The sequence below is a fragment of the Rhizorhabdus argentea genome (genome assembly GCF_037861105.1).
Lineage (GTDB): Bacteria > Pseudomonadota > Alphaproteobacteria > Sphingomonadales > Sphingomonadaceae > Rhizorhabdus > Rhizorhabdus argentea.
Genome location: NZ_JBANFK010000011.1, coordinates 56,351 through 112,652, shown reverse-complemented (window position 1 = coordinate 112,652; position 56,302 = coordinate 56,351). Strand labels below are relative to the sequence as shown.

54 protein-coding genes and 1 tRNA gene (2 of these 55 cut by a window edge) are annotated in these 56,302 nt (G+C 65.2%); 27 read left to right on the top strand and 28 right to left on the bottom strand.

The features are described from left to right. A protein-coding gene (locus AAC645_RS12175; protein ID WP_340316352.1) for a hypothetical protein crosses the window boundary here: on the bottom strand, window positions 1-79 show its 5' end (the start). Its footprint begins 431 nt before the window's first position; the window shows 79 of its 510 coding nt (coding positions 1-79); the start codon lies at window positions 77-79; its stop codon lies off the left edge, out of view. A 107-nt stretch (window positions 80-186) separates the two neighbouring features. Beyond that, window positions 187-2,052 carry an ABC-F family ATP-binding cassette domain-containing protein gene (locus AAC645_RS12170; protein WP_340316388.1) on the bottom strand — a complete coding sequence of 622 codons (1,866 nt, stop codon included), beginning with the start codon at window positions 2,050-2,052 and terminating at the stop codon, window positions 187-189. Window positions 2,053-2,476: 424 nt separating this feature from the next. Here AAC645_RS12170 and acs point away from each other — a divergent pair, with 424 nt between their 5' ends. From acs to rplL, 5 genes are all read left to right on the top strand, one after another. After that, window positions 2,477-4,414: an acetate--CoA ligase gene (acs, locus tag AAC645_RS12165; RefSeq protein ID WP_340316351.1), complete on the top strand. Its 1,938-nt coding sequence runs from the start codon at window positions 2,477-2,479 to the stop codon at window positions 4,412-4,414. 2 nt (window positions 4,415-4,416) lie between these two features. After that, a complete protein-coding gene (locus AAC645_RS12160) occupies window positions 4,417-4,959 on the top strand; it encodes a cytochrome b (protein ID WP_340316350.1) in 543 nt (180 codons plus the stop codon). Window positions 4,960-5,011: 52 nt separating this feature from the next. Then, window positions 5,012-5,767, top strand: coding sequence for a hypothetical protein (locus AAC645_RS12155; protein ID WP_340316349.1), 756 nt, complete (start codon window positions 5,012-5,014; stop codon window positions 5,765-5,767). Window positions 5,768-6,375: 608 nt separating this feature from the next. Further along, window positions 6,376-6,891 (top strand): 50S ribosomal protein L10, encoded by a 516-nt coding sequence (rplJ, locus tag AAC645_RS12150; RefSeq protein ID WP_340316347.1) that lies wholly within the window; start codon window positions 6,376-6,378, stop codon window positions 6,889-6,891. Between the two features lie 60 nt (window positions 6,892-6,951). Next, window positions 6,952-7,326: a 50S ribosomal protein L7/L12 gene (gene rplL, locus AAC645_RS12145; RefSeq protein ID WP_340316345.1), complete on the top strand. Its 375-nt coding sequence runs from the start codon at window positions 6,952-6,954 to the stop codon at window positions 7,324-7,326. 264 nt (window positions 7,327-7,590) lie between these two features. On the opposite strand, the gene AAC645_RS12140 is transcribed toward rplL, so the two are convergent. Further along, on the bottom strand, window positions 7,591-8,283 hold the full coding sequence (locus tag AAC645_RS12140; protein WP_340316343.1) for a nitroreductase: 693 nt from the start codon (window positions 8,281-8,283) through the stop codon (window positions 7,591-7,593). Beyond that, window positions 8,280-9,899, bottom strand: coding sequence for an AMP-binding protein (locus AAC645_RS12135; protein WP_340316341.1), 1,620 nt, complete (start codon window positions 9,897-9,899; stop codon window positions 8,280-8,282). The genes AAC645_RS12140 and AAC645_RS12135 overlap by 4 nt, the downstream gene beginning before the upstream one ends. 157 nt (window positions 9,900-10,056) lie before the next feature. On the opposite strand from AAC645_RS12135, the gene AAC645_RS12130 reads away from it, so the two are divergent. After that, window positions 10,057-10,998, top strand: a complete 942-nt coding sequence (locus AAC645_RS12130) for a LysR family transcriptional regulator (RefSeq protein ID WP_340316339.1) — start codon at window positions 10,057-10,059, stop codon at window positions 10,996-10,998. Between the two features lie 45 nt (window positions 10,999-11,043). On the opposite strand, the gene AAC645_RS12125 is transcribed toward AAC645_RS12130, so the two are convergent. From AAC645_RS12125 to AAC645_RS12115, 3 genes are all read right to left on the bottom strand, one after another. Further along, window positions 11,044-11,877: an NYN domain-containing protein gene (locus tag AAC645_RS12125; protein ID WP_340316337.1), complete on the bottom strand. Its 834-nt coding sequence runs from the start codon at window positions 11,875-11,877 to the stop codon at window positions 11,044-11,046. 79 nt (window positions 11,878-11,956) lie between these two features. Next, complete coding sequence (locus tag AAC645_RS12120) at window positions 11,957-12,370, bottom strand: VOC family protein (protein ID WP_422785829.1); 414 nt, start codon at window positions 12,368-12,370, stop codon at window positions 11,957-11,959. A gap of 12 nt (window positions 12,371-12,382) precedes the next feature. Next, window positions 12,383-13,342, bottom strand: coding sequence for a L,D-transpeptidase (locus AAC645_RS12115; RefSeq protein ID WP_340316333.1), 960 nt, complete (start codon window positions 13,340-13,342; stop codon window positions 12,383-12,385). A 466-nt stretch (window positions 13,343-13,808) separates the two neighbouring features. Here AAC645_RS12115 and rpoB point away from each other — a divergent pair, with 466 nt between their 5' ends. The 4 genes from rpoB to AAC645_RS12095 all read left to right on the top strand — a co-directional run bounded on the left by rpoB (window position 13,809) and on the right by AAC645_RS12095 (window position 23,281). Beyond that, window positions 13,809-17,957: a DNA-directed RNA polymerase subunit beta gene (gene rpoB / locus AAC645_RS12110; RefSeq protein ID WP_340316331.1), complete on the top strand. Its 4,149-nt coding sequence runs from the start codon at window positions 13,809-13,811 to the stop codon at window positions 17,955-17,957. 173 nt (window positions 17,958-18,130) lie between these two features. Next, a complete protein-coding gene (gene rpoC / locus AAC645_RS12105) occupies window positions 18,131-22,402 on the top strand; it encodes a DNA-directed RNA polymerase subunit beta' (protein ID WP_340316328.1) in 4,272 nt (1,423 codons plus the stop codon). Window positions 22,403-22,554: 152 nt separating this feature from the next. Beyond that, complete coding sequence (locus AAC645_RS12100) at window positions 22,555-22,866, top strand: hypothetical protein (protein WP_340316326.1); 312 nt, start codon at window positions 22,555-22,557, stop codon at window positions 22,864-22,866. A 115-nt stretch (window positions 22,867-22,981) separates the two neighbouring features. Continuing rightward, window positions 22,982-23,281, top strand: coding sequence for a GIY-YIG nuclease family protein (locus AAC645_RS12095; RefSeq protein ID WP_340316387.1), 300 nt, complete (start codon window positions 22,982-22,984; stop codon window positions 23,279-23,281). Window positions 23,282-23,354: 73 nt separating this feature from the next. On the opposite strand, the gene AAC645_RS12090 is transcribed toward AAC645_RS12095, so the two are convergent. The 3 genes from AAC645_RS12090 to AAC645_RS12080 all read right to left on the bottom strand — a co-directional run bounded on the left by AAC645_RS12090 (window position 23,355) and on the right by AAC645_RS12080 (window position 24,101). Continuing rightward, window positions 23,355-23,504 (bottom strand): hypothetical protein, encoded by a 150-nt coding sequence (locus AAC645_RS12090; protein ID WP_340316324.1) that lies wholly within the window; start codon window positions 23,502-23,504, stop codon window positions 23,355-23,357. 115 nt (window positions 23,505-23,619) lie between these two features. After that, the gene (gene infA / locus AAC645_RS12085; protein ID WP_340316322.1) at window positions 23,620-23,886 is read right to left on the bottom strand and encodes a translation initiation factor IF-1; all 267 of its coding nucleotides are present in this window, start codon (window positions 23,884-23,886) and stop codon (window positions 23,620-23,622) included. 8 nt (window positions 23,887-23,894) lie between these two features. Further along, window positions 23,895-24,101, bottom strand: a complete 207-nt coding sequence (locus tag AAC645_RS12080) for a cold-shock protein (protein ID WP_340316320.1) — start codon at window positions 24,099-24,101, stop codon at window positions 23,895-23,897. Window positions 24,102-24,442: 341 nt separating this feature from the next. Here AAC645_RS12080 and AAC645_RS12075 point away from each other — a divergent pair, with 341 nt between their 5' ends. The 3 genes from AAC645_RS12075 to AAC645_RS12065 all read left to right on the top strand — a co-directional run bounded on the left by AAC645_RS12075 (window position 24,443) and on the right by AAC645_RS12065 (window position 25,734). Then, window positions 24,443-24,658: a hypothetical protein gene (locus AAC645_RS12075; RefSeq protein WP_340316318.1), complete on the top strand. Its 216-nt coding sequence runs from the start codon at window positions 24,443-24,445 to the stop codon at window positions 24,656-24,658. A 159-nt stretch (window positions 24,659-24,817) separates the two neighbouring features. After that, window positions 24,818-25,096: a hypothetical protein gene (locus tag AAC645_RS12070; RefSeq protein WP_340316317.1), complete on the top strand. Its 279-nt coding sequence runs from the start codon at window positions 24,818-24,820 to the stop codon at window positions 25,094-25,096. Window positions 25,097-25,146: 50 nt separating this feature from the next. Next, a complete protein-coding gene (locus AAC645_RS12065; RefSeq protein ID WP_340316316.1) occupies window positions 25,147-25,734 on the top strand; it encodes a hypothetical protein in 588 nt (195 codons plus the stop codon). Window positions 25,735-25,943: 209 nt separating this feature from the next. Here AAC645_RS12065 and AAC645_RS12060 read toward each other — a convergent pair whose 3' ends face one another. From AAC645_RS12060 to AAC645_RS12050, 3 genes are all read right to left on the bottom strand, one after another. Beyond that, on the bottom strand, window positions 25,944-27,131 hold the full coding sequence (locus tag AAC645_RS12060) for a diguanylate cyclase domain-containing protein (RefSeq protein WP_422785827.1): 1,188 nt from the start codon (window positions 27,129-27,131) through the stop codon (window positions 25,944-25,946). Between the two features lie 135 nt (window positions 27,132-27,266). Further along, window positions 27,267-27,343: transfer RNA gene (locus tag AAC645_RS12055), tRNA-Asp, on the bottom strand. A 64-nt stretch (window positions 27,344-27,407) separates the two neighbouring features. Next, on the bottom strand, window positions 27,408-28,550 hold the full coding sequence (locus tag AAC645_RS12050) for an AI-2E family transporter (protein ID WP_422785828.1): 1,143 nt from the start codon (window positions 28,548-28,550) through the stop codon (window positions 27,408-27,410). Between the two features lie 464 nt (window positions 28,551-29,014). Between AAC645_RS12050 and AAC645_RS12045 the strand changes: the two genes are divergently transcribed. Together AAC645_RS12045 and ybaK are read left to right on the top strand one after the other, a co-directional pair. Continuing rightward, on the top strand, window positions 29,015-29,587 hold the full coding sequence (locus tag AAC645_RS12045) for a cell wall hydrolase (RefSeq protein ID WP_340316310.1): 573 nt from the start codon (window positions 29,015-29,017) through the stop codon (window positions 29,585-29,587). A gap of 133 nt (window positions 29,588-29,720) precedes the next feature. Then, window positions 29,721-30,200, top strand: coding sequence for a Cys-tRNA(Pro) deacylase (ybaK, locus tag AAC645_RS12040; protein ID WP_340316308.1), 480 nt, complete (start codon window positions 29,721-29,723; stop codon window positions 30,198-30,200). Between the two features lie 9 nt (window positions 30,201-30,209). On the opposite strand, the gene AAC645_RS12035 is transcribed toward ybaK, so the two are convergent. The 4 genes from AAC645_RS12035 to AAC645_RS12020 all read right to left on the bottom strand — a co-directional run bounded on the left by AAC645_RS12035 (window position 30,210) and on the right by AAC645_RS12020 (window position 34,677). Further along, entirely contained in the window at window positions 30,210-30,539 is a 330-nt protein-coding gene (locus AAC645_RS12035; protein ID WP_340316306.1) for a hypothetical protein, read from the bottom strand. 14 nt (window positions 30,540-30,553) lie between these two features. Continuing rightward, a complete protein-coding gene (locus AAC645_RS12030; RefSeq protein ID WP_340316305.1) occupies window positions 30,554-31,951 on the bottom strand; it encodes an MBOAT family O-acyltransferase in 1,398 nt (465 codons plus the stop codon). 125 nt (window positions 31,952-32,076) lie between these two features. After that, window positions 32,077-33,498: an SGNH/GDSL hydrolase family protein gene (locus tag AAC645_RS12025; RefSeq protein ID WP_340316303.1), complete on the bottom strand. Its 1,422-nt coding sequence runs from the start codon at window positions 33,496-33,498 to the stop codon at window positions 32,077-32,079. Window positions 33,499-33,507: 9 nt separating this feature from the next. Then, window positions 33,508-34,677, bottom strand: coding sequence for an SGNH/GDSL hydrolase family protein (locus AAC645_RS12020; protein WP_340316301.1), 1,170 nt, complete (start codon window positions 34,675-34,677; stop codon window positions 33,508-33,510). 268 nt (window positions 34,678-34,945) lie between these two features. Here AAC645_RS12020 and dnaE point away from each other — a divergent pair, with 268 nt between their 5' ends. Beyond that, on the top strand, window positions 34,946-38,416 hold the full coding sequence (gene dnaE / locus AAC645_RS12015; protein WP_340316298.1) for a DNA polymerase III subunit alpha: 3,471 nt from the start codon (window positions 34,946-34,948) through the stop codon (window positions 38,414-38,416). Window positions 38,417-38,630: 214 nt separating this feature from the next. On the opposite strand, the gene AAC645_RS12010 is transcribed toward dnaE, so the two are convergent. Both AAC645_RS12010 and AAC645_RS12005 read right to left on the bottom strand, forming a co-directional pair. After that, window positions 38,631-39,293 carry a DUF4136 domain-containing protein gene (locus tag AAC645_RS12010; protein WP_340316296.1) on the bottom strand — a complete coding sequence of 221 codons (663 nt, stop codon included), beginning with the start codon at window positions 39,291-39,293 and terminating at the stop codon, window positions 38,631-38,633. A gap of 147 nt (window positions 39,294-39,440) precedes the next feature. After that, complete coding sequence (locus tag AAC645_RS12005) at window positions 39,441-40,718, bottom strand: glutamate-5-semialdehyde dehydrogenase (protein WP_340316294.1); 1,278 nt, start codon at window positions 40,716-40,718, stop codon at window positions 39,441-39,443. Between the two features lie 76 nt (window positions 40,719-40,794). Between AAC645_RS12005 and AAC645_RS12000 the strand changes: the two genes are divergently transcribed. After that, a complete protein-coding gene (locus tag AAC645_RS12000) occupies window positions 40,795-41,871 on the top strand; it encodes a DUF3667 domain-containing protein (protein ID WP_340316292.1) in 1,077 nt (358 codons plus the stop codon). On the opposite strand, the gene AAC645_RS11995 is transcribed toward AAC645_RS12000, so the two are convergent. The 3 genes from AAC645_RS11995 to AAC645_RS11985 all read right to left on the bottom strand — a co-directional run bounded on the left by AAC645_RS11995 (window position 41,872) and on the right by AAC645_RS11985 (window position 42,826). Further along, complete coding sequence (locus AAC645_RS11995; protein ID WP_340316291.1) at window positions 41,872-42,195, bottom strand: hypothetical protein; 324 nt, start codon at window positions 42,193-42,195, stop codon at window positions 41,872-41,874. It lies immediately after the preceding gene. 69 nt (window positions 42,196-42,264) lie between these two features. Then, complete coding sequence (locus AAC645_RS11990; protein WP_340316289.1) at window positions 42,265-42,447, bottom strand: DUF1328 domain-containing protein; 183 nt, start codon at window positions 42,445-42,447, stop codon at window positions 42,265-42,267. A 94-nt stretch (window positions 42,448-42,541) separates the two neighbouring features. After that, window positions 42,542-42,826: a BolA family protein gene (locus tag AAC645_RS11985; RefSeq protein ID WP_340316287.1), complete on the bottom strand. Its 285-nt coding sequence runs from the start codon at window positions 42,824-42,826 to the stop codon at window positions 42,542-42,544. 39 nt (window positions 42,827-42,865) lie between these two features. On the opposite strand from AAC645_RS11985, the gene AAC645_RS11980 reads away from it, so the two are divergent. The 4 genes from AAC645_RS11980 to cobT are packed head-to-tail and all read left to right on the top strand — an operon-like array spanning window position 42,866 to window position 47,103. Next, window positions 42,866-43,468 (top strand): J domain-containing protein, encoded by a 603-nt coding sequence (locus tag AAC645_RS11980; RefSeq protein ID WP_422785826.1) that lies wholly within the window; start codon window positions 42,866-42,868, stop codon window positions 43,466-43,468. A gap of 28 nt (window positions 43,469-43,496) precedes the next feature. Beyond that, window positions 43,497-44,501: a cobaltochelatase subunit CobS gene (gene cobS / locus AAC645_RS11975; RefSeq protein WP_340316285.1), complete on the top strand. Its 1,005-nt coding sequence runs from the start codon at window positions 43,497-43,499 to the stop codon at window positions 44,499-44,501. Beyond that, the gene (locus AAC645_RS11970) at window positions 44,498-45,271 is read left to right on the top strand and encodes a tyrosine-protein phosphatase (RefSeq protein WP_340316284.1); all 774 of its coding nucleotides are present in this window, start codon (window positions 44,498-44,500) and stop codon (window positions 45,269-45,271) included. The genes cobS and AAC645_RS11970 overlap by 4 nt, the downstream gene beginning before the upstream one ends. Further along, entirely contained in the window at window positions 45,271-47,103 is a 1,833-nt protein-coding gene (cobT, locus tag AAC645_RS11965; protein ID WP_340316283.1) for a cobaltochelatase subunit CobT, read from the top strand. The genes AAC645_RS11970 and cobT overlap by 1 nt, the downstream gene beginning before the upstream one ends. Window positions 47,104-47,419: 316 nt before the next feature. On the opposite strand, the gene AAC645_RS11960 is transcribed toward cobT, so the two are convergent. Beyond that, window positions 47,420-47,839: a glycine zipper 2TM domain-containing protein gene (locus tag AAC645_RS11960; protein WP_340316281.1), complete on the bottom strand. Its 420-nt coding sequence runs from the start codon at window positions 47,837-47,839 to the stop codon at window positions 47,420-47,422. 209 nt (window positions 47,840-48,048) lie between these two features. Here AAC645_RS11960 and AAC645_RS11955 point away from each other — a divergent pair, with 209 nt between their 5' ends. Beyond that, window positions 48,049-49,011 carry an esterase-like activity of phytase family protein gene (locus AAC645_RS11955; RefSeq protein WP_340316280.1) on the top strand — a complete coding sequence of 321 codons (963 nt, stop codon included), beginning with the start codon at window positions 48,049-48,051 and terminating at the stop codon, window positions 49,009-49,011. Window positions 49,012-49,122: 111 nt separating this feature from the next. On the opposite strand, the gene rpmB is transcribed toward AAC645_RS11955, so the two are convergent. Next, window positions 49,123-49,413: a 50S ribosomal protein L28 gene (rpmB, locus tag AAC645_RS11950; protein ID WP_340316279.1), complete on the bottom strand. Its 291-nt coding sequence runs from the start codon at window positions 49,411-49,413 to the stop codon at window positions 49,123-49,125. Between the two features lie 151 nt (window positions 49,414-49,564). On the opposite strand from rpmB, the gene AAC645_RS11945 reads away from it, so the two are divergent. From AAC645_RS11945 to AAC645_RS11935, 3 genes are read left to right on the top strand one after another with little or no spacing between them, the layout of a single operon-like run. Next, complete coding sequence (locus tag AAC645_RS11945) at window positions 49,565-49,882, top strand: hypothetical protein (RefSeq protein WP_340316278.1); 318 nt, start codon at window positions 49,565-49,567, stop codon at window positions 49,880-49,882. A gap of 2 nt (window positions 49,883-49,884) precedes the next feature. After that, window positions 49,885-50,091 carry a YqaE/Pmp3 family membrane protein gene (locus AAC645_RS11940; protein WP_340316277.1) on the top strand — a complete coding sequence of 69 codons (207 nt, stop codon included), beginning with the start codon at window positions 49,885-49,887 and terminating at the stop codon, window positions 50,089-50,091. Between the two features lie 32 nt (window positions 50,092-50,123). After that, on the top strand, window positions 50,124-50,576 hold the full coding sequence (locus AAC645_RS11935) for a nucleoside deaminase (RefSeq protein WP_340316276.1): 453 nt from the start codon (window positions 50,124-50,126) through the stop codon (window positions 50,574-50,576). Between the two features lie 69 nt (window positions 50,577-50,645). On the opposite strand, the gene AAC645_RS11930 is transcribed toward AAC645_RS11935, so the two are convergent. Then, complete coding sequence (locus AAC645_RS11930) at window positions 50,646-51,314, bottom strand: OmpA family protein (protein ID WP_340316275.1); 669 nt, start codon at window positions 51,312-51,314, stop codon at window positions 50,646-50,648. 139 nt (window positions 51,315-51,453) lie between these two features. Between AAC645_RS11930 and AAC645_RS11925 the strand changes: the two genes are divergently transcribed. Further along, complete coding sequence (locus tag AAC645_RS11925; RefSeq protein WP_340316274.1) at window positions 51,454-52,776, top strand: hemolysin family protein; 1,323 nt, start codon at window positions 51,454-51,456, stop codon at window positions 52,774-52,776. 53 nt (window positions 52,777-52,829) lie between these two features. Beyond that, on the top strand, window positions 52,830-53,249 hold the full coding sequence (locus tag AAC645_RS11920; RefSeq protein ID WP_459112808.1) for an HU family DNA-binding protein: 420 nt from the start codon (window positions 52,830-52,832) through the stop codon (window positions 53,247-53,249). Between the two features lie 355 nt (window positions 53,250-53,604). Here AAC645_RS11920 and AAC645_RS11915 read toward each other — a convergent pair whose 3' ends face one another. The 3 genes from AAC645_RS11915 to AAC645_RS11905 form a co-directional block, all read right to left on the bottom strand. Then, window positions 53,605-55,008 carry an aromatic ring-hydroxylating oxygenase subunit alpha gene (locus AAC645_RS11915; protein ID WP_340316270.1) on the bottom strand — a complete coding sequence of 468 codons (1,404 nt, stop codon included), beginning with the start codon at window positions 55,006-55,008 and terminating at the stop codon, window positions 53,605-53,607. A 93-nt stretch (window positions 55,009-55,101) separates the two neighbouring features. Next, window positions 55,102-56,172, bottom strand: coding sequence for a phosphotransferase family protein (locus AAC645_RS11910; protein WP_340316268.1), 1,071 nt, complete (start codon window positions 56,170-56,172; stop codon window positions 55,102-55,104). 7 nt (window positions 56,173-56,179) lie between these two features. After that, window positions 56,180-56,302: the 3' portion of a hypothetical protein gene (locus AAC645_RS11905; RefSeq protein WP_340316267.1), read on the bottom strand. The gene runs 879 nt beyond the window's last position; only the last 123 of its 1,002 coding nucleotides appear in the window; the start codon falls outside the window, past its right edge; it ends in the stop codon at window positions 56,180-56,182.

Here is a 56,302-nt window from a genome sequence, read left to right as displayed (position 1 = left end):
AGAACACATAAGGGCCGTCACCGAGAAAGCCTATGATCGGGAATGTGAGCTCCGCTTCCGAGGCCCTGATCAGCGTCATGTCACCCACCCCACCGTGGAACATAGCGCGAACATGACTGAAGCCGGACGCCGGTGCAAGCTTTGCCTTCACTCAGGATGAGCAGGTTGATCTAACGGTGGTGTTCTCTAAGCCGCGCCCTCCAGCGCCTCGTTCGCCTGAAGCCACCCGGCCTCGACCCGCTCCAGTTCCTTCTCGACGTCCCCGCGCAGACGCATCAGGTCGCCGGCGGTGCGCTTAATATCCTGTGGCGCCGCCGTCTTCGGGTCGAACAGCGCGCTGTCGATCTCCGAACGCCGCGCGGCGAGCTTCGCGATCCGGCCCTCGAGATCCTTGACCTCGGCGCGCAGTGCCTGGATGCGCTCGCGTTCGGCGGCGGCGGCTTTCTTGTCCTTCTTGGAGCCCTTCGCTCCGCCCTCGCCCTTCGGCTGGTTCTTGCCGAGGATCAGATCGGTATAGTCGTCGAGGCTGCCGGTGAACTCGGTGGCGAGGCCGCCGTCGACCAGCACCAGCCGGTCGGCGGTCAGCTCGATCATGTGGCGATCGTGGCTGACCACCACCACCGCGCCCTCATAGGCGTTGAGCGCCTGGACCAGCGCCTCGCGCGCGTCGACGTCCAAGTGGTTGGTCGGCTCGTCGAGGATCAGCATGTGCGGGGCGTCGCGGGTGATCAGCGCGAGTGCCAAGCGCGCGCGTTCGCCGCCCGAGAGCTTGCCGACCTTGGTGACCGCCTTTTCGCCCTGGAATCCGAAGCGGCCGAGCTGGGCGCGGACGGCACCGGGGGTCATGCCCTTCATCAGCCGGGTCATATGCTCGAGCGGGGTGTCGTCGCCGTCGAGCTCCTCGACCTGGTACTGGGTGAAATAGCCGACGCGCATCTTGCCCGACGCGGTCATGCCGCCGTCCATCGGCTTGAGCTGTGCGGCGAGCAGGCGGGCGAGCGTGGTCTTGCCGTTGCCGTTGCGGCCGAGCAGCGCGATGCGGTCGTCCGGATCGAGCCGCAGGTTGAGCCGCTGGAGGATCGGCTTGCCCTCGGTATAGCCGACGCTGGCCATGTCGAGCGTGACCAGCGGCGGGCGCAGCTCCTCGGGGCTGGGGAAATCGAACGACAGGCTGGGATCGTCGGCGAGGGCGGCGATCGGCTGCATCTTGGCCAGCATCTTGGCGCGCGACTGGGCCTGCTTGGCGGTGGAGGCGCGGGCCGAATTGCGGGCGATATAGTCCTGCAGCTTGGCGCGCTGGGCATCCTGCGACGCCTTGGCGGCGGCGAGCTGCGCGGCGCGCTCGGCACGCTGCCGCTCGAAGCTGTCATAGCCGCCGGTGTAGAGCAGGGTCTTGCCGCCCTCGAGGTGGAGGATATGGTCGACGACATTATTGAGCAGATCGCGCTCATGGCTGATCACGACCATCATCGCCGGGTAGGACTTCAGGAAGTTCTCCAGCCACAGGGTCGCTTCGAGATCGAGGTGGTTCGAGGGCTCGTCGAGCAGCAGCAGGTCCGGCTCGGAGAACAGCAACGAAGCGAGCGCGACGCGCATCTTCCAGCCGCCCGAATAGCTGTCGAGCGGGCGGCCCTGCATCTCCTCGTCGAAGCCGAGGCCGACGAGGATGGTCGAGGCGCGCGCCGGGGCGGTATAGGCGTCGATCGCCATCAGCCGCTCATAGACCTCGCCGAGGCGGTCGGGATCCTCGCAGGTCTCGCTTTCGTGGAGCAGCGCGGCGCGCTCGGTATCGGCGGCGAGCACGGTGTCGATCGGGGTCGAGGTGCCGCTCGGCGCTTCCTGCGCGATATAGCCGATGCGCAGGCCGCGCGGCTTGTCGAGATCGCCGTCGTCGGCTTCGAGGCTGCCGATCATCACCTTCATCAAGGTCGACTTGCCGGCGCCATTGCGGCCGATCAGGCCGACGCGCGCCCGCGGCGGCAGCGCAGCCGAGGCGCGATCCAGGATCGTGCGCCCGCCGAGACGGACGGTGAGATTCGAGAAATTGAGCATCGCGCGCCGATAGCAGGGGTTATCGTGCATATCCATGGCTGATGCTGGGGGACGCGCGCCTCTCGCATCATGCCAGCGGAGGGTGGCATCTCAGGCCGTGAGGAGACGAGGGCGAGGCAGGAGTCGACTGAGATCCCAGCTTTCGCTGGGATGACGTGTGGGGGGCTGGGATGACGTGTGGGGGCTGGAAGACGTGTGGGGGCTGGAAGACCCTTTCCGTCATTCCAGCGAAAGCTGGAATCTCGTTAGATGAGGAGACAAGGCCGAGGCAGGAGCCGCCTGAGATCCCAGCTTTCGCTGGGATGACGTAACGGGGGAAGCGGTGCCGGGGAGGATCTTGGGGCGCTTCTCACATCCGCGCTTGATGCCGTCACGCCGCTGAACCAATAGTCGGCCGCACGTCCAGACCAACGAGAGGCTCCGAATGTCCGATCTTTATCCCGTTCCGGCAGAATGGAAGGCCAAGGCGAAGGTCAGCGACGAGAGCTATCGCAGCCTCTACGCCCGCTCGATCGACGAACCCGAGGCCTTCTGGCTCGAGCAGGCGAAGCGGCTCGACTGGATCACGGCGCCGACCAGGGCGAACGAGAGCTCGTTCCACGAAGGCGATTTCGGGGTGAAGTGGTTCGCGGACGGCGAGCTCAACGTCGCCGCCAACTGCCTCGACCGCCATCTCGCCACGCGCGGCGACGATGTCGCGATCATCTGGGAGCCCGATGTTCCCAGCGAGGAACCGCGGCGCTTCACCTACGCCCAAGTGCATGAGGAGGTCTGCCGCTTCGCCAATGTGCTGAAGGGCCAGGGTGTCAGGAAGGGCGACCGCGTCACCGTCTACCTGCCGATGATCCCGGAGGCGGCGTTCGCGCTGCTCGCCTGCGCGCGCATCGGTGCGATCCACTCGGTGGTGTTCGGCGGCTTCTCGCCCGACGCGCTCGCCGGCCGCATCCAGGATTGCGACAGCTCGGTGGTGATCACCGCCGATTGCGGGCGGCGGGCCGGCAAGCTGGTGCCGCTCAAGGCCAATGTCGACGCCGCCGCCAAGCTCAGCCCCAGTCTCAGGACGGTGCTGGTGATCAAGGCGACCGGCGCCGAGGTGGCGATGCAGGCGGGCCGCGACATCTGGTATCATGAGGCGGCGGCGGGCGTCTCCGCCGCGTGTCCGCCCGAGCCGATGAATGCCGAGGACCCGCTGTTCATCCTCTACACCTCGGGATCGACCGGCAAGCCCAAGGGCGTGCTGCATACGTCCGGCGGCTATCTGCTCTGGGCGAGCCTGACCCATGAGGTCTGCTTCGATTACCGGCCGGGCCAGATCTATTGGTGCGCCGCCGATATCGGCTGGGTCACGGGCCACAGCTATATCGTCTACGGCCCGCTCGCCAATGGCGCGACCACGCTGATGTATGAGGGCGTGCCGAACTGGCCCGACGCCAGCCGGATCTGGCAGGTGGTCGACCGCCACCAGGTCGACATCGTCTTCACTGCGCCGACGGCCTTGCGCGCGCTGATGAAGGACGGCGACCACTATGTGAAGGCGACCTCGCGTAAGAGCCTGAAGCTGCTCGGCACGGTCGGCGAGCCGATCAATCCCGAGGCGTGGCGCTGGTATCATGAGGTGGTCGGCGAGGGCCGCTGCCCGATCGTCGACACCTGGTGGCAAACCGAGACCGGTGCTGCGATGATCGCGCCGCTACCCGGCGCGACCGACCTGAAGCCGGGTTCGGCGACGCGGCCGCTGTTCGGGGTTGTGCCCGAGTTGGTCGATGCCGAGGGCAAGGTGCTGGAGGGTGCGGCCGAGGGCAATCTGTGCATCACCCGGAGTTGGCCCGGCCAGATGCGCACCGTGTGGGGCGACCATGAGCGCTTCTTCCAGACCTATTTCAGCACCTATCCGGGGAAATATTTCACCGGCGACGGGTGCCGCCGTGACGAGGATGGCTATTACTGGATCACCGGGCGGGTCGACGACGTGATCAACGTATCGGGCCATCGCATGGGCACCGCCGAGGTGGAGAGCGCGCTGGTCCTCCATCCCAAGGTGGCCGAGGCCGCGGTGGTGGGCTTCCCACACGACATCAAGGGCCAGGGCATCTACGCCTATGTCACGCTCAACGCCGGCGAGGAGCCGAGCGAGGCACTGCGCAAGACACTGCGCGATTGGGTCCGTACCGAAATCGGCCCGATCGCCACCCCGGACGCGATCCAGTTCGCTCCGGGCCTGCCCAAGACCCGATCGGGCAAGATCATGCGCCGCATCCTGCGGAAGATCGCCGAGGGCGACGTCTCGTCGCTGGGCGACACCTCGACGCTCGCAGATCCCGCCGTGGTCGACGATCTGGTTGCCAACCGGCAGGGAGCCTGACCATGACCGAGCGTCTGATACACTATAACCGCGTCGCCCGTGTCCTGCACTGGACGGTCGGGTCGCTGATCCTCGTCAACCTGGTGCTGGGCATCGTCCATGACTGGGTGCCGAAAGGCTATCCGGTGATGGACATCCATAAGTCGATCGGCCTGCTGGTGCTCTTGCTGAGCCTGTTCAGGCTGTTGTGGCGGATCACCCACCCGGCCCCGCCGCTGCCGGCGCACCTCAGCAATGCCCAGGCGGTCGCGGCGCACGGCCTGCACTGGATCTTCTACGCGCTGATGATCATCATGCCGATGACCGGCTGGATCTTCAGCTCGGCCGGGCCGTGGCCGCTGACCTTCTTCTGGCTGTTCGAGGTGCCGAAGTTCGCCGTTGAGAAGGGCGCGCCGCTGGCGATCGGCACGCACAATGCGCATGTCGTGTTCGGCTATGCCTGGGTGGTGCTGCTGATCGGCCATATCGGCGCCGCGCTGCGCCATCATTTCATCCTGAAGGACGGCATATTGACGCGGATGTGGCGGGCCGCGCCGGAGGGGTGACCCGACCGCTCCAGCGGCTTGCGGCCCCGCTGATGCGGCTTTACCCAGCGGCATGAGCGTCTCCAGGTCCGTCCTCTATTTTGGCTATCTTGGCGATGAGCAGACCGATGCCGGCACCGTCCGGCAGCGGCTGGCGTTCATGGACCGGCAGCTCCAATGGCTCGCGGACCTCATCGGCATGGCCGCACATCCCGTCGAGGTGGTGGTGCCCTATGTCGCGCCGCGAGGCTGGGACGCCGAGGTGCAGGCCGCTATAGCGCGCCATGGCTTCCGGATCGATCCCGCCTCGATCGCAGCCGATCGCCGCAACCGGTTCGAATATCCCGGCTTCCGCGCGATGAAGACGCTCGCCGAGCGATCGGCCCCCGACGACCTGATCTATTATTGCCACAGCAAGGGCATCATCCAGCTCGCCGACAGCAAGATGGGCCTGTTCCGATTGCACAGCCATGTCGGCCTGACCGCCGACCTCGATGCGCTGACCGCCGATCCCGGCCTCACCCGGGCCGGCCTGTTCCCCGCCCGTTTCGGCTGGTGCTGGTATAATTTCTTCTGGATCAAGGCCGGCTATATGGCGGGCCTGACGGTGGAGGAATCCGACGACCGCTACCAGTTCGAGGCGCTGATCGGCGGCGACCGGCGCGACAAGGAGGGATATCGCGGCGTGCTGCCGCTTATCGACCGGCTGCCGTTCGAAGATACGGGCATCGCCCCCCAGCCCTGGTATGGCCCCGAGGAGACGGCCTCGCCGGCGCTGGACGCCACCCATGCGCGCTATGCCGGGATGGCCCGCCCGCCGATGCTGTAGGAGCGGGTCGCGGCCCCCGCTTCGACCTGGAAATCGGCGCCGTGCCCCGCCCCTCATCGTCATTCCCGCGAACGCGGGAATCCATGGACGGCGGAACGATCAGGTCCAAATGCTCCGTTTCCATGGATCCCCGCTTTCGCGAGGATGACGGGAGGAAGCGGGAGGCAACCCCTCCGGCTTGGCTGGCAGGAGACGAGGTCGCCGCAGGAGACGCCCGAGACCCCGGCCTCCGCGGGGAAACGATATGGGGCGGAGACTCGACAAGCCGCGGCCGATCGCTTAAGGGCCCGGCCCACATGTCCCGACTCTGCTCAGGCAGCGCCGGGATTGTACCGTCCGAGACAGCAGGTGCCGGGAGTTGTTGGAACCGTGATTCACGCCGCAGGCCATTCGGCCTGAAGCGATCAAGGTTCAGGCCCGGCTTAATGTCCTGCCTAGACGGGGAAAAGTTTACCGGCCCTGCCCTTTTGGGTTTTGGCCGGGTCTGCCGAAGCCTCCATGGCCCGGCCAGGCGACCGACCCCTCGGACGGGTCATGGGACGGCGTATCTGTCCTGTGATCCAAAGCCCCTGCGGATGTGCTGCAGGGGTGGTTCTAAGGAGTAAGGCATGGATCGAGCTCAAAAAGCCGAGCTGGTCGCCGAGCTGCAGAGCACCTTCAAGGGCACGAGCGTGGTGATCGTCACCCGCAATCTCGGCCTGACCGTCGCGCAGTCCACTGCGCTGCGTCTGAAGATGCGCGAAGCTGGTGCCAGCTACAAGGTATCGAAGAACAAGCTCGCCCGCATTGCCGTCGAGGGCACGGCCTACACAGCGATCAACGATCTGCTGGTGGGCCCGACCGCGCTCAGCACCTCCGTCGATCCCGTCGCCCCCGCAAAGGTGATCGTGGATTTCGCGAAGACCAACGACAAGTTGGAAATCGTCGGCGGCGCAATGGGCGATACGGTTCTCGACGTGGCTGGCGTGAAGGCGCTGGCCGAGCTGCCGTCGCTCGACGAACTGCGCGCGAAGATCGTGGGCCTCGTACAGGCGCCCGCGACCAAGATCGTCCAGATCGTCCAGGCACCCGCAGGCCAGCTGGCCCGCGTGTTCGCAGCTTATGCGGCGAAAGAAGACGCCTGATTTTCGATATCGTTTCGACTGACACAAATTGGGCCCGAGCGGCCCTGATGGAGACTTAAAATGGCTGACCTTCAGAAGATTGTTGACGACCTTTCGGCTCTGACCGTTCTCGAAGCCGCGGAGCTCTCGAAGCTCCTCGAAGAGAAGTGGGGCGTTTCGGCCGCTGCTGCGGTTGCAGCCGCACCTGCCGGCGCCGGCGCCGCTGCTCCGGTTGCCGAAGAGAAGACCGAATTCGACGTCATCCTGACCGGCGACGGCGGCAAGAAGATCAACGTGATCAAGGAAGTCCGCGCGATCACCGGCCTCGGCCTGACCGAAGCCAAGACTCTCGTCGAGTCGGCTCCGAAGGCCATCAAGGAAGGCGTCAACAAGGACGAGGCCGAGAAGGTCAAGAAGCAGCTCGAGGAAGCCGGCGCGACCGTCGAACTCAAGTAAGCTTCTTTCCGCCCGATCGGGCGGGACGAACTTCGACGAAGGGCGGCTCCGCAAGGGGCCGCCCTTTTTCTTTGGGATCGACTATGACGGCCAGGTTGCGCCGTCCGGGGTGAACGCAGATGCCGTGATCGGGAGCCCTGCTATCGACATCATCAGGCCAGCGGCCGTGCGCGCTGCAGCTTGGGGTCGACACGACATCGATGCAGCCGGCCGAGGATCCGTGGCCGCTTCGAGCGCGCTCACGCCTGCTTCAAGGATCCAGGTTCAACCATGACGCCGGACGAACTCGCTGGTCGCCACGCGCTCGGTCACCAGGCTATTGACCGTCGCGTCTTCGTCGGGAACCCCCAACGCCATACCGGAGACGATCACATGATCGTCCGGGACCGGCAGTACCTGGCGGACTGCCGCGCCATATTCCGCCCAAGCCTGTTGCGGGCAGGTCGCGAGGCCGAAGGCGGGCGCCAGCGTCATGACATTGGTCATGAAGTTGCCGATGTCGATCCACGCGCCATAGCCCCAATCGCGCTCCATCGTGAAGAACAGCCCCACCGGTGCGCCGAAGAAGTCGAAGTTGCGCAGCAGCGCCTCTTGCCGCCCGGCATGGTCGTCGCGTCCCACGCCGTAGATGGCAAAAAGGTCGAAGCCGACCTTGCGCCGGCGTGCGCGATAGGGATCACGAATCTCCGTCGGGAAATAATCATATTCGTCGCTGCGCTCGCCCGCACGGACCGCGTCGGCCACCACGCGGCACATGCGGGCGCGGGCGTCGCCCGTGACGACGTGGACCAGCCAGGGCTGCATATTCTGTCCCGAAGGCGCGCGCGATGCGGCCGCGAGGATCTGGTCCACCACCACGTCCGGCACCGGCTCGGGCAGGAAGCGGCGGATGGATCTGCGGCCCACGACCGCGTCGAAGGCCGAGATAGCGGGATCGGGTTCTATGCTGATCGTCATGATGCGGCGGAGGACTGCTGGGCGATCTCCTGCTGGCGAAGCACGAAGCGCTGCAACTTGCCGCTGGGCGTCTTGGGCAGATCGGTGACGAAGGCGAACTCGCGCGGATAGGCGTGCGCGGACAGGCGAGACCGGACGAGGAGGCGCAGTTCCTCGGCCAGCGCAGGACCCGCCTCATATCCCGGCTTGAGCACTACGAAAGCCTTCACGATCTCGGTTCGCTCCGGATCAGGTTTTCCAATCACCGCCGATTCAACCACCCCCGGATGTTCGAGCAGCGCGCTCTCGACATCGAAGGGACCGACGCGATAGCCCGAGGTGGTGATGATGTCGTCCGAACGGCCGACGAACGATATGCTGCCGTCGTCATTCAGCTCCGCCATGTCTCCGCTTCGGAAATAGGCGTCGGTCAGCGCCGGCGTATCGCGCCCTATATAACCGGTGAACCACATCAGCGGCGATTGCGCCCGATCCACGGCCAATTCGCCAGGTTCGCCCACGCCCAGTTCGCGGTTATCGGGTGAGAGTATGACGACGCGGTGACCGGGCACCGCATAGCCGGCCGATCCGATCCGCACCGGATGCGAAAGGCCATGATGGTTGCACAGCACCATGCCGAGTTCCGTTTGCCCGTAATGGTCGTGGATTTTGGCATCAAGGTGCTCCTCGAACCAGCGGATCACCTCAGGGTTCAGCGGCTCGCCGGCGCTGCTGACCGCGCGTAGCTGGCCTTTGACGCGCGCCGCCTTCTCCGGTCCCGCGGCCAGAAGCTGGCGATAGGCGGTCGGCGATCCCGCAAGATTGGTGATCCCGTATTCGATGATCGTGTCGTAGGTGGAATCGACACTGAAGCCGCCTTCGTGGAAGACCGTTGCCATGCCCATCGCGAGCGGTCCAACGACGGCATAATAGAGGCCATAGGCCCAGCCGGGATCAGCAAGGTTCCAGAACCGGTCGTCAGCGCGCAGATCGACTGCGTACCGCATGTAGCCAACGAAGGCGGCGATCGCACGCAGTGGGATGAACAGCGGCTTGGGCAGCCCCGTGGTGCCCGAGGTGAACATCATAAGGAACGGGTCGGACAGACCCAGCGGTACCGGCGCCACATCGCCCGACCGTTCTTTGACAGCGGACCAGAAGTCCCGGTCCATGCTGCCGGCCGCCGCCCCGACAGTGACGATCGAGGCGCGGGTGTCGACTTCCGTCAACTTGGGCCGGTTGGCCGCATCGGCCACGACGACGCGCGTGTCGGCAAGCTTGAGCCGGTGCTCGATCGCCTTCGGGCCAAAGGCGGTGAAAAGCGGCTGATACACCGCGCCGATCCGCCATGCCGCCAATATGGTGATAAGCAGTTCGGCAGTGCGCGGCAGCAGACCCGCCACGCGATCGCCCTTCGTCACGCCGAGGTCCCGCAGCACAGCGGCAAAACGGGACGACTCCCGGTCGAGCTCGGCGAAGGTCCAGTCGCGCGTGGTGCCGTCCGGCGCGCGATGACGCAGCCCCACCCGACCCGGATCGGCGGCACCCCGCGTGCAGCAGATCTCGGCGGCATTGACATGCCCGTCGTCATCCATCGTCAGGAACGACAGCGCCTCCGGCCCGCCGAAGCGTGACATAATTTCAAAATACGAAGGGTCCGCCATCGCTCCGGATGATGCCGACATATCCTCTCCCTCACTGTGGCGACTGGCATGAGCCTACATTTCTCGCGTATCTGGCTCTTCGGGTCAGGACTATCCTTCCGGTGGGACAGACGCCAATCCGAAATACAGGTTGATTAAGAAGAATTTCGACATTATTTGTCCTGCAGTTGCGAGGATAGCGGTGCGCGTCGATCCCAGGCTCATGATCGAATTTGCGGCTATCGCGCGGGAACGATCCTTTGTCCGCGCGGCGCAGCAACTGCGTGTAGCGCAACCCTGGTTATCGGCACGTCTCAGCAAGCTGGAGAGCATAGTTGGCTTTCGCCTGCTTGAGCGCACGACCCGCAGCGTCTCTCTGACCGAGCGTGGCGCGGCCTTTCTACCCGTGGCGGAGGAGATGGCTCGCTTGTCTCAAGCCGCGGACCGGCTATCGCTCGAGCTAGGTCGCCGCGAGCGACGCGTGCTGCGCATCGGGGCAGCGCCGAGTACCAAAGTCATCCGGCACCGGCACGAATTGTTGAATGATTTCGCTCTTGCGCACAGCGACATCAGCCTTGAACTCGAAAGTGCCTGGTCGCTCCCTCTGCTGGCCAAACTCGAAGCAGGGGAGATCGACTTGTCCTTCATGATGGGCGAGGTCGATACAGCACGGTTCGAGCGCATCATTCTGGCGCATTACGGCCTGGCAGTGACGGTCGACCGATCGCATCAATGGGCGCGCCGCACGCTGGTCGAGGCCGAGGACCTGGCCGGCCGGAGCGTGCAGGTGTTTACCCGCAGCCTCAATCCCGGATTGTGGGACATGCTCTATGCGCCACTGATAGAGGCGGGAAGCCGGTTCGTCGAAATGCCGGAGTTCGCCGAAGGTGCGCCCGTCCGGATGCGTTCAGCGGAAGACGTCGCGGCATTCTTCGACTTCGGACGCGACGACCCTGGCGGAGTGGATGTCGTGCGCATTCCGGTGCGATCCCAGGTCGCAGTGCCCTTCCAATTGTTGCGAAGCATCGATCATGCAGCTGACGGCGATCGTGATTTCTGGGACATGGCGCTACATCGTAGTGCACGATCATAGTGCGTGCGACGAGTCATCGAATGCCGGCTGATCGGCCGAGTGCCTTCAGCTGCTAGGCCGTGGCGTACGGTCCTTGTTGCGCTTGTCGGCGACGTAGGTCTGGCCGTTTTCGCCCCTGATGATCTCGAACAGCCCCGTCGCTTCGAACAAAGCCGGGAAATTCCTGACGCCATAGTTGCGCGGATCGATTGGTGCCTGGCGCTTGGCGGCGCTGCCGGCGGTGGACAGCAAGGCCCAGCCGTCGTCGCGTTCCGCCGCCTCGACGCCGCCGCGAAGAGCGATAACCAGCGCCGCGTCCTGCGCGAGCGATTGCTTCCGGTCAGTGACGGGCTCGGGCCTGGCCTCTTTGGTGAGGTCGGCCTTGGGCGCCCCATTGCGCGCAGGACGCCGGGGGCCGGCGGACGGCGCCGGCACCTCCGCATCGGCGAGACTGTCGAGGTAGAGGAAGGTGGTGCAGGCGTTCACGAACGGCTCGGGGGTTTTCCGCTCGCCGAAGCCGTAGACGTCGTGGCCGTTCGCCTTGAGCTGCATCACCAGCGGCGTGAAGTCCGCATCGCTTGACGCGATGCAGAAGGCATCGAGTTTCTGCGTGTACAGCAGCTCCATCGCATCGATGACGAGGGCGATATCGGTGGCGTTCTTACCGGTCGAGTAGCTGAACTGCTGGATCGGCCGAATGGCAAAGGCGTGGAGCTTGTCCTTCCAGCCTTTCAGCCCCGCGCTCGCCCAGTCGCCATAAGCCCGGCGGATATTGGCGGTGCCATATCTCGACAGCTCCGCAAGGATCGTGGCGATCTTCGCATGCGACACATTGTCCGCATCTATCAACAGAGCGATGCGGCGATTGGGCGTCGGATTCGAGGGCTGGTCAGGATTCATCCCAGACTTTTGGGATCTTCCGCTCGTGGGTGCAACCGTTACGGCATGCCTGCGCCGGATTGTCGGCGTTTAGCCTCCGTCACACGTCCAGTATAGTGACGCCCTTTGCAGCGTTCGCGCGGTAATGTGCGAGCCTCGTTTCCAGAGATCCCATGTGCAACTCCAGCTTGTGGCCGTCGGGATCGAGGAAATAGGTTGAATCACCCTCGCTCCGATTATCCTTCCACAGCGTACATGTGTTGATGAGCCGTTCGCTGAGCGCAGCATAGTCGCTCGCTCCCACGGTGAAGGCGATATGCGTGTAATCGCGGCGCGGCGTCGGGGAAGCTCGCTCATCCTGCGACAGGCAGAGCCATAGAGACCCGGCTTCGAGATAAGCACCGTCCGCCCAGACGGCGCGGACCGAACAGCCCAGAATATCCCGATAGAAGTCGAGGGAACGCTGCACGTCGGTTACCGCCAGGGTGATGTGGCTCAGCCCGTTGATTGCCATTGTCATCCCGCCTCACTTCCCCGCGGTCATCACCGTCATCTTCTTGCCCGCGCCGCCGCTTTGCAGCGTGTCCGGGGTGACCACCACCGTCGTTCCCGGCGTCACCACGCCGGCCATCGCCTTCTGGATATCGCCGGGGACGGTCAGGCGGGCGCGTTCGTCGGGGGTTACCTCGACCGGGCCGGCCAGCGTCTCGCCCGGCATCGGCAGCTTCATCCACCTGTATTTGTCGCCGTCGATCGCGCCGAGCGTGTAGGCGGTGGTGCCGGTCACCTCGCCCTTGATCTTCACCGGTGCCGAGCCGATCGGGGTGCCGTTGCGCAGCACCAGCATGCGGCTGTCGGCCGAGCTGATGATGATCGACACCGGGCCGGTCGGCGCGCGCTCGGGCTGCCACAGCATGCCGCCGAACAGGTCTTCCGCGGCGCGGGCCGGATCGGCGGCGAGCACGCTCGGCGTCGGCGCGAAGCGCGGCACCTCGGCGCCGGCGGTGATGATCACGGTCAGGCCCAGCCTGGTGACGCCGTAGAGCAGCTTCGCGAACGCCAGCGGCAGGCGCACGCAGCCATGCGAGGCGGGGTAGCCCGGCAGGTTGCCGGCGTGCATGGCGATGCCGTCCCAGGTCAGCCGCTGCATATAGGGCATCGGCGCGCTGTTATAGAGGTTCGACTTATGGTCGACATTCTTCTGGAGCAGGGTGAACACGCCGGTCGGCGTCTCATGCCCCTTCTTTCCGGTCGACACCGTCGAGATGCCGATCGGGACGCCGTTGCGGTAGGCGTAGGCGCGCTGCTGGGCGATGCTGACCACGATCACCACCGGCCCGGCCGGTGCGACATCGGGCGCCCAGATGAAGTCGCCCGGCTTCATCGCAGCGACCGCCTGGCCGACCGTGGCGTCCTGGAGCGACGGGGCGGCGAGCGCAGGGGCGGCGAACGACAGGGCCAGAGCTGTCAGAAGCGTTCGGATCATCTCATCCCTTCTCGTGCTTGCCGTCTCGATCGAGCAAAGAAGAAGCGGGATCCCGGGTCAAGCCCGAGATGACGATATGGGGCCACCGCCCTCTCCCACGTCCTCCCGGGCTTGACCCGGGATCCCGCTCCCCTTGCCATTCCCGCGACAGGGCCGGTCAGGAAGCCGTCGATCCCCCTTCCCAAAACCTACGCACCCGCCTATATAGCCGCTACCAAATACATCGGCAGATGCTCGGCGCGTGAGCGCGGGTGCCGCCCTTGACCCTCCGGGACACGGCCCGCCTTGCGAACGGGCCGCGACGAATTGGAGAAGGTTTTCAGGGGTTTTCCAAACGCTGGCAGTGCGGTTCCCAACAGCCCGGGACCCGCACTTTTTGTCGTGAGGCGCACGCGCGACTCGGACATGAATCGGGCCGAATTCCGCTGCGATGCGGACGAAATTTTGACGCGAGGGAAATTACGCAATGGCCACCCAGGCAGTTCCGGCGACCGCCAAGAAGCGCATCCGCAAGGTCTTCGGCAACATCCACGAAGTCGTGCAGATGCCGAACCTCATCGAGGTTCAGCGTGAATCCTACGAGCAGTTCCTGCGCTCGCGCCCGGCCGACAACTATGTGTCGGGCCTGGAGAAGACGCTGCGCTCGGTATTCCCGATCCGCGACTTCGCCGGCACCGCCGAGCTCGATTTCGTCCAGTATGAGCTGGAAGACCCGAAATACGACACCGAGGAATGCCGCCAGCGCGGCATGACCTATGCCGCGCCGATGCGCGTCACGCTGCGCCTCATCGTGTTCGAAGTCGATCCGGATACGGACACCCGTTCGGTCCTCGATATCAAGGAGCAGGACGTCTACATGGGCGACATGCCGCTCATGACCCAGAACGGCACCTTCCTGATCAACGGCACCGAGCGCGTCATCGTCTCGCAGATGCACCGCTCGCCGGGCGTGCTGTTCGACCATGATCGCGGCAAGACCCATGCGTCGGGCAAATATCTGTTCGCCGCGCGCGTCATTCCGTATCGCGGTTCGTGGCTCGACTTCGAGTTCGACGCCAAGGACATCGTCAACGTCCGCATCGACCGTAAGCGCAAGCTGCCGGTGACGTCGCTGCTCTATGCCCTCGGCCTCAACGGCGAGGACATCCTCAATCATTTCTACAAGACGCAGACCTATGTCCGCGGCGACGGCGGCTGGAAGGTTCCGTTCGTCTCCGAGAATTGGCGCGGCCAGAAGCCGGCGTTCGACGTCGTTAATGGCGAAACCGGCGAAGTCGTCTTTCCGGCAGGCTCCAAGATCAGCCCGCGCGCCGCGAACAAGGCGGGCAAGGACGGTCTTCAGACCCTGCTCATCCCGACCGACCAGATCTTCGGCCGCTATTCCGCGTTCGACCTGATCGACGAGAGCACCGGCCGCATCTACATCGAGGCGGGCGATGAGGTTTCTCCCGAGAATCTGGAAATGCTCGACAAGGCGGGCATCGATCATATCGAGCTGCTCGACATCGATCATATCTCGACCGGTCCGTGGATCCGCAACACGCTGAAGGCCGACAAGGTCGAGGAGCGCGACCATGCGCTCAGCGAGATCTATCGCGTCATGCGCCCCGGCGAGCCGCCGACCAAGGAAACCGCCGAGGCGCTGTTCGCCGGCCTGTTCTTCGATCCCGAGCGCTACGACCTGTCGGCCGTGGGCCGCGTCAAGCTGAACATGCGCCTGGAGCTCGACGCCGAGGACACGATCACGACGCTGCGCGCGGAGGATATCCTCGCAGTGGTCAAGACCCTCGTCGACCTGAAGGACGGCAAGGGCGAGATCGACGACATCGACAATCTTGGCAACCGCCGCGTCCGTTCGGTGGGCGAGCTGCTGGAAAACCAGTATCGCGTCGGCCTGCTGCGCATGGAGCGCGCCGTCAAGGAGCGCATGTCGTCGGTCGACGTGTCGACCGCGATGCCCAACGACCTGATCAACGCGAAGCCCGCGGTCGCCGCGGTGCGCGAGTTCTTCGGTTCATCGCAGCTGTCGCAGTTCATGGATCAGACCAACCCGCTCTCCGAAGTGACGCACAAGCGTCGCGTCTCGGCGCTCGGGCCGGGCGGCCTCACCCGCGAGCGCGCGGGCTTCGAGGTCCGCGACGTCCATCCGACCCATTATGGCCGCATCTGCCCGATCGAGACGCCGGAAGGCCCGAACATCGGCCTGATCAACTCGCTCGCCAGCTTCAGCCGGGTGAACAAATACGGCTTCATCGAGACGCCCTACCGCAAGGTCATCGACCATAAGGTGACCAACGAGGTCGTCTATCTGTCGGCGATGGAAGAGGCCAAGCACACGATCGCGCAGGCCAATGCCGAGCTCGATGCGGAAGGCCATTTCGTCGAGGACCTGATCTCGTCGCGCGAAGCGGGCGAGTTCCTGATCGCGCCGCGCGAGCACATCACCCTGATGGACGTGAGCCCCAAGCAGCTCGTGTCGGTCGCGGCGTCGCTCATCCCGTTCCTGGAAAACGATGACGCCAACCGCGCGCTGATGGGATCGAACATGCAGCGCCAGGCGGTGCCGCTGGTTCGCGCCGAGGCGCCGTTCGTCGGCACCGGCATGGAAGAGACCGTCGCCCGTGACTCGGGCGCCGCGATCGCGGCGCGCCGTTCGGGCGTGATCGACCAGGTCGACGCCACCCGTATCGTCGTTCGCGCCTCGGGCGATGTCGATGCCGGCAAGTCGGGCGTGGACATCTACACGCTGATGAAGTTCCAGCGTTCGAACCAGTCGACCTGCATCAACCAGCGTCCGCTGGTGAAGGTCGGCGAGATCGTCAACGCCGGCGACATCATCGCCGACGGCCCGTCGACCGAGTTCGGCGAGCTGGCGCTGGGCCGCAACGTGCTCGTCGCGTTCATGCCCTGGAACGGCTACAACTATGAGGATTCGATCCTGATCTCCGAGCGGATCGTGAAGGACGACGTCTTCACCTCGATCCACATCGACGAGTTCGAGGTGATGGCCCGCGACACCAAGCTCGGGCCGGAAGATATCACCCGCGATATCCCGAACGTCGGCGAGGAAGCGCTGCGCAACCTCGACGAGGCGGGCATCGTCTATATCGGCGCCGAAGTGGAGCCGGGCGACATCCTGTGCGGCAAGATCACGCCGAAGGGCGAGAGCCCGATGACGCCGGAGGAAAAGCTCCTCCGCGCCATCTTCGGCGAGAAGGCGTCGGACGTTCGTGACACCTCGCTGCGCCTGCCGCCGGGCGTCTCGGGCACCATCGTCGACGTGCGCGTGTTCAATCGCCACGGCATCGACAAGGACGAGCGCGCGATGGCGATCGAGCGCGAGGAGATCGACCGCCTGACCAAGGACCGCGAGGACGAACGTGCGATCCTCAACCGCGCCAACTACGCCCGGCTTCGCGAGATGCTGCTCGGCCAGGTGGCAACCGCGGCCCCCAAGGGCATCAAGAAGGGCTCGGAGATCACCGACGCGCTGCTCGACGAGGTCGAGAAGCGCGAATGGTGGAAGTTTGCGGTTGCAGACGATGCGCGTCAGGCGGATCTCGAAGCGGTCAAGGCCCAGTATGACGAAGCCGTCGGTCTGATCGTCAAGAAGTTCGAGGACCGCGTCGAGAAGCTTCAGCGCGGCGACGAGCTGCCCCCGGGCGTGCTCAAGATGGTCAAGGTGTTCGTCGCTGTGAAGCGCAAGCTGCAGCCGGGCGACAAGATGGCCGGCCGCCACGGCAACAAGGGTGTGATCAGCCGCATCCTGCCGCAGGAGGACATGCCGTTCCTCGCCGACGGTACCCCCGTCGACATCGTGCTCAACCCGCTCGGCGTGCCGAGCCGGATGAACGTCGGCCAGATCTTCGAAACCCATCTCGGCTGGGCCGCGCGCGGCCTGGGCAAGCAGGTGACCGAGGCGCTGGAGGGCTGGCGCGAAGCCAATCCGGACGTGACCAGTGGTCAGGCGCCGGCGGCAGTCGTCGATCGCCTGAAGGTTATCTATGGCGAGCAATATCATGCCGAAATCGAGGCGCGCAGCTTCGATCAGATCGTCGAGATGGCGGCCGTGCTGAAGAACGGCGTGCCGATGGCGACGCCGGTGTTCGACGGCGCGCGCGAAGCCGATGTCGCGGAGATGCTGCGCAGGGCCGGGCTCGACGAGAGCGGCCAGGTGGAGCTGTTCGACGGGCGCACCGGCGACATGTTCGACCGCAAGGTGACCGTGGGCTACATCTACATGCTCAAGCTTCACCATCTGGTCGACGACAAGATCCACGCACGCTCGATCGGGCCGTACAGCCTCGTCACCCAGCAGCCACTGGGCGGCAAGGCACAGTTCGGCGGCCAGCGCTTCGGCGAAATGGAGGTCTGGGCGCTCCAGGCCTACGGCGCCGCCTACACGCTGCAGGAGATGCTGACGGTGAAGTCGGACGACGTGGTCGGCCGCACCAAGGTCTATGAGGCGATCGTCAAGGGCGACGACACCTTCGAGGCCGGCATTCCGGAGAGCTTCAACGTGCTCGTCAAGGAAATGCGGTCGCTTGGCCTCAACGTCGAACTGTCGTCGATCGTCGACACGCCCGACGACGGCCTGGCCGAGGCCGCGGAGTAAGCAGAACAGAGCCCTCTCCCGCATGCGGGAGAGGGTTGGGGTGAGGGCACGCTGCCCCACGCGAGAGCGCCGGATGGTCGGCGTGCCCTCACCCTCCCAGCCCAAACGGGCTGGGCCCCTCCCTCTCCCCTGAAGGGAGAGGGGCAAGAGATTTCAAGGAAGGGTTCGAACCCATGAACGAACTGACCAATTTCGCCAATCCGATCGCGAAGCCAGAGACCTTCGACCAGATCCAGATCGGTATCGCCAGCCCGGAGCGGATCCGCAGCTGGTCCTTCGGCGAGATCAAGAAGCCGGAGACGATCAACTACCGCACGTTCAAGCCCGAGCGTGACGGCCTGTTCTGCGCGCGCATCTTCGGTCCGATCAAGGATTACGAGTGCCTGTGCGGCAAGTACAAGCGCATGAAGTACAAGGGCATCGTCTGCGAGAAGTGCGGCGTCGAGGTTACCGTCTCGAAGGTCCGCCGCGAGCGGATGGGCCATATCGAGCTCGCCGCCCCGGTCGCGCACATCTGGTTCCTGAAGTCGCTGCCAAGCCGCATCGGCCTGCTGCTCGACATGCAGCTCAAGCAGCTCGAGCGCGTGCTCTACTTCGAAGCCTATATCGTCATCGAGCCCGGCCTGACCGCCCTCGAGAAGTTCCAGCTCCTCACCGAGGACGAGCTGCTCGCCGCGCAGGACGAATATGGCGAGGATGCCTTCTCCGCCGGCATCGGTGCCGAAGCGGTGCGCCGCATGCTCGAGGAACTCGATCTCGAGGGTGAGAAGGAAGAGCTGCTCAAGGAGCTTTCCGAAACCAAGTCCGAGCTCAAGCCCAAGAAGATCATCAAGCGGCTGAAGGTCGTCGAGAGCTTCCTGGAATCGGGCAACCGCCCGGAGTGGATGATCCTCGAGGTCGTCCCGGTCATTCCGCCGGATCTGCGCCCGCTGGTCCCGCTCGACGGCGGCCGCTTCGCGACCTCGGATCTCAACGATCTCTATCGCCGCGTGATCAACCGCAACAACCGCCTCAAGCGCCTCATGGAGCTGCGCGCGCCGGACATCATCGTCCGTAACGAAAAGCGCATGCTGCAGGAGTCGGTCGACGCGCTGTTCGACAACGGCCGCCGCGGCCGGACGATCACCGGCGCCAACAAGCGTCCGCTGAAGTCGCTGTCCGACATGCTCAAGGGCAAGCAGGGCCGCTTCCGCCAGAATCTGCTCGGCAAGCGCGTCGACTATTCGGGCCGTTCGGTGATCGTGACCGGTCCCGAGCTCAAGCTGCACCAGTGCGGCCTGCCGAAGAAGATGGCGCTCGAGCTGTTCAAGCCGTTCATCTACGCGCGCCTCGACGCCAAGGGTCTGTCGATGACCCTGAAGCAGGCCAAGAAGTGGGTCGAGAAGGAGCGCAAGGAAGTCTGGGACATCCTCGACGAGGTGATCCGCGAGCATCCGGTGCTGCTGAACCGCGCACCCACGCTTCACCGCCTGGGCATCCAGGCGTTCGAGCCGGTGCTGATCGAAGGCAAGGCGATCCAGCTTCACCCGCTGGTCTGCTCGGCCTTCAACGCCGACTTCGACGGCGACCAGATGGCCGTGCACGTCCCGCTGAGCCTCGAGGCCCAGCTGGAAGCGCGCGTCCTGATGATGTCGACCAACAACATCCTGTCGCCGGCCAATGGCAAGCCGATCATCGTGCCTTCGCAGGACATGGTGCTGGGCCTCTATTATCTGTCGATGATGAAGGAAAAGGAGCCCGGCGAGGGTTCACTGATTTCCGACATGCAGGAAGTCCACCAGGCGCTCGCCGCCAAGGCGGTGACGCTGCACACCAAGATCATCACTCGTGTGCCCCAGACCGACGAGGACGGCACCCAGTATATGAAGCGCGTCGAGACGACGCCGGGCCGCATGCTGCTCGGCGAGACGCTGCCGAAAAGCCACAAGGTGCCGTTCGAGACGGTCAACCGCCTGCTGACCAAGAAGGAGATCGGCGACGTCATCGACATCGTCTATCGCCACACCGGCCAGAAGGAGACGGTGCTGTTCGCCGACGCCATCATGGCGCTGGGCTTCCGCCACGCGTTCCAGGCCGGCATCTCGTTCGGCAAGGACGACATGGTGATCCCCGCCGCCAAGGAGCCGCTGGTCGAGGAAACCCGCGGCCTGGTGAAGGATTTCGAGCAGCAATATCAGGACGGCCTGATCACCCAGCAGGAAAAGTACAACAAGGTGATCGACGCCTGGTCGCGCTGCGGCGACCGCGTCGCCGACGCGATGATGAAGGGCATCTCGGCGATCAAGCACGACGAGAATGGCCGCGAGCTGCCGATCAACGCGATCTACATGATGGCGCATTCGGGTGCCCGTGGTTCGGCCGCGCAGATCAAGCAGCTCGCCGGTATGCGTGGCCTGATGGCCAAGCCGTCGGGTGAGATCATCGAGACGCCGATCATCTCGAACTTCAAGGAAGGTCTGACCGTCCTTGAGTATTTCAACTCGACCCACGGCGCCCGCAAGGGTCTGGCCGACACCGCGCTCAAGACGGCGAACTCGGGCTATCTGACCCGCCGTCTGGTCGATGTGTCGCAGGATTGCGTCGTCGTCGAGGTGGATTGCGGCACCGACCGCGCGCTCGACATGAAGGCGATCGTTCAGGGGGGCGCCACCATCGCGTCGCTCGGCGAGCGCATCCTGGGCCGTACCTCGGCCGAGGACATCGTCGACAGCAAGACCAACGAGGTGCTGATCCCCGAGGGCACGCTGCTCGACGAGGCGATGGTCGCCGCGATCGAGGCGATCGGGGTCCAGGGCGTCAAGATCCGCTCGCCGCTGGTGTGCGAATCGAAGAATGGCGTGTGCGGGGCCTGCTACGGGCGTGACCTCGCCCGCGGCACCCCCGTCAACATCGGCGAAGCGGTGGGCGTCATCGCGGCGCAGTCGATCGGCGAGCCGGGTACCCAGCTGACGATGCGGACCTTCCACATCGGCGGCGCGGCCCAGATCAACGAGCAGTCGAACCTCGAATCGATCGCCGACGGCAAGATCGAATATCGCGACCTGCGCACGATCACCGATCCGCGTGGCCGTCACGTCTCGCTCAGCCGCAGCGGCGAGGTCGCGATCATCGACATGGATGGCCGCGAGCGTTCGACCCACCGTCTGCCTTACGGCGCGCATCTGCTCGTCAGCGATGGCGCTGTCGTCAAGAAGGGCGATCGTCTCGCCGAGTGGGATCCCTTCACCATGCCGGTCATCACCGAGACCGGCGGCACGGTGAAGTATCAGGACCTGATCGACAACCAGACGCTCACCGAACAGACCGACGAAGCGACCGGCATCAGCCAGAAGGTCGTGATCGAATATCGCGCCACCAGCCGGAAGGAGGATCTCCGTCCGCGCCTGACCCTGCTAGACGACAGCTCGGGCGAAACCGCGCGCTACATGCTGGCGCCGGGCGCGATGCTCTCGGTCGAGGATGGACAGACGGTGAAGGCTGGCGAGGTTCTCGCCCGCGTCAGCCGCGAGTCGGCCAAGACCCGCGACATCACCGGTGGTCTGCCGCGGGTCGCCGAGCTGTTCGAGGCGCGCAAGCCCAAGGAGAACGCGATCATCGCGAAGGTTTCGGGCCGCGTCGAGTTCGGCAAGGACTACAAGGCCAAGCGCAAGATCATCATCCGTCCGGAAGATGGCAGCGACGCGGTCGAGTATCTGGTGCCGAAGTCAAAGGTGATCGACGTGCAGGAAGGCGATTACGTCAAGCGCGGCGACAACCTGATCGGCGGCTCGCCCGATCCGCATGATATTCTCGAGGTGCTCGGCATCGAGCCGCTCGCCGAATATCTCGTCTCGGAGATCCAGGAGGTCTATCGTCTCCAGGGCGTGAAGATCAACGACAAGCACATCGAGACGATCGTTCGCCAGATGTTGCAGAAGGTCGAGATCACCCATGGCGGCGACACGACCCTGCTCCCTGGCGAGCAGGTCGACCGCGAGGAAATGGACGAGATCAACGCCAAGGCGGAAGTCGAAGGCCGCGAGCTCGCCCAGGGCAAGCCGATCCTGCTCGGCATCACCAAGGCCTCGCTGCAGACCCGTTCGTTCATCTCGGCCGCCTCCTTCCAGGAGACGACCCGGGTGCTCACCGACGCGTCGGTGCAGGGCAAGGTCGACACGCTCAACGGCCTCAAGGAGAATGTCATCGTCGGCCGGCTGATCCCGGCGGGCACTGGCGCCGGCATGAGCCGTCTGCGCGTCACGGCCACCAGCCGCGATGCAGCGCTGCGCGCCGCGCAGCGCAACTGGCAGGAATCGCTCATCGCACCGCAGAGCGCGGCCGAGGAGCATGCCGCCGAGCTGCGCCAGCCGGTCGAAGCCGATGTCGGCGACGATGTGCTCGGCGCAGTGGTGGGCGAAAGCCACGGCACCGATGCGGACGCCGGGGACTACCTGACCGAGGAGTGATCCTCGGCCGTTTTCGGCCAGCGTTGAAAAAGAAAACCCCGCCGGTGCGAGCCGGCGGGGTTTTTCGTTGGGGCGGACTCGGGACGACCCAGAGGCCGTCCATCGTCATCCCGGCCTTGAGCCAATATCCCAGCAGAACACGAAGAAGCGGGATGCAGGGTCAAGCCCGGCATGACGACGTAACGAAGGCGGCTGAAACCATTGCCGGCCTTTGGATCAACTGTCATTCTCGCCCAATGAGTAACTTCCAGTCGGGCCATCACGGCATCCGAGCCCTTCTCCACAGCAACGTCCGTTGGATAAAATCGGTGGGCAGCCCGCGATGGATCGCGACCTATTTCGGCGATCGATTCGAGCTGTCGATGAACGACTTTCCCGATGAGCGTCTCTACACGCTCAGATGGCGCGGTGAACAATTGGACTTGGATGATGCGCCGCCTTTGTGGACCATTCCACGAGATTAGACCGGACGATATCAACCGCAGATGCTGCGCGGCAATCGAACGGGAACGATTCAGAGGGCACCCTACCGTCATGCCGGGCTTGACCCGGCATCCCACTTCTCCGCATCCTGCTATGATGGATCGCGAAAGGCGCGGCAGATGGGTCTACATCATGGCGGATCGCTATCGCGGGACGATGTATGTCGGCGTAACGTCCGACCTCGCAGCGCGCGTGCATCAGCATAAATCAGGCGAGGGGTCCGACTTCTGCGCGCGTTATGGCCTCGCACGGCTTGTTTGGGCGGAGCAGGGCGGCGATATGCTCGAATGTATCGCCCATGAGAAACGGCTGAAGCGTTGGCGGCGCGACTGGAAGTTCGCGCTTGTTGAGCGCGGCAATCCCGAATGGCGCGACCTGTATGAGCAACTGCTCTGAGAAGAAGCGGGATCCCGGCTCAAGGCCGGGATGACTAAGTGGGGCGATACAGCTTGCTCAGTTGCCGACTTGGTCAGCCAAGCATCTCGGCGACGATCTGGCGCAACTCGCGGCGGGTCAGCACGGCGGAACGCGGTGCGGGGGGCCGGCGGTCGGCGAAAGGACGGGGATGGGAAGCAATAGTACGGTTCTTGATGGAACGGTTCTTGGGTGTCGAGTGCATGATATCCTTGGCACGCCTTCGATAGGCGCGCGACTATTATGGAAAGTCCGGCGACAGGCCGGAAGCTGGCGTCCCGGGCCGAACGCAGCGCATTCAGGCCCGGGACGGTCAGAGTTTAGCGCCGGAAGCCTCCGCGGCGCGGGCCGCCGGGCGCAGCGCCCGGGGTCCGTTCGCGGAAAATGATCCGGCCCTTGTCGAGATCGTAAGGCGTCATCTCGACCTGGACACGATCGCCGACCACCGAGCGGATACGGAAACGCCGCATCTTGCCCGCCGTATAAGCGATGATCCGATGTTCATTCTCGAGAGTGACGCCAAAGCGTCCGTCGGGAAGTATTTCATCGATCGTGCCGTCGAGGACCATGAGATCCTCTTTGGCCATGGCTTGGCTCAGACTGCCTGAAGGTTGCAGGCCGACTGCTTGCCGCGGCGATCGGTTTCCAGCTCATACTTGACGCGCTGGTCCTTTTGCAGGGTCGACATGCCGGCACGCTCGACGGCGGTGATGTGGACGAAGCTGTCGCCCGAGCCATCCTCTGCCTGAATGAAGCCATAGCCCTTGTCGGTATTGAAGAATTTGACGACGCCGGTCAGCATTTAGCGTCCTTTCACGAATCAATTTTCTCCCGACGACATGTCTGGGAGGCTAGGTGGCATGAAAAGGAGAAATCGGCTTTCAAGAAGCCTCAAAATCCGTCGCAGGCGACGTCAGCCCGTTCCGTCTAGCATTTCGGCCTCAAAAGTCAATCGAACTCGCCGGATGATCGCTTGGGCGGCCGGATATTCATGCGCGTGCGCAGCAATTAAATCGACGCGATCCAGCATTATTTCGGCGCCGCGTACAGCAAACGCAGAAAAGGACGGGACAATTTGCACCACATTGGCTATTGTGCCCCCGCTAATAACGGCAGGCACGATCGCGTCGTGCAGGAGCCCCCATGTCCCGAGCCCTCAATCTAGACGCCACCCTGGCGCACGTCACCGCCATGTGCACCAAGCATGACGCAACCATCAGCGTCATCGAACCGCTGCAATCCGGCGGTACCCGCGTGGTCCTGTTGAATGCGAACGATGCCGCGACGATCTCGCGTGCCTATGGCGCGAAAGTCATGACCGGTGTGGTCACGCGCATGCCGATCCGGCCACGGCACTGATCTCCCGTGGGCGAAATGACGGTTCGTCATTGCCGGCCCGCAGTGATATCATCGCGCCGCAGGGAATCGTAGGACGCTTGCCGTTCGCCAGATGCGCTCCTCGGCAAGAGGAGACTCCATGGTCATGACCCGCTGGACAACATCATCGGCAAAAGCCTCATGGGCGATCCGGCATCGCGGGTCGCGGCGATGAGCAGCGCCTTCTGGAGCTCCGACGCGCGCCTGCTGCGCGCGCAGGATTACGGCCGCGGCTGGCATGGCCCCAAGAGCGGTCCCGCAGAAGTAATGCGCGGATCGCTTGCCACGCTCGCGCGTCATGTCTCGGATCAGGATCCAGAGGATCTCTGGCGCTTCGCGATCGTGACTGCCGAAGATCACTACATCCGCAATGCCGAGCTGCGTGATCTGCTGCGACGCGAGGACCTGCCCACTCCATGACGGCCGCGGGCCTATCGCGGAGCCGCGCTCGAACCAGGCGCCTCACGCCGGTGGCCGCATACCGCGCCGCCAGCCGCAGCGCGCCTCCGCCCCGCCGCACGGCAAAGCTCACCGCCGCGGTCGAGACGATGATGCGCGGCACCGCGTTTCTCTATGCTCGTGCCGCGGCCCTCGAACAGGATGGAATATCGAGCGCAGCGCACCGCAATACAGTATTGGGTAATTCGCTGCGCGAGCTCGATCTGTTCCTGAATATATTGCTGGATGAGCTCGCGATATCCTCCGGGCTGTCGGGGCAGACGCTGCGCATCTTCACCCGGCGACGCAGCGCGACCGCCAAGCTGGCCGCCTATCCGGCGCTGTTTGGCCATCGCATCGACGACCGGACCCGGCTGTTGGTGCTCGCCGAGCGGCGCGGCGCGCTGCTGTCGAGCGCGATCAGGAGCGGCCGGCAATGCGACGCGAAGCTGCTCTCGGGACTGCCCGTCGCGGCGGCGCCCGCCTCGCTCGACCTGCAGAGCGTCACCATTTATTACGGGCGCCTGGCGACACGCATCATCCGCCATGTCGAACGCATCCGCACCGCGCGCTCATCGGGCCGGCGGCGGTTCAGCGCTGTCGTGAAGGCGGCACGCTAGAGCCTGTTCCCTCAGGTGGAACCGCTCATCCAGAGTAGCCATTGAGCCCTTCGACGCCGCCTGCGGCGTCGCTCAGGATAAACTGCGTCGAAGTGGCGTATCGAAGGACGTCCTTCGATACGGGTCTTCGCCAAGCTCAGCCCCTACTCAGGATGAGCGGGTAGCTATCCAGCCAAGCTGAAATCAACCCTAGCGTCCGAGCGGCCCGCTCAGCCCGCCTGGCGCAGGCTCGCGCCCGAATACGTGCCATCGTCGAGGGCAACGCCGCTCGACTTGCGCTTGCCCTTGGCGAGCGCGCGTTCGGCGCGCAGCAGGAGCTGCTCGAGATCCGCACCCCATTGGAGATCCACAGCATAGCCGAGGTTCGCGGTGATGATGATGTCCTCGCCGCCGACTGCATAGCTCTTGTCGAGCGTGCCGACGATCTGGTGCGCCAGCGCTTCCGCCTCCGCACTGGTGCCCATGTCGGGCTGGACGATCACGAAATCGTCGCCATGGAGACGAATGACGAGGTTGTCGCCACGCACCACCCGCCGCAGCCGTTGCGAAACCGCCTTCAGCAGCGCGTCGCCGGCCATATGGCCGTACATCTCGTTGACCGGCTCCAGACGGTTGATATCCACGCAGTGGACCGCGATCAGCTCCGATCCGTCGGAACGCGCGGTGAACTGCTCGAAGCGCTCGCGCAGGGCGAGCCGGTTCGGTAGCCCGGTCAGGTCGTCCTGGCGCGCGAGCGTCTCCATCAGCCGGCGCAGCGAGATTTGCGCGGCCGTTTCCCGGCAGCGCCGGACCATCGACATGATACCGCCCGCCAGGAACAATATGGTCAGGACGGCCGTCGCGCGGTCCGCTCCGCCGGGCACCAACAGGCTCACCAGGATCATCGGGACGATGGCGGCCAGGATCGCGGTTATGCTGATCCAGGGGCGCAGCGACACCGTTGCCGCGACCCCCGCGCCATAACCGAAGACCAGGGCCACCAGCGGCTTGTGAAGGTCGCTGTCCACCACCCAATAGGCCCGCGCCGCGAAGGCGCCGAAGGCGGCGGCGAACGCGAAGTAGGATAGTGCGAAACGCCGCTCGATCCTTCGCGCGACAGACGCGCTGATCGTCGTCGAGCGTGCCGCATCGCGGTGGCCGAACAGCGTCAAGAGCCGCACCGCGGAAGCAGCCAGGCCCATTATGTACAGGTCCAGCAACAGCCTGTCGTCATTGCGGGTCAGGATATACAAGCCGGTGCCCACGAAGCAGAGCGTCATGATCATCGGCGCCAGGACGAAGCCGAACAGCGACTGGACCAGCTCGATATAGGTGGCTTCGGGCAGGCGCTTCGCCGTGGCGGAACTTCGGCGGCGCAGGCCGCGCAAAGGGGAAAGCAGATTGATCAACCGCGACACTCCGTCAGGCGCAATTGCGCCCCCCGGCGCAGGCCCTGCCTAGCAGATCGCAATATCGGCGTAACCCGGGAAATACCTGATTTGTGGCCATTCCTCCGGGCTGGCGCCGCCATCGGGCGGGTACCGGGAAAGGAATGGCGCGAGTGACGGGGCTCGAACCCGCGACCTCCGGCGTGACAGGCCGGCGCTCTAACCAACTGAGCTACACCCGCGAACGATCGCGTCGTGGAGCGGGCACCTAGTGGAGCCCCGATCGCCTGTCAACATGGCGCGGCATCATTTTCGAAGCTCGGGCGGCAGCGCCGGATCTTCCTCTTCATGCACGTTGGTGAACGTCCCTTCCGCAAACAGGAAGCCGGCGATATCCGGCCAACCGGCGGCATCGAGGATCGTCTTGAGGATGATCAGCAGCGGCACCGCGAGCAGCGCGCCGGCCGTGCCCCACACCCAGCTCCAGAAGCTGAGTGCGACGAGGATCAGCAGCGGATTGATCGTGAGGCGCCGGCCGACCAGCATCGGCGTCAGCACATTCGCCTCGACCAGGTGGACCGCGACGAACAGCAGCGCGGGGACCAGCGCATAGCCCAGATCCGAAAAGGTCATCAGCCCGCCGATGGCGAGCAGGGCCGCGCCGACGATCGGCCCGAAATAGGGCACATAGTTGAGGATCGCCACCAGGCCGCCCCACATGATCGGGCTCGGCATCTCAACGAACCACAGCATCAGCGACACCAGCACGCCCATGCCGATGTTCACCGCGGTGATCGTCGCCAGATAGGCCGAGGTGCGATCGACCATCTCCTGGATCACCCGCGCGGTCGTCATCGCGCTCGAGAAGCTGCCCCGGCTGGTGATCGTGCGGCGGCGCATGCGCGTCCAGCCCGACAGGAAGAAATAGACGACGAGGGTGGCGAACACCATCTGGATGAGCAGGTGCGGCGCCGAACTGGCGACATAGTCGAACAGCGAGTTGGGCTGCTCGACCGTCACCGTCCGGCCACGGGCGGCCGTGTTGCGCAGCAGCGACCCCATCGTCTCGTCGACGAAGCGCTCGAACGACGCATAGATGTCGATCAGCGGCGACAGGTTCTTGCGGATCAGCCTGATGCGCGAGGGAAGCCGCGCGAACCACTCGGTCGCCGGCACGATCACCGACGCTATCGCGGCGTTGGCGAGGCCAAGGAACAGCAGCACGCAGAGCAGCCCCGCCAGCGGCGAAGGCAGGCCGCGCCGCTCCAGCCATTCCAGCAGCGGCACCAGCGCCACCGCGATGACGAGCGCCGTCGTCACCGGTAGGAAGAATTCCGAACCGGCCCGCAGCGCGAATGGAAATGCAAGGATGATGCCCCCGCCGGCGGTCAGGGCGAGCCAGGCCAGCAGCCGATCGCGGCGATAGGCCATCTCTGCCTGTCCGGCCATCGACTGGCGCAGGACCTCGACGACAGGCTCGGTCGCCGTCGAAATCGACTGCTCCTCCCTCTCGATCACCTCGTCCCCCATCGATTCGCTCCGCCGGGCAATTCACCCGAAATGCCATTATCGCGCTCTTTTCCTCAGCCTACCAGCGGCTCGCGAAATGCCGGCATCTCCGCTGCGGAAACATTGCGTTAACACAACAGCTTCGTGGCAAAGATATGGCCCGTTGCGTTAGCAGTTGCACAAAAACACCATATCTGGGGTTCCTCGACCCATCCTGGGGATGAAACGATTCATCGTGCGTTTGTTGACTCACCGCTCCGGGGCTTCCAAGGGGAGCTCGAAATTGGTCGTCCGGGGCACGACGTAGTTACCGCCTCCTGCCGACAAGTCGTCAAAGAGCACCTCGTCCTTTGTTTCGAAGGTTCGGGCGAGCGTGGGCTTTTGCGCATTGCATGGAGTGCTGAATGGCTGCGAAACTTGTCCAACACCCGCTCATGATCGCCGCGATGCTGATCGCTGCGGCAACGGGCGCTATGGGCTTTGCGGCTATTCCGACGTCCGAACCGACGCTGGCATATGACATGACGGCGCAGATCACCGCCGACGACAAGGTCGTCGATGACGGTATCGATAAGGTTATCTTCAAGGAGGCCGTCGCCTCCAGCTCCGACATAGACAAGGATCTCGAATGCATGGCCAAGGTCGTCATGCATGAGGCCGGCAACCAGCCGCGCCCCGGCCAGCTTGCGGTTGCGCAGCTGATCATGAACCGGGTGGGCCAGGATCGCTTCGGCGACACCGTCTGTGCCGTGGTCAACCAGCCCGGCCAGTTCTTCCGCACCGCATCCTATAATCCGCCGCGTGATTCGCAGCGCTGGGCCAATGCGATCGAGGTTTCCCGCCAGGCGATCGCCGGCAATGCCGAGCAGATCGTACCGGGCGCCGTTTTCTACCACGCCGCGTACCAGTCGCCGAACCGCTTCTTCCGGACCCGCGAGCGCATCTCGATGGTCGGCGATCACGTCTTCTATCGGTGATTAGCCGGCCGCGCCTGACCAAGTTCGCATTCTGACGTCATTCCAGCGAAAGCTGGAATCTCACTGCCTCTCTTCCGAAGAGAAGTGAGATTCCAGCTTTCGCTGGAATGACGATAGTGGGTAGGTCTGGGTTATGTCCCGCACGACCCGCGCCACCCAGTTCCTCACCCAGGCCAAGATCGCGCACAGCGTCCACAGCTATGACTATGCGCCGGGCGGCGAGCGCGTCGGGCTGCAGGCGGCCGACGCGCTGGGCGAACTGCCCGCGCGGGTGCTGAAGACGCTGATGATCGAGCTCGATGGCCGGCCGGCCTGCGCGGTGATCCCGTCGGACCGCGAACTGTCCATGAAGAAGGTGGCGGCGGCGCTCGGCGGCAAGTCGGCGCAGATGATGAAGCCGGCCGACGCCGAACGCATCACCGGCTATCATGTCGGCGGGATCAGTCCGTTCGGACAGAAGAAGCGCCTGCCCCTTGCGTTCGAGCGCGACGCGCTTGCCGAGGATCAGGTGTACATCAATGGCGGCCAGCGCGGCTTGCAGGTGCGACTTGCGCCCGGAGACGCGGCCACGGCGCTGGATGCGGTGGTCGCGCCGCTGACGGTGACGGCCTGACACAGGCGGTTACTGCGTCCCGGCAGGCGCCTCGTCCGCGAAGCGTGCACCCTGGGCTTCCTTCCATTTCGCATGCAGCGCCCGGCGCGGCGCGGTCACACCGGCGGCATCCATCGCCGCGGTCCAGCGCCCGGCGAGGTCCGATAGCTGCTGCTGGAAATCGCTGGGCGGCTTTTCGTCGACCCAGGCCGACAGGGTTCCCGCATTGGCCATCAGCAGCACCACCGCCGCGACGATGATCGTGATCGTCGTCCAGGCGAGCGGATCGCCCTCGTCGATCGCCTCGCCGGGGAGGTCGACCGGCGATTCCAGCTCATGCTCCTTCAGTTCGCGCACCATCGCCGTGCCTCCGCCTAGAACTGATAATAGATGAAGGGCGCGACCCCTTCGAAGCGCATCGCATCGATCAGCAGGATCGCCGCCGCGATCAGCACGCCGAGCAGCGGCGCCGGCAGCCGCCGCAGCCGCAATGCGATCCCCTGGGCAAGGCCCGGCGGCGTGAAGTGGAACGCCATGCCGAGCAGCATCAGGCCGGCCAGCAGCGGCGTGGTCACGCCGTTGCTCCAGTCGCCTCCGGCGATGCCGCGCAGATAGGCAATCGCCGCATCGAAGCTCTCGGCGCGAAAGAAGATCCAGCCGAGGGTGACGATGTGGAATGTCACCAGGATGCCGAGCAGTTTCGGCAGGCCCGGCAAGCCGGCCTTGCGCCACAGAGTCTCGATCACCTGCACGCCGCCATGCAGCGCGCCCCAGATCACGAAGGTCCACTTGGCGCCATGCCAGAAGCCGCCGAGCAGCATGGTCAGCAGGATGTTGCGGCATTGCATGAACAGCCCGCCGCGATTGCCGCCCAGGCCGATATACAGATAGTCGCGGAGCCAGCTCGACAGGCTGATATGCCAGCGCCGCCAGAAATCCTGCAGCGACGAGGCGCGATAGGGCTGATTGAAGTTGCGCGGGAAGCGGTAGCCGAAGAGGGCCGCGATGCCGATCGCCATGTCGCTATAGGCCGAGAAATCGCAATAGATCTGCACCGCATAGCCATAAGCGGCGAGCAGCAGATCGAGGCTCGAATGTGCGGACGGGTCGAAGAACACCGGATCGACCAGGTTGACCGACAGCTCGGAGGCAACGACCGCCTTCTTGAACAGCCCCCACACGATCAGCAGCAGCGCCATCGCCACCATCCCGCGGCTCAGCTTCGGCGTCTTCTCGAACTGGGGCAGCAGATCCGCGCCGCGCACGATCGGCCCCGCCACCAGATGGGGGAAGAAGGACATCAGCAGGGTGATGTCGAGCAGCGATCCCGCGCGGATGCGGCCGCGATAGACGTCGATCAGGTAGGACATGCCCTGGAAGGTGAAGAAGGACACCCCCACCGGCAGCACGATCTGCAGCAGCGGCAGGTCGCGCGCATAGCCCCAGGTCGCCAGCAGCCCGCCGAGCTGCTCGAGGAAAAAGTCGTAATATTTGAAGAAGCCGAGAATGCCGAGATTGGCGACGATGCCGACCGTTACCACGAGCTTGCGCGTACCGGGCGCCTCCAGCGCATCTATGATGCGCGCCGAGCTCCAGTTGACGAAGGCCGAGGCGATTAGCAGCGCGACAAACCGCCAGTCCCACGCGCCGTAGAACACCCAGCTCGCCAGCAGCAGCAGAATCTTGCGCCACTCGTTGCTCCCCGACACCGCCCAGACGACGGTGAAGGCGACGAGGAAGAACAGCCCGAAGTCGAGCGTGGGAAACAGCATCTAGCGGGCGACCTGCGCCGCTGCGTCATCCCAGCGAACGCTGGGATCTCTCTTTTCTTTCCTTGGTCGAAAGAAGCGAGATTCCAGCTTTCGCTGGAATGACGTTAACGTGCTCGACGCACTGCTCACCAATGCCACCCGGCACCGGCCGCCGCGTCGAGATCCGCCTGCAGCCGCGTCGCGATTTCCTGGCCGCCGGCGCTGTTGTAATGGACATAGTCGCCGCGCATCCGGGTCGGCTGGAGCTTGACCCAGCTGACCGCAGTGCAACGCCCGCCCATGCGGGCCTCCCAGTCCCAATAGGCCAGCCGCAGCTGATGCGCGACGCGGCGCTGGACCTCGCGCACGACCTTCAGGCCCGGAGGCGGGAAGAGCGGTCGGGCGGTGATCGACCAGCTGATCTGCTGCGGGGCTGACACCGGCGTCGCCGCGGCGGGGGCCGCCAGCAGCGGCGCCGTGCCGCGCGCCACCGTCACCCGATCCTCGAGCGCATCGAGCACATCCTCGATACCGTTGGACATGCGGTCGGTGCTGGCGGCTGGCGCCGCGGAGACAGGCGACGGCGGCGGCGCAAGCACCGGCTCGACGCACGGCGCGGGCGTGACGGTGGGCGCGTTCGAGAGCAGCTCCGAACGCCGCGTCAGCGCGTCGGGCGCGCCGAGCAGTAACATCGGCACGCGGCCCGCCAGCCGGCGGATGCGGCCGATTTGGGTCCGCAGCACGATCTCATATTCCTGCGCGCTGACCCGCGGCGCGAAACCTTCGTTTGTCCCGAAGGCGATCACGATCAGGTCGGGCTGATAGCTGCGCAGTTCTTCGGCCAGCACCGCATCGTCGTTGCGGCTGAAGTGGACCAGCTGCGACCCCACCACCCCCAGGTTCGACAGCGCGACGCCGCCTGTGTCCCGGAAGCTGGCCCAGCTGGTGATCGTCACCGGGCCGTCTTCGGCCACAACCGATACCGCCGGCTGCGGCTGATCGAACGTCATCTCCTTGCACTCGGGCCGGGTGATCAGCGCGCCAAGCTGCATCCGCTCGGTCCGATCGCCGATGCTGATCGCCAGGGTCCCGGCGCCCGGCTGCGCCATCGCGCACAGCACGAAGCGGGTGAAGGTCTCGGTGGCCGAGGTGGTCAGGCCGATCCGGGCGCCAGCCATGGTCGAGCTAATGCTGAACCCGGCCAGTCCCAGCGGCCCGCGCGGCGTCTGCGATCCCGGTCCGAAGATCGACGACACAGTCCAGCCGGCCGACATGTCGACGCTCACCCCACGCGGGTTATAGCCCTGGAAGGGTCGGCCCGGCGGCAACACGCCGCGCCCGCCGCTGCCATAGCGCGCCTGCAGCATATCGCGCCATGCGCCGGTGATCGCGTCGCCGGCAGTGTGGCTGTCGCCGATCTGGAGGATGTGCACCGGCTTGCCGCCGCTCCCGCGCGCACTCGCCAGCTTGTCGAAATAGGGCCGCAGCACGGAATAGTCGCACAGCGACCCGGCACAGTCGGCCGTGACCGCTGGCGCTGCCGCGGCCGCGGCAGCGAGCGCAAGCATGGCAATCATCTAGTTGCCGTTGTCCGGCGCGACGTCGTCGCTGCCGATATCGGGCGGGAGGAGATCGGCCGGCGCGCCCTTGGCTGGCGGCAGGTGCGACTCGGCCGGGGCCTTCGCCGGCTCGCCCGCCAGCGGATCTTCGAGCTTGGGCACGCTTTTCGTCCCCGGCCTCGGCGGGGGCGGCGGCGTCACGAGGGGTGCGGGCGAGAGTGCGGGCGCGACCATCGGCGGCGGCGGCGCGCGCCCGCCGGCCTGGGCGCGGGCCTGATCGACATAGCTGCGGATCCGCCCGGCCAACCCGCGGGTGATGCGGATATAGCCGTTCATCGACATGTGGATGCCGTCATTGGCGCGCATCAGGATCGGCTTGCCGGTGGCAGGATCGGCCAGATAGGCGGCGTAGCGGCCGGCGCCGTCGACGCTGTACGGTGCGGTTTCGATGAAGGCGACGCCGAGCTGCGCCATCAGGTCGCGATAGAAGGCGTTCATCCGCACGACATCGGCATCATAGGACGCCTCGCGCATCTTCGGCAGGCCTACCCAATAGACGATCGCGCCCTGCGCCCGCAGCATCGCGACATAGGAGGAGACCCGCCGCGCGATCGCAGCCTTCCAGTTCGGCGTCAGCAGCGCATAGACATGGCCGCCATCGGCAACCCCCATCATGTCGTTCGCACCGAACGAGATCACCGCGATGTCCACCGGCGCGGGCGCGAGCCGGGCGCGATCATGATCCTCGAGGTTGAGCGTCTTATAGCGGGTGAAGCCGGTCGCCTGCTGGCTATACTTGATCACCTGGTAACCGGCCTTGCGGCTGAGCTGGTTGTAGAGCGCCGACCAGATGCCGTCACCGAAGCTGTCGCCGAACACGCCGACGCGGACCGGACGACCGGCCGCGATGGCGTTGACGATGCCGGGCTGGATCGGGCGGGTCTCGGCGACGGCGGGCGGGGCGGCGGGGACGGTGCCGGGCGCGGTGACGGGCGCCTTGCCGCCGGCTGGCACGACAGCCGGCGGATTGGCGCCTGTGTCGATCGGTGCGGAGACTTCGGGGCCGCTGGCGATGACGGGTATCTCGGTCTGCTGGCGGACGCCGAACGCATAGCCGATCGCAGCCCCCGCGGCGACGCCGAGGAACAGGACCGCCGTCCGATCGAACAGAAGCAGCGCCGCTCTCATCGTCCCACCCGTACACACTCCCGCTACGAACCGACGCGGCCACTCTGGTCAGCGGAACGGGATCGCTGCGGCCGTCCTTAAACTGGCCGCGGCGGCGCTGTCGAGCCGCTTCGGTCGACCCGGCGCGACAGGATCACGTCCTGGCGGGTTGGAGCCTGGCGCCGCGCCGAATCTCGATCCCGCCTCCTCGCCCTGCCCACAGGCACGGCGCTGTGGATAAAGCGCAACTTCGGCTGGAGATTCGCGCGGGGCTGCCTAGATTGGGATCATGCCGTATCAGCCCTTCGTACCCCTGCGGATCTTCTCCGCCTATACGATGCTCGAAGGCGCGATCGAGCCCAAGGCGATCTCGAAGCAGGCGAAGAAGCTCGGTTTTCCTGCCGCTGCGCTGACCGATCGCAACGGCCTCTACGCGGTGATGGCCTTTTCCGATGCGGCGAAGAAGGATGGCGTCCAGCCGATCATCGGCACGTTGCTCGCGATCAAGCGGCCCGGGGGCGAGCGGCATATCGTCGACTGGCTCGCGCTCTATGCGCAGGATGCCACAGGCTATGACAATCTGTGCGCGCTCGTCTCCGCTGCGCATCTCGAACGGCCGGTGCACGAAGAGGCGCATGTTCCGATCGACACGCTCGAAGGCCGCACCGACGGGCTGATCGCGCTGACCGCCGGCAGCGAAGGCGCGCTGGCCCGGCTGCTGGCCGGCGAGCAGGCCAGCGCCGCGGCGGACTATGCCGACAGGCTTCAGGCGCTGTTCCCCGATCGGCTGTATATCGAACTGGTGCGGCGTGGCGACGCGATCGAGGAGGCCGCCGAAGAGGCGCTGATCGACCTCGCTTATGCCCGCGACATCCCGGTGGTGGCGACCAACCCCGCCTGCTTCGCCGAGCCCGAGTTCCACGCTGCGCATGACGCGATGCTGTGCATCGCCAGCTCCTCCTATATCGATACCGTCGAGCGGCCGCGGTCCTCGCCCGACAGCTGGATCAAGCCTGCCGCGGAAATGGCGCGGCTGTTCGAGGATATTCCCGAGGCGCTGGCCAACACGCTGGTGGTAGCGCAGCGCTGCGCCTTCGCGGCGCCCTATCGCAAGCCGATCCTGCCCAGCCTTGCCGGCGATCGCGATGCCGAGGCGGAAGCGCTGCGCAACGATGCGCGCGCGGGGCTGGAGATGCGGCTGGCCAAGCTCGGCATCACTGACCCCGAGCAGCGCAAAGCCTATTTCGACCGGCTCGCCTTCGAGACCGAGATCATCATCAACATGGGCTTCCCCGGCTATTTCCTGATCGTCGCCGACTTCATCAAATGGGCGAAGGAACAGGACATTCCGGTGGGACCGGGCCGCGGCTCGGGTGCCGGCTCGGTGGTCGCCTGGGCGCTGACCATCACCGATCTCGATCCGCTGCGGCTCGGGCTGCTGTTCGAGCGCTTCCTGAATCCCGAGCGCGTATCGATGCCGGATTTCGACATCGACTTCTGCGAAACCCGGCGCGGCGAGGTGATCCGCTACGTCCAGCAGAAATATGGCCGCGACCAGGTCGCCCAGATCATCACCTTCGGAAAGCTCAAGGCGCGCGCCGTGCTGAAGGACACTGGGCGGGTGCTGCAGATGAGCTATGGCCAGGTCGACCGGCTGGCCAAGCTGATCCCCAACCACCCGACCGATCCCTGGACGCTGGAACGCTCGCTCAACGGGGTCTCCGAACTCGCCGCCGAATATAAGGGCGACCGCGAGGTCCGCCGGCTGCTCGACCTGGCGATGAAGCTGGAGGGCCTGCCGCGCCACAGCTCGACCCATGCGGCGGGCGTGGTGATCGGCGACCGGCGCCTCGACGCGCTGGTGCCGCTGTACCGCGATCCGCGCTCGGACATGCCGGTGACGCAGTTCGACATGAAATATGTCGAGGGCGCCGGGCTGGTGAAGTTCGACTTTCTAGGCCTGAAGACGCTGTCCGTGCTGCAAAAAGCGGTGCAGTTCCTCAAGGATCGGGGCGAGATAGTCGATCTGGACACGCTGGGATGGGAAGATCCGGCGGTCTATGCGCTGCTCCAGAAGGGCGACACTGTCGGCGTGTTCCAGCTCGAATCCGAGGGCATGCGCCGGACGCTGGCCGCCGTCCGCCCGACCTGCTTCGAGGACATCATCGCGCTGGTGTCGCTCTATCGGCCGGGGCCGATGGACAACATCCCGATGTTCGGCCACCGCAAGAACGGCCGCGAGCCGATCGAATATCCGCATGCCTTGCTCGAGGATATCCTGAAGGAGACCTACGGGATCTTCGTCTATCAGGAACAGGTGATGCAGGCCGCGCAGGTGCTGGCCGGCTATTCGCTCGGCGAGGCCGATCTGCTGCGCCGCGCGATGGGCAAGAAGATCAAGGCGGAGATGGACGCGCAACGCGAGCGCTTCGTCACCGGCTGCGCCGACAAGGATATTTCGGCACCCAAGGCCAATGAGCTGTTCGACTTGATCGACAAGTTCGCCGGCTATGGCTTCAACAAGAGCCACGCCGCCGCCTATGCGCTGGTCGCCTACCAGACGGCGTGGCTGAAGGCGCATTACAAGGCCGAGTTCTACGCCGCGTCGATGTGCTACGACATGCACCAGACCGACAAGTTGGCGATCTTCATCGACGACATGCGTCGCATGGGCGTCGAGTGCCTCGGCCCCTGCGTCAACCACAGCGAGGCCGAGTTCTCGGTCGAGCCGACCAAGAGCGGCGAACTGGCGGTCCGCTATGCGCTGGGCGCGCTCAAGGGCGTCGGCGAAAAGGCGATGGAGCAGCTGGTCGACGAGCGGAACGCCAAGGGGCGGTTCGCCACGCTGGAGGATTTTTCCGACCGGATCGACCCGCGCCTGCTCAACCGCCGCCAGCTGGAAAGCCTGGCGGGAGCCGGCGCCTTCGATGCCTTCGAGCAGGAACGCGCCGGAGTGTTCGCCGCCGCCGAGATCATCCTGGCCCATGCGTCGAGCGCTGCCGACCAGCGCGAAAGCGGCCAAGGCGGCCTGTTCGGCGATTCGCCGAGCGACGTCGCGCCGATCCGCATCGATCGCGGCGTGCATTGGACATTGATGGACCGGATGGCGGCCGAGAAGGAGAGCTTCGGCTTCTATTTCTCGTCGCACCCGACCGATCGGGTACGGCATCTTGCCGACGCCAATGGCGCGCGCAGCTTCGCCGCGCTGTGCGCCTTGCCGGCACCGGCCGATGGCGGGCGCGTCAGCTCCGTGATGGCGGCGCTGGTCGAGGATGCGCGCTGGCGGACGTCGGCCAAGGGCAAGCGCTATATGATGGCGACCTGTTCCGACGCGACCGGGCAGTTCATCGCCACCTGCTTCGACGAGATGGCATCGGCCGAGCTCGAGACCGCGGCGAAGGCCGGGACCTGCGCGCTGCTGCGCGTCGAACTGGACTGGCGCGCCGGCGAGGAGACGCCGCGGGTGACGGTGCGCGGGCTGCAGAGTTTCGACGCGATGCAATCGATCCGGTTGCGGGTCGATGTCGAGACCGCCGATCCTGCGGTGATCCCCGCCCTCGCCGCGCTGGTCGCCGACGAACGCGGCGGTCGCGGCGAGATGTACCTGCACGCGATCCTGCCCGACCAGAGCTGCGCGGAGCTGCTGCTCGGCCGCGACTTCCGGCTCGACGCCGAACTGGTGGCGCGGATCGAGCGGCTGCCCGGCATGACGGCGCGGATCGGCACGGTCGACAAGCCGCAGCTGCGGGTGGTTTCTTAGCTGGAGAAGGACTCTTCCTGGGCGGGAGATTATCGCATTGGCTTCACGTCATCCCGGACTTGATCCGGGATCTCGCTTTTTCCCGTTCGTCAGCCGTTTACGCGTCCGGCAAGAGCAGCCGGATCCCGGATCAAGTCCGGGATGACGATGTCTGGAAGATAGCGCCCTTTTCATGCGCCATTCCCCTCCCTTGGCAGGGAGGGGTGAGAAATGGCTACTTCTTCTTGTCCGGTGGTGCGATCGTGATCTTCACCTCTTCGCCCGACTGGCCGGGGAAGTTGGTGAACAGCGCCTCGACCAGGTTCGGCACCAGCCGCGGCAGGGCGTCTTCGAGCGAGCGGGCCTTCGCCTTGCCTTCGAAGACATGCTTGCCGTCAGAGCTGCGCTCGATCACCATATCGGCATAGCTGGTGTACACCGTGTAGGTGTCGATGCGCTGGCTGTACCATGGATCGTAGAAGAACGGGTCCCAGCCATAATAGAAGGCCGATCCATAGCCCCAGCGGCGGCCATAGGGACCGAAGCCGCCATAACCGCCATAGCCCCATGGACCCATGGGTTCGGGACGAGATACTGTCTTCTGGACACCGTGATCGACGCCATAATCGAACTTCACCACCAGTTCGGGCCTGGCGCCGCCCTCCACCGGGCGATAGCCATAGGCGGCGAGACGCTGGCTGACGAGCCCGGCATATTGCGCGAATTCGAGGCCGCCGCGGTTACGGGCATCGGTCGGCTCGATAGCGAAGGTCTGGCCCTCGGGAACCGGCAATGCCTGGAAGCGCGAGACGTTGGCCTGGAACGGCTGGGTGCAGGCAGAGGCCGCGAGCAGCGCCAGCGGGGCTACGGCGGCAAGGATTTTACGAATACTCGGCATGTTTCGTGCGCCTTATATTTATCAGCAGGCCGGCTAAGGGCCTGGCTTCAACCTACTTCGGCCACAGTTTATCGCAAGCGGCGGGTGAACATGACTTGAACGTTCAGGTGGGCGCTGGGTTGCGCCGCCGTCCGGAGCGGCGACGGATCAGGGCCGCGTCTGGCCGGTGCCGCGTACCAGCCATTTATAGGTCGTGAGCCCTTCCAGCGCGACAGGGCCGCGGGCGTGGAGGCGGCCCGTGGAGATGCCGATCTCGGCGCCGAGGCCGAATTCGCCGCCATCGGCGAACTGGGTCGAGGCGTTATGCATCACGATCGCGCTGTCGACGCCGCTCAGGAAGCGGTCGGCCGCCGCCTGGTCCTCGGTGACGATGGCGTCGGTATGATGCGAGCTGTGGCGGGCGATGTGCGCCATCGCCCCGTCCGCGCCGTCGACGAAGCCGACCGAGACGATGCTGTCGAGATATTCGCAATCCCAGTCGGCGGCGCTGGCCGGCTTGACCCGGGCATCCAGCGCCTGCGCCTCGACATCGCCGCGCACTTCGCAGCCGGCATCGAGCAGCGCCGCGACAATCGGCTGCGGCGCGGCATAGCCCCGGTCGATCAGCAGTGTCTCGGTAGCGCCACACACGCCGGTGCGCCGCATCTTGGCGTTGACCACAAGCGGCAGCGCCTTGGCGGGGTCGGCGGCGCGGTCGACATAGAGGTGGACGATGCCGTCGAGATGGGCGAGCACCGGCACGCGCGCCTCATCCTGGACACGCGCGACGAGGCTCTTGCCGCCGCGCGGCACGATGATGTCGATCAGACCCTGCGCAGTCAGCATCGCGCCGACCGCGGCACGATCGGTGATCGGCACCAGCTGGATGGCGTCCTCGGGAAGGCCGGCGGCGCGGACCCCCTCCAGCATCGCGGCGTGGATCGCGCGGTTGCTGCCGGCAGCTTCGGAGCCGCCGCGCAGGATGCAGGCATTGCCGGACATCAGCGACAGCGCGCCGGCATCGGCGGTGACGTTGGGCCGGCTCTCATAGATGATGCCGATGACGCCGAGCGGAACGCGGACGCGTTGCAGCACGAGACCGTTGGGCCGGCTGGCTTCATCGATCATCCGCCCGACCGGATCGGGCAGCCCGGCCACGGCCTCGAGGCCCGCCGCCATCGACTCGACGCGTGCGGCATTCAGGGTGAGCCGGTCGAGCATTGCCGCGGACAGGCCGTTGGCGGTGGCGCGCCCGACATCGGCGGCATTGGCGCCCAGGATCGCATCGGCCGCGCTGCGAATGGCGCGCGCGGCCTCGACCAGCGCCTTCGCCTTATCGGCGGTCGGCGCGCCGGCGAGCTGCCGGGCGGCGATGCGGGCGCGGGCGCCCATGTCTGCGATCAGCGCAGCGGCGTCGGTGGGGCGGAGGGCAACGGCTTCGGTCATGGGCGCGCCCTAGCACTTTGCCGCTTTTCGCTAAACCCCACTCGCGCTTGGCCGGGGGCAATGCTAACTTTCCGCCATGTCGGGGGAACTCGAAGCTGTCGCCGATGGCGCGACCGGGGCCATGGCCGCGGGCGCCATTGATGGCGCCGGCACCTCGGTGCAGGGGGCAGCCGGCGGCACATGCCTGAACTGCGGCACGGCGCTGGTCGGGCCGCATTGCCATAGCTGCGGCCAGCCGGCGCATATCCACCGCACCGTCGGTGCGCTGTTCCACGACATCGCCCATGGCGTGTTCCACTTCGAGGGACGCACCTGGCACACGATTCCGCTGCTGTTCTGGCGGCCCGGCGAACTGACCCGCCGCTATGTCCATGGGGAGCGCGTCAACTTCGTCTCGCCGATGGCGCTGTTCCTGTTTTCGGTTTTCCTTATGGTCGCGGTCTTCGGCCTGGTCGGAGGGCCGATCGATTCGAAGCTCAACGGAAAGGATGCAATCGCGCTGGCCGAGGCGCGCACCGAGACAGCCAACGACCTGAGCAAGATCGAACAGAAGATCGCGGCGCTCATCAAGCAGAAGCAGGCGCTCGAGGCGAAGGGCACCCCCACCAGACAGATCGACGAGAGGATTCGCGATCTGCGTTCCCAACAGGCCGCCCTGCGGCTGATTACGACCGGCCAGATCAAGCGCGACGGCGTCGCCATCGACGACGGACAGGCCATCACCGGCGTCCCTAGCGTTGACAACGTAATTCGCCATGCCGCCCGGAACCCGGAGCTGACGGCGTACAAGCTGCAGTCGAGCGCCTATAAATTTTCCTGGGCGCTGATCCCTATTTCGCTGCCGTTCATCTGGCTGCTGTTCATGTTCAGGCGCGGTGTCGGGATGTACGACCACGCGATCTTCGCTACCTATTCGCTGTCCGCGATGACGCTGTTGGTGGTCGTGCTCAGCCTTGCCGAGGCTGTCGGCGTCCCCACGGCGCTGGTCTGGCTTACCCTGTTGCTGTTCCCGCCATGGCACATGTATCGCCAGCTGAAGGGCGCCTACCAGCTCGGCTGGTTCGGCGCGTCGTGGCGGATGATCGCGCTGATCGTCGTCGCCTACACCTCGGCGCTGATCTTCTTCATGCTCCTGGTCGCGATGGGCCTGTGATCATTTCGGCAGCTTGCAGGGCGGCAGCTTCAGGCCGACCAGGTCGCGGCAGGGCCTGACCTGGACAGATCCGTCACCGCCGATGAAGGCGGCATAGTCCGCGCCGCGATCGCATTGCACCGTCCACATCTCGAGATTCTTGTACGGGCCCTGATAGGCGACCGGGCCGATCCGTTTGCAATATTGCTTATCGTCGAGGACCGCGCGGCGCATCACGGCGCGCTGCTGCATCGAGGATAGCGTCTTGAGCTTGTTGCTGAAATCATTGGCCAGAGCAGGTGTCGTGACCAGTGTGGCGGCGATCAGGGCGATGAGAGTCTTCATGGGTCGATCATAGACTATCGGGGCCGCAATGCGCCATAGATGCTGCGGCCCCGTCCGGGAGATGAATCGTCAGACCGAATCGCTGATCTTCTTGCCGGCGAACAGCGCCAGCAGGGCGAAGATGATGAACAGCGCTATCGCGACGAAGAACAGGATCTTGGCGATGCCGACAAATGCGCCGCCGATCCCGCCGAAGCCCAGCGCGCCGAGCACGAGGCCCACAACCAGGAAAATAAGTGCCCATTTCAACATCGGAGTCACTCCATTGCGGTGTGATCCGGTAACGAGGTGCCGAAAGCGGAGTTCCATCGGGTACGACATCGAAACGACATCGCCGCCGGAAAGCTTACTCTCCCGGCGCGGTCGCCTTGATCGCCAGCGCGTGGATTTTGTCCGTCAGCAGCTCGGCCAGCGCGGCATTGACCGCGCGCTGACGGCTCACCCGATTCTGGCCGGCAAAGGACGGGCTTTCGACCTCGACGGTGAAATGGCTCTCGCCCGATCCGTCATGCCCGGCATGGCCGCGATGCTTGTCGCTGTCATCGGTGACGACGAGCCGTGTGGGATTCAGCGCGATTTGCAGGCGGCGCGTGATTTCGGAGGCGACAGGGCCGGTGGGAAGTTGGTTCATCTCGCCTATATAGGGGCATATGACGACAAGAGGCGAGCGTTGAGCGAAGATTTCACGGAGCGGCGGGCGAGGACCCGGTTCCACGGACGCATCGAAAGCGGGCAGCGCGCCTGCATGACCCCGGGCTGCGACCAGCCCGGCGAATATCGCGCGCCCGCAGCAGAGGGACGGCGTCCCGGCTTCGACGGGCCGGGTGATTGGCGCTATTTCTGCCTGGACCATATCCGCGCGTTCAACAGCGGCTATAATTTCTTCGAAGGGATGAGCACCGACGAGATCGCGGCGCAGCAGACCCCCTATGCCGGCTGGGAGCGCGAAACCCGCGCATTTTCCCCGATGGCGGGCAGCACGCCGCGCTGGGCGGACTTCATCGACCCGCTTGATGCGATCGGCGCCAAGTTCGCACGGGCCGTGAACCGCGAGCGGACGGACGGCAGGCCATTGTCCGAGGGCGACCGCCGTGCGCTGAAGGTGCTGGAACTGGGCCATGACGCCGATCGCCGAGCCCTGAGGACGCGCTATGCCGAGCTTGTCCGTCGTTACCATCCCGACAGGAATGGCGGCGACCGGAGCCACGAGAAGGCTTTGCAGGACGTGATTTCGGCTTATACGCAGCTCAAAGGCCGCCCCGCCTTCGCATAAGCAACATATCGATTCCAAAGGCTTCGTCATGACCGATCTGCCCAACGCCCAGCCCGACAGCCGCACCGTGCCGGTGCTCTCGGCGCCTGATCGGATGGTAAAGATACGCGAAGTCTTCGGAATCGACAGCGACATGGAAGTGCCCGCTTTTTCCGAATCGGACGAGCGGGTGCCCGACCTCGACCCAGCCTATGTGTTCGATCCCGATACGACGATGGCGATCGCCGCGGGCTTCGCCCATAATCGGCGGGTGATGGTCCAGGGCTATCACGGCACCGGCAAGTCCAGCCACATCGAGCAGGTGGCGGCGCGCCTCAAATGGCCCTGCATCCGGATCAACCTCGACGCGCATATCAGCCGCATCGACCTGGTCGGCCGCGACGCGATCGTGCTGCGCGATGGCCAGCAGATCACCGAGTTCCGCGAGGGCCTGCTGCCCTGGGCGCTGCAGACCCCGACCGCCCTTGTGTTCGACGAATATGATGCGGGCCGTCCCGACGTGATGTTCGTGATCCAGCGCGTACTGGAGACCGAAGGCAAGCTGACCCTGCTCGACCAGAACCGGGTGATCCGGCCGAACCCGTGGTTCCGCCTGTTCTCCACCGCCAACACGGTCGGCCTGGGCGACACCAGCGGGCTCTATCACGGCACCCAGCAGATCAACCAGGGCCAGATGGACCGCTGGAACATCGTCGTCACGCTCAACTATCTGCCGGCCGCGACCGAGGCGCAGATCGTGCTCGCCAAATCGGGCGAATATGACAAGCCCGACGGCAAGAAGGTCGTCGACAACATGGTGAAGGTCGCCGACCTGACCCGCCAGGGCTTCATGGCGGGGGACATCTCGACGGTGATGAGCCCGCGGACCGTGATCAGCTGGGCGCAGAATGCGCTGATCTTCAACGATATCGGCTTCGCCTTCCGCCTGTCCTTCCTGAACAAATGCGATGAGAGCGAACGCTCGCTGGTAGCCGAATATTACCAGCGCGTGTTCGGAAAGGACCTGCCGGAGAGCATCGTCGGGAAAGCATGAGCACCACCGCGATCTCGCCGCTGCTGCCGCTCGAAGGTGGCTTCAACCTTCGCGACATGGGGGGCTATGCGGCTGCCGACGGGCGCACCGTCAAGCGCGGCATGCTGTTTCGCTCCGGCGTGATGTCGCTGCTGACCGAGGCGGATGAGCGGCATCTGGGCTCACTCGGCATCGCCACCGTCTGCGATCTGCGGCGCGGCGGCGAGCGCCGTCGCGACCCCACGCGCTGGTGCGAGCCGGCGGGCGCCTTCTACTGGTCGCGCGACTATGCCGAAGCGAGCGGCGTCTTCACCGAGATGCTGCGCAGTTCGGCGGCCACCGCCGAAGCGGTGCGCCAGACGATGCTCGGCCTGTATCGCGATATATTGGTCGATCACGCACCATCCTACCGCTTCCTGTTCGAGCGGCTGATCGCCGGGCATGTGCCGCTGCTGTTCAACTGCACCGCCGGCAAGGACCGCACCGGCGTCGCCGCGGCGCTGATCCTGTCCGTGCTCGGCGTCGATCGCGACATGATCGTCGAGGATTATCTGCTGACCAATCGATATGCCGACTTCAGCCGGCTGATGAGCCGCAAGGACGGCGAGATCTCGCGCTACAGGACGGTGGCGAGAGAGGTTCTGGCGCCGGTGTTCACCGCCGACGCGGACTATCTGGCGATGATGTTCGACAGCCTCGAGCGCGACCATGGCGGCATCGATGCCTATCTGCAGGCGATCGGCGTCGATGAGGGCGCGAAGGCCCGGCTGCGTGAGCTGTTGCTCGACTGATGGCCGAACAAACCCCTATTGAGGCCTTTCGGCTGGTGCTCGGCGGAACGGCCCGTGCGATGGCGCACGAGCCAGACGTCGAGCTGAGCTTCACGGCCGAGGCGCCCTCCTCCTCGTACAAGCAGATGCGGGTGCCGATGCCCGCGCGCAACCTGCCCGCCCAGGCGGTCGCCGAGGCCCGCGGCTTTGCCGACAGCTTTGCGCTCAAGCTGCGCCATCATGACCAGAGGATCCACGATCGCGCCGCGCCGATCGAGCCGGTGGCCCGAGCCGTCCACGATGCGGTCGAGCTTGCCCGGATCGAAGCGATCGGATCGCGCGCCATGGCCGGGGTCCGCGCCAACCTGTCGCAAGCTCTCGAAATGCGGCTGCGGTCTGACCCGCTGCTACGGGCGCGGGTACGCGAAGAGGTGCCGCTGTCCACGGCCATCGGGCTGCTGGTGCGCGAACGCCTGACCGGCGAAGCGCCGCCAGCCATTGCCGAAGCGGGATTGTCGCTGGTGCGCGACTGGATCGAGGAGAAGGCGGGCAAGGATCTCGACGCGCTCGAACTCGCGTTCGACGATCAGGCCGCCTTCGCCAAGCTGGTCGGCCGGCTGCTCGAAGATCTCGATCTGACCGAGGGCGAACAGGCGCCGGAGTTCGACCCGGAGGCGGGCGATGAGGACGAGGGCGAGGATCAGGACGAAAGCCAGGACCAGCAGGACGAGGGCGAGGATTCGGGCGGATCGAGCGATTCCGAAGTCGAGACCCGCGCGGAGCAGGCCGAAGGCGGCGACGAGGATGGCGAGCAGCGCCAGCTCGACCAGGACAGCGCCGACGACATGGAAAGCGATTTCGGCGAGGACGGCGAGGACGGGATGATGCCGGTCCGGCCGAACCGGCCGATGTCCGATCTTCCCCCCGGCTTCGACTACCACGCTTATACCACCCGCTTCGACGAAGAGGTCGCTGCGACCGAGCTGTGCGACGAGGAGGAGCTCACCCGGCTGCGCGCCTATCTCGACCAGCAACTCGTCCACCTGCAGGGCGCGGTGACCAAGCTCGCCAACCGGCTGCAGCGCCGGCTGATGGCGCAGCAGAACCGCAGTTGGGATTTCGATCAGGAAGAGGGGCTGCTCGACGCGGCCCGGCTGGCGCGGGTGGTGATCAACCCCGCCCATTCGCTGAGCTACAAGATCGAGCGCGACATCGATTTCCGTGACACGGTCGTCACGCTGCTGATCGACAATAGCGGCTCGATGCGCGGGCGGCCGATCTCGATCGCCGCAATCTGCGCGGATATCCTGGCGCGCACGCTCGAGCGCTGCGCCGTCAAGACAGAGATCCTCGGCTTCACCACCCGCGCCTGGAAAGGCGGCCAATCACGCGAGGCCTGGCTCGGCGCCGGCCGGCCGCCGACGCCGGGACGGCTCAACGATCTGCGCCACATCGTCTACAAGAAGGCCGACGAGCCATGGCGCCGCGCGCGCAAATCGCTCGGCCTGATGATGCGCGAGGGGCTGCTTAAGGAGAATATCGACGGCGAGGCGCTGCTCTGGGCGCATGGCCGGCTGATCGGACGGCGCGAGGAGCGCAAGATCCTGATGGTGATCTCCGACGGCGCACCGGTCGACGACTCGACCCTCTCGGTCAATAACGGCTCCTATCTGGAGCGCCATCTGCGCCAGGTGATCGGCTGGATCGAAACGCGCTCTCCGGTAGAGCTGATCGCAATCGGCATCGGCCATGACGTGACGCGCTATTATCAGAGGGCAGTGACGATCATGGACGTCGAGCAACTCGGCGGCACGATGGTCGACCAGTTGGCGACGCTATTCGATATCGAATGAGTTTTTTGATTTAGCCTTCAGGCGCCGGCGCAGCGCATCCGCGCTGTTTGGCTTCCCCGCAATAAGCTCGGGCCGCTTTTCGCGGCTTCTCGGCTGCGCCTCGGTCATAGCCAAGCTCAGCCGGTGAGAAGTTCGAAGAGGCAAGCGCGAAGAGCGCTGCGGAGCGCAGCGACGGAAGCCAAGCAGCACGGACGTGCTGCGCCCGGCGCTTGAGGGCACCCCACAACAAAGTGGAGGGCCGCCGGCTCCTCCAGAGACCCGACGACCCTCCTCCCCACAACGCCACGCGGGGAACTGGCTTGATTTCAGAAGTCTTTTAGCAGTCGCGATCGATTGCGCGGCCGGCCAGCGCGCCGACGCCTGCGCCGATAATTGCGCCGGTGGTGCCGTCGCCGCGATCATAGCGGCCGTTGCCGATCTCGTTACCGAGCAGGCCACCTGCAATGGCCCCCAGAATCGTGCCGCCGGTGCCCTTGTCGCGGCAGCGGCCATAGCCGCGCCCGCCATAATAGCCGCGATTGCCGTAATAACCGCGATCGCCATAATAACGTCCGCGATCGGCGTAATAACGGTCGCGGCCATGGTAGTAGTCGCGACCATAGCCGCGATGTCCATATCCGTCGCGGACATGCTCGTAACGGCCACCGCCAAAATATTGCGCCTGCGCCGCCACAGGTGCGACCGCTGCGAGTGCAACTGCGGTTGCAGCGGCGGCTGTGAGAAACTTGCGCAACATAACTACCTCCTGGTCTCAACCGCGAGTTCCGCAAATGGAACCCCTCAAAAGGCCAACAGGGCCCGATCGATGGCACGCTTATTCCATGATTCGCGTGAGCCGATGCTGAACATCGCCGTTGGCAACTGTTCATATTCCGGGACGAAGCGAGATGGCAGCCGCGGTCAAAGTCCTTGGGAATCGGGCGTACTGCCGGTATCGCCCAGGCCATGAAGAAGGTGCTGGCTGCATTGCTGTTCTGCCTGCTGCCCAGTTCGGCAGGATATCCCCAAGCATCAGACGTTGCGATCGTCGCCACGCCCATCGCCATCGATCCCGACGATCCGGCGCATCGCGACATCGGCCGGCTGCGCTATCTCGCCGGCTGGAGGCTGACCAGCCGCCAGCGCAATTTCGGCGGCTATTCGTCGCTGCGGGTGGACGGCGACCGCTTTATCGCGCTGGCCGACACGGGCGACTATATGCGCTTCCGCATGGCGGAGCCGGGCACGATCACCGAGAGCCGCTTCGGCACGCTGCCTGCCTTCCCGACAAACACCGGGACTCGCGCGGACCGCGATTCGGAATCCATGACGGAAGGACCGCAGGGCGACATCTGGGTAGGCTTCGAGGCGCGCAACGCGATCCTGCGCTACAGTGCGGACTTCGGAAAGCCGCTCGCATGGAGCTTCCCCGCCGCAATGAAGGGCTGGTCGTTCAACTCCGGTGCCGAGGCGATGGTGCGGCTGGACGATGGCCGGTTCGTGATATTCTGCGAAGGCACGGCGGTCGCCCCGTCGGTTCATGCTGCGCTGCTGTTTCCCGGCGACCCGACGGATCCGAAGAATGTGCCGATCCAGTTCGGCTACCGCCCGCCGCGCGATTATGCGCCAACCGATGCCCGGCAGCTCCCGGACGGGAGGATCATCGTCCTGCAGCGCCGATTCGGCGTCTTGTCGGGTTTTGCGGCGGCGGTGTCGATCGTCGATCCCAGGGCAATCTCCGAAGGTGCGGCCGTCGACGGTGAACTGATCGCCGAGATCAAGCCGCCGCTGAACGTCGACAATATGGAGGGGATCAGCGTCGCCCGCGAAGGCGACAAGCTGATCATCTGGATGATTTCCGACGACAACCAGATCGCGCTGCAGCGGACCCTGCTGCTCAAATTCGAGCTGCTGGAGCCCGCCAGGTAACGCACCGCCTGCGAACGCGATGGCGAAGAACCGAATCGCCCCGCACAAACAAAAACCGGACCGCTCAGGCGATCCGGCTTCGTTTCTGCCGTTCCGCCGAAGCGGCGGTGATCAGGCGGCGAGGACCTGCTTCTTGGCAACTTCCCGCTTCAGGCGGCGCGCGCGCAGCGACAGGTCGTCGTCCGAGGTCTTGAGCAGCCAGTTGTCGAGGCCGCCGACATGCTCGACCGAACGCAGGCCGTGGGTCGACACCTTCAGCTTGACGCCCTTGCCGAGCGAATCGGAGATCAGCGTGACATTCTGCAGGTTCGGCAGAAAGGTCCGCTTGGTCTTGTTGTTGGCATGGGACACGTTGTGGCCCACTTGGCGGCCCTTGCCGGTCAGCTCGCAGATGCGCGACATGATAGTTCGTCCTGAATGTTCGGGTTGCCCGGAAAGTCGCGGCGGATAACCGTGATCCCGGGATTCGTCAAGCCGTTCGGGCGGGGCGATGCAACTCTGGCCGTAACAGATCGTTGTTCGCGCACCACCACATCGGCGGAGGAGTGCCCAAGTGAACACGCCAAACGAGCATTATAGAGAATATCCCGCGCGCAACAACGGTGCCCGCGTGGGTATCATCATCGCGGTCATCGCGATTCTCGCGATCATCGCCGCCTTCGCCTTCGGGCTGATCGACATCAACCAGACCAAGGAGATGAAGGCTCCCGACGTCTCGGTTTCCGGCGGCCAGGCACCAGCCTTCGACGTGGACACGGCGAAGGTCGACGTCGGCACCAAATCTACCGACGTCACCGTGCCCAAGGTCGACGTCGGCACCACCAAGGAAGAGATCAAGGTCCCGACGGTGGACGTTAAGAAGGCCAACTGATCATGGCGCGGCAGCAGGCCATCGGCGCGGCGCCCTCGCCTTGGGCGATCGTCGCGGCGATCCTGCTGCCGCCGCTCGGGGTCTTCCTGGGGCGCGGTCTCACCCCCGCTTTCTGGCTGACCGTCCTGCTGACCCTGATCGGCTGGGTGCCGGGCGTGCTGATGGCACTCGCGCTGCTGCTGGCGCCGGATCGCATACCGATCCGCTAGCGCTGGCCCTGCTCGGCTCGTACAGCGGGTCGATGAGTTTCCCGCTGCCTCTTCCCATGCGCCTGGCGCTCGACCTTGCCAGACAGGCTGCGTCCGCCGGCGAGGTTCCGGTCGGGGCCGTGATCGTTCGCGGCGAGGAAGTGGTGGCCATGGCCGGCAACGCAATGTGCTCCGGCCTCGATCCTACCGCCCATGCCGAAATGGAGGCGATTCGCACCGCAGCCGCACGGCTGGGAGCGCAGCGGCTCGATGACTGCGACCTGTATGTGACGCTGGAGCCCTGCGCGATGTGCGCCGGCGCGATCTCGCATGCCCGCCTGCGCCGGCTCTATTACGGCGCCGAGGATCCTAAAGGCGGCGCGGTGGCGCACGGCCCGCGCTTCTTCTCGCAGCCGACCTGCCATCACCGGCCCGAAATCTATGGCGGTATCGGCGACGCGGAAGCCGCGACGCTGCTCCGCAGTTTCTTCGCGTCGCGCCGCTGACGGACGAAAGGCCGAGCCGCTCGCCACATATGGCAGCGGCGCGGCCTTTCCGTGCGGCTGCCATATGCTTTACGCGGCGCTGTCCTTGATCGGAACGATCTTTATCTCGACACGGCGGTTCTTCTGGCGGCCGTCGGCGGTGGCATTGGAGGCGATCGGCTGGCTCGCTCCGAAGCCCTGCGTACCCATCCGGGCAGCTGCCACGCCATGGGTCGACAGATAGTTCGAGACTGCCTCGGCCCGGTTGCGCGACAGCGGCACGTTGATCGAGTCGGATCCGGTCGAATCGGTGTGGCCGTAAACATCGATATAGGTCTGGTTATATTCGCCGAGAATGCCGGCGACCTTGTCGAGAGTCGTGCGGAACTGCGGCTGCACCTCGAAGCTGTTGCTCGCGAAGGTGATCCCCGATGGCATGTTGACCAGCAGCTCGTCGCCGCGCCGCTCGACCTCGACACCGCTGCCAGCGGTCTGCTGGCGGAGCTTGGCTTCCTGGCGATCCATATAGGTGCCGATCGCCCCGCCAGCCAGCGCGCCGATCCCTGCACCGACAATGGCTTCGGTGCGGCTGTGCTTGCCGCCCACCAGCGCGCCCGTGCCCGCCCCCAGCGCAGTGCCCGCCAGCGCTCCGATCGCTGCCTTCGATAATTTGCGCTCGCCGGTTTCCGGGTTGGTGACGCAGCCGGCAAGCAAGGTTGAAGCTGTAAGAAGGGCAATGAGCCCGTGCATGGTGCGCATTCGAAATATCTCCTGTCCCCTGGCGGGATCGGAAGCGAGAACATTGCTCATCCGTAATAGTTTCATTGGCCATGCCGAATAGTGCGCGATTCAGGACGGTTGTGAAATTGCCGGATTCGCGGCATGAAGCGGCAGCGCCATGCCGCACCCTGCTCTCCTAGCCCCCTTTCCGTGGTTCGACCTGGTGATCATCATCGTCCTGGTGGCGATCAATGGCGTCTTCGCGATGTCGGAGCTTGCGATCGTATCGGCGCGCAAGGCGCGCATGGAGGCAATGGCGCGCGCGGGCCATCGCGGCGCGCGGACGGCGATCGACCTTGCGGCCGATCCGGGCCGCTTCCTGTCGACGGTGCAGATCGGCATTACCCTGATCGGCATCCTTGCCGGCGCTTATTCCGGCGCGAGCCTCGGCGGCCCGGTGGGCGATCGCCTTGCCTTGCTGGGGGTACCGGCCGGCACCGCGCCCGAGATAGGGTTCGGGCTGGTGATCGCGGTAACGACCTTCGCCTCGCTGATCGTCGGCGAGCTGGTTCCAAAGCAGTTCGCCCTGCGCAAGCCCGAGCCGATCGCTGCCGTCATGGCGATCCCGATGCTGTGGCTTGCGCGCGTGACCGCGCCGTTCGTCTGGCTGCTCGATCGCACGAGTGCGCTGATCTTCCGGATTCTGGGTCTGGCGCGGGAAACCGAAAACCATGTCACCGCCGAAGAGCTGCATCTGATCGTCGCCGAGGCATCTTCGGCAGGCGTCATAGAGGAGAGCGAGCGCGCTATCATCTCCGGCGTAGTTCGCCTGGCCGATCGACCGGTGCGCGAGGTGATGACCCCGCGCACCGAAGTCGAGTGGATCGACATCAATGCCGATCCGGACGCGATCCGCGCGCAGATCGCCGAAATGCCGCACACGCGGATGCCCGTCGCCGATGGATCGGTCGACGAGATAATCGGCGTGATCCACTCGCGCGACCTGGTCCGCATTCTCATCAACGGCGGGCCGATCGATCTGCGCGCGATCCTGCACAAAGGCATATTCATCCCAGATCATGTCGATGCGATGGACGCGCTCAAGGCACTGCGCGAGGCCGAGGTGCCGATGGCGTTCATCCACGACGAATATGGTCACTTCGAGGGACTGGTTGCGCCAGCGAACCTGCTTGCCGCGATCGCGGGCGAGTTCGCGTCCGATCAGGACGAGGACACCGATCCGCCGTTCGTCGAGCGCGACGACGGCAGCCTGCTGATCTCGGGCACCTTCGCTGCCGACAGCATGGCCGACCGGCTCGGCCTCGCCCTTCCCGAAGACCGCGATTTCGCGACCGCCGCGGGCTTTGCGCTGTGGCGGCTCAAGCATCTGCCGACGACCGGCGAATCATTCACGCACAAGGGGTGGCGGTTCGAGGTCGTCGATATGGATGGCCGGCGCATCGACAAACTGCTCGCGACGGCCACGCGGCGAGACGACTGACATAGGTAAAGTTCCGCGCTAATGCGCATGGACCGCGCCACTCGTCCAAAAAAATGCGGCTAAAATCGTTTCCCGTCCGTTTTTTCCGGTTTTCGGCCCAGTTTCCAATTGCCCCCGCCGAAAACGCCGCGCACAAGAGGCGCCTTGCGCCGCCCAGTGGTGCAACAACAGTTATCCAAGCAAGACCAGGAGTGATCATGAACACTGCCGACATCGCCGGCGTTGTCGCCGCTGAACAGGGGATCGACAAGGCCGCCGCCAAGCGAGTCATCGACGCCGCCCTCAAGGCGATTACGGACGCCGCCAAGAAGGGTGAGGAAGTTTCGCTGCCGGGGTTCGGCAAGTTCAAGGTCGCCGATCGCCCGGCGCGCGAAGGCCGCAACCCGGCCACCGGCGCGACGCTGACGATCGCCGCTTCCAAGAAGGTTTCCTTCACGCCTGCAAAGGCGCTCAAGGATGCGCTGAACGATTGATCCGACCAGGGCGCCGTCTCCAGCGGCGTTCATCGGACATCGGCGAGGGGCGGCAGCAATGCCGCCCCTTCTTCATATGTACCGATGCTTTGCAGTCAAACCGGTCGAGGCGTCATGATGGCGGCGCCGGACAGGCGAGACGTCTCGGCGAATGCTGCCGCGCCGCTCTTTATCTCGCGCCGAAGTCTATCCGGAAGGCTAGACCATGTTGTGATCAGATTGACCCGCTCATCCTGAGTGAGGGCTGAGCTCGGCGAAGACCACATCGAAGGACGTCCTTCGACACGCCACTTCGACAAGCTCAGTGGCTGCTCAGGATGAGCGGGTGATGCAATCTAAACAACGCATGCTCTAGTCAGCGCGCCAGGTCGCGGTCGATCAGCTCGTGCCAGTGCTGCATCAGCGACTCCTGGTAGGCGCCGAGGTTGGAGAAGGCCGCGCGCGGGTTCGCCGCCTTCATGCCACGCTGCACCAGCGGCAGGTTGCCCATGTCCTGATCGAAGATAAAGCCCAGGAAACTGAACAGCGGCGCCTTTTCCGCGATGCTCTCGTCGAGACCGATTTCGACCATCGCGGCAGCCGGCGGCGCAGTCTCGCCCTCGCGGTAGGGCATGAGCAGGCGCACGTCGAAATAGCTCAGATTGGGGTCGCTCTCGTGCGGCAGGAACTGATAGACGAACGGCACCGCTTCCGACAGCCAGATGCAGAATTGCGGATACATGAAGTAGAGCAGGCTATCGAGCAGGATCGCATCGGGCTGCGTGTTTTCGCGGCCGTATTCCGCCGCATAGGCCTTGCGCGCCCAAGCGCCGATCTGCGCACGGACATCGCCATCTGGATCGATCTCCGGCAGTTCGGCATCGGGATAATGCCAGGTCTTCGCGACCTGCGCGAAGACCAGCGCCGCAGCCGCGGGCGTCGCCGACGCATCAGCGTGCATGCTCGGCACGGCGGACGGCACCGCCTCGCGCCCGATCGCACCGTTCGGGGTCGGGAAAATGTCATATTGCGACTGGCTGTCGCCGTTGAACGGCACGCCTTCGGGATGCGTCGCATAGAGATGATAGGATTCGAGGAACGCCTCCTGCGTCGCCTTCCAGTTGGCACCCACAAGCTTGCGGAACCGCGCCTTGGTGTAGCGCCGCTCGGGCATGAAGCTCGCGCAGTGCGCGGGAAGGATACCGAGCGAGTCGCTGAGCGGCGCGCTCTCCGGATCGGCGTTGATGAACAGGAAACCGCCCCAGCGTTCGATCTTCACCTCGGGCAGCGAGGCGTTCAGGCGAGTCAGTTCCTGAAAATCCCAGTGGCTGGGGATCTTCTTGAGCGTGCCGTCTATACCCCATTCCCAGCCATGATAGGGGCACCGGATGCTGCCGCCGGACTCGGTCTTCGAGCAGAGCGTCGCGCCGCGATGCAGGCAGGAATTATGATAGGCCTTGAAGCTGTCGGCGCCGGTGCGCACGACCATATAGGCGTCCGGCCCGACGCTGAGCGGGAAGCGGTCGCCGATTTCGGGGATATCCTCCTCGCGCCCCGCGATCAGCCACTGGCGCCGCCACACCTTCTCGATCTCCAGCTTGAAGAAGTCCGGGTCATAGTAGCGGGCGTAATCGATGTGCCTGTTGGACGGGTGATAGCTTCCCTCGGCGGTCAGCACATCCGTCACGGCGGTCGAATCGCGCTGCCAGAGTTCGCCGATCACCGGCCGCTCCTTGTTGCCGTATCCTCGGCGCATCTCGCGCTTGATGACGGAGGCCATCGACCCATCTCCTCGTTCGTGCCGCCGCGGCGCAGCAGTAGTTGATATGCTAGCCTATCATTATAGGCCCGCCAGGTGGCGACGTCCAGCCGATCATCGCCCCTCGAGCGTGGCGCGCGCCCGCGCGGCCGCGTCGATCACCCTCGCCTGGGTATGCGCAGCGCGCCGGTTGGCGGCCGTACCATCGGCCGCGCGGCGCAGGATGCCCTGCACCATGGCGGCAAAACGGAATTGCGCGAAGGCCAGGTAGAAGCGGGCATGCGGCATCGCATCCTGCCCGAGGCGATCGAGATACCGCGCGGTGTAGGCGGATTGATCCGGTATGCCGAGCGCTTCCAGTGAATGCCCGATCAACGTCGGGGTCGTGTCGGCGCCATCGGGGGTGAGCCACCAGGGCCGCAGATGGTGTGCGAAATCGACCCATGGATCGCCCAGCGTCGCCATCTCCCAGTCGAGGATCGCCGCGACCCGCGGCTCCTCGGGATGGATGATCAGGTTGGTGAGCGCATAGTCGCCGTGCAGCAGGCGAACCGGATGGTCCGGCGGCACCGCGTCGGCAAGGGCATCGATCAGCCAATCCATGTCGGCGATCTCGACCATCGTCGACTGGCGGTACTGATCCGACCAGCGTTTCAGGTTTCGCGCAGTATAGCCCGCGCCCCGGCCGAAATCGCCTAGCCCGACCGCGGCGGGATCCAGGCCATGAATACGCGCGATCCAGCGGTTGGCGTCATCGTAGATCGCGGCCCGATCCGCCGGCGAGACGCCGGGCAATGTCGGATCCCAGAACACCCGGCCGGCAACATAGCTGACCAGATAGAATTCGGTGCCGAGCACCGCCGCATCGGCGCAATAGAGGATCGGCCGCGGCGCTGGAATAGCCGCCGCCGCGGCCGCGCCGATCGCGCGATATTCGCGATCGATCGCGTGCGCTCCCGCGACGAGCGTACCCGGCGGCTTGCGCCGCAGCACGAGCACATCGCTGCCGAATGCGATCCGATAGGTCGGATTGGACTGGCCGCCCTTGAATTTGGCGACCTCGCCCAGCGTCCCGGCCGTGCCCAGATGCGCGCGCAGGAACGCCTCGAGCGCGGCACGATCCAGCTGGAGATGCTCCGGCGGAGGCTCCGTGCCGGAATAGCGATCCTGCAGCGTACTGGACACGGCCCTCTTATGCCTCCGCCTTGTGGACGCCGGGGATGGTGCGCTCGTAGGCGCCATAACCCGGCACCGTCCCATTCAGCGTGAGCGTCACCGACTGCTCGTCCAGCACCAGCGTGGGGCCCGGATCGCT

Coding starts and splice junctions, on each gene's coding strand:
- AAC645_RS12170 (WP_340316388.1), bottom strand. CDS start 2,052: ATGCTCAATTTCTCGAATCTCACCGTCCGTCTCGGCGGGCGCACGATC.
- acs (WP_340316351.1), top strand. CDS start 2,477: ATGTCCGATCTTTATCCCGTTCCGGCAGAATGGAAGGCCAAGGCGAAG.
- AAC645_RS12160 (WP_340316350.1), top strand. CDS start 4,417: ATGACCGAGCGTCTGATACACTATAACCGCGTCGCCCGTGTCCTGCAC.
- AAC645_RS12155 (WP_340316349.1), top strand. CDS start 5,012: ATGAGCGTCTCCAGGTCCGTCCTCTATTTTGGCTATCTTGGCGATGAG.
- rplJ (WP_340316347.1), top strand. CDS start 6,376: ATGGATCGAGCTCAAAAAGCCGAGCTGGTCGCCGAGCTGCAGAGCACC.
- rplL (WP_340316345.1), top strand. CDS start 6,952: ATGGCTGACCTTCAGAAGATTGTTGACGACCTTTCGGCTCTGACCGTT.
- AAC645_RS12140 (WP_340316343.1), bottom strand. CDS start 8,283: ATGACGATCAGCATAGAACCCGATCCCGCTATCTCGGCCTTCGACGCG.
- AAC645_RS12135 (WP_340316341.1), bottom strand. CDS start 9,899: ATGTCACGCTTCGGCGGGCCGGAGGCGCTGTCGTTCCTGACGATGGAT.
- AAC645_RS12125 (WP_340316337.1), bottom strand. CDS start 11,877: ATGAATCCTGACCAGCCCTCGAATCCGACGCCCAATCGCCGCATCGCT.
- AAC645_RS12120 (WP_422785829.1), bottom strand. CDS start 12,370: ATGGCAATCAACGGGCTGAGCCACATCACCCTGGCGGTAACCGACGTG.
- AAC645_RS12115 (WP_340316333.1), bottom strand. CDS start 13,342: ATGATCCGAACGCTTCTGACAGCTCTGGCCCTGTCGTTCGCCGCCCCT.
- rpoB (WP_340316331.1), top strand. CDS start 13,809: ATGGCCACCCAGGCAGTTCCGGCGACCGCCAAGAAGCGCATCCGCAAG.
- rpoC (WP_340316328.1), top strand. CDS start 18,131: ATGAACGAACTGACCAATTTCGCCAATCCGATCGCGAAGCCAGAGACC.
- AAC645_RS12100 (WP_340316326.1), top strand. CDS start 22,555: ATGCAGGGTCAAGCCCGGCATGACGACGTAACGAAGGCGGCTGAAACC.
- AAC645_RS12095 (WP_340316387.1), top strand. CDS start 22,982: ATGGATCGCGAAAGGCGCGGCAGATGGGTCTACATCATGGCGGATCGC.
- AAC645_RS12090 (WP_340316324.1), bottom strand. CDS start 23,504: ATGCACTCGACACCCAAGAACCGTTCCATCAAGAACCGTACTATTGCT.
- infA (WP_340316322.1), bottom strand. CDS start 23,886: ATGGCCAAAGAGGATCTCATGGTCCTCGACGGCACGATCGATGAAATA.
- AAC645_RS12080 (WP_340316320.1), bottom strand. CDS start 24,101: ATGCTGACCGGCGTCGTCAAATTCTTCAATACCGACAAGGGCTATGGC.
- AAC645_RS12075 (WP_340316318.1), top strand. CDS start 24,443: ATGTCCCGAGCCCTCAATCTAGACGCCACCCTGGCGCACGTCACCGCC.
- AAC645_RS12070 (WP_340316317.1), top strand. CDS start 24,818: ATGGGCGATCCGGCATCGCGGGTCGCGGCGATGAGCAGCGCCTTCTGG.
- AAC645_RS12050 (WP_422785828.1), bottom strand. CDS start 28,550: ATGGCCGGACAGGCAGAGATGGCCTATCGCCGCGATCGGCTGCTGGCC.
- AAC645_RS12045 (WP_340316310.1), top strand. CDS start 29,015: ATGGCTGCGAAACTTGTCCAACACCCGCTCATGATCGCCGCGATGCTG.
- ybaK (WP_340316308.1), top strand. CDS start 29,721: ATGTCCCGCACGACCCGCGCCACCCAGTTCCTCACCCAGGCCAAGATC.
- AAC645_RS12035 (WP_340316306.1), bottom strand. CDS start 30,539: ATGGTGCGCGAACTGAAGGAGCATGAGCTGGAATCGCCGGTCGACCTC.
- AAC645_RS12030 (WP_340316305.1), bottom strand. CDS start 31,951: ATGCTGTTTCCCACGCTCGACTTCGGGCTGTTCTTCCTCGTCGCCTTC.
- AAC645_RS12025 (WP_340316303.1), bottom strand. CDS start 33,498: ATGCTTGCGCTCGCTGCCGCGGCCGCGGCAGCGCCAGCGGTCACGGCC.
- AAC645_RS12020 (WP_340316301.1), bottom strand. CDS start 34,677: ATGAGAGCGGCGCTGCTTCTGTTCGATCGGACGGCGGTCCTGTTCCTC.
- dnaE (WP_340316298.1), top strand. CDS start 34,946: ATGCCGTATCAGCCCTTCGTACCCCTGCGGATCTTCTCCGCCTATACG.
- AAC645_RS12010 (WP_340316296.1), bottom strand. CDS start 39,293: ATGCCGAGTATTCGTAAAATCCTTGCCGCCGTAGCCCCGCTGGCGCTG.
- AAC645_RS12005 (WP_340316294.1), bottom strand. CDS start 40,718: ATGACCGAAGCCGTTGCCCTCCGCCCCACCGACGCCGCTGCGCTGATC.
- AAC645_RS12000 (WP_340316292.1), top strand. CDS start 40,795: ATGTCGGGGGAACTCGAAGCTGTCGCCGATGGCGCGACCGGGGCCATG.
- AAC645_RS11995 (WP_340316291.1), bottom strand. CDS start 42,195: ATGAAGACTCTCATCGCCCTGATCGCCGCCACACTGGTCACGACACCT.
- AAC645_RS11990 (WP_340316289.1), bottom strand. CDS start 42,447: ATGTTGAAATGGGCACTTATTTTCCTGGTTGTGGGCCTCGTGCTCGGC.
- AAC645_RS11985 (WP_340316287.1), bottom strand. CDS start 42,826: ATGAACCAACTTCCCACCGGCCCTGTCGCCTCCGAAATCACGCGCCGC.
- cobS (WP_340316285.1), top strand. CDS start 43,497: ATGACCGATCTGCCCAACGCCCAGCCCGACAGCCGCACCGTGCCGGTG.
- AAC645_RS11970 (WP_340316284.1), top strand. CDS start 44,498: ATGAGCACCACCGCGATCTCGCCGCTGCTGCCGCTCGAAGGTGGCTTC.
- cobT (WP_340316283.1), top strand. CDS start 45,271: ATGGCCGAACAAACCCCTATTGAGGCCTTTCGGCTGGTGCTCGGCGGA.
- AAC645_RS11960 (WP_340316281.1), bottom strand. CDS start 47,839: ATGTTGCGCAAGTTTCTCACAGCCGCCGCTGCAACCGCAGTTGCACTC.
- AAC645_RS11955 (WP_340316280.1), top strand. CDS start 48,049: ATGAAGAAGGTGCTGGCTGCATTGCTGTTCTGCCTGCTGCCCAGTTCG.
- rpmB (WP_340316279.1), bottom strand. CDS start 49,413: ATGTCGCGCATCTGCGAGCTGACCGGCAAGGGCCGCCAAGTGGGCCAC.
- AAC645_RS11940 (WP_340316277.1), top strand. CDS start 49,885: ATGGCGCGGCAGCAGGCCATCGGCGCGGCGCCCTCGCCTTGGGCGATC.
- AAC645_RS11935 (WP_340316276.1), top strand. CDS start 50,124: ATGAGTTTCCCGCTGCCTCTTCCCATGCGCCTGGCGCTCGACCTTGCC.
- AAC645_RS11930 (WP_340316275.1), bottom strand. CDS start 51,314: ATGCGCACCATGCACGGGCTCATTGCCCTTCTTACAGCTTCAACCTTG.
- AAC645_RS11925 (WP_340316274.1), top strand. CDS start 51,454: ATGCCGCACCCTGCTCTCCTAGCCCCCTTTCCGTGGTTCGACCTGGTG.
- AAC645_RS11920 (WP_459112808.1), top strand. CDS start 52,830: ATGCGGCTAAAATCGTTTCCCGTCCGTTTTTTCCGGTTTTCGGCCCAG.
- AAC645_RS11915 (WP_340316270.1), bottom strand. CDS start 55,008: ATGGCCTCCGTCATCAAGCGCGAGATGCGCCGAGGATACGGCAACAAG.